Genomic DNA, 55261 nt, shown 5'->3' on the forward strand with positions numbered 1-55261 from the left:
CGTCGTGCTCGGCGACGACGTCGACGGGGCCGAGGGTGCGGTGCACCCGGTCGAGCACTTCGGCGTCGGAGGCGAGGCGCGTCGAGGGGCGCCCCAGTTCGGGCGTCAGCGCATCGACGGTGATGCTCACGACCGGCCTCCCGTGATCCTCGCTCGTGCCTCGGCGGCGGCGGCCGCCGGATGGCACGAAACCCCGGTCACCTCGTGGTGGACCGGGGCCTCGGCAGAACTGTGATTCAGCTCGTGGGTGCGATGCCTACTGGCAGCTGTCGCACTGCAGCATGTCCATAGGGTCGACGGGAACGTCGTAGCCGCCCACGGTGTCGTTGTCGTTGTCCATTGCGGACCTCCTCGGTGATGTGAATTCTCCGCCCCCGGCGGCTAGGGCTCTCACTATATACAGGGAATGACACGGTTGTCATTCCCCTAGATGTTGTGTTTTCGGCGTGTCGCGCATCCCGTGATCCCCGGGCGCCGCCCAGTGGGCTCCCCCTACTCTGAGAGCATCGCCATCGTCACGTGAGGTCGCCATGCCGCTCCCCGACTCCGCCCCGCGCTCGCCGCGTGATGCCGAGCGCCCGCACGTGCCGTCGAGCCCCGTCGAGGAGGGCGTGCTCGTCGCCCGGTCGGCCCTGCGGCTCGCCATCAAGAACCGCATCATCCTGCTCACGCTGCGCGACGAGACGCCGTGGAGCGACCTGACCATGATCGAGCTCGCTCGGCGCGAGATCGAGACGCTCCGAGAAGAGCTCACCCAGACCGCCGAGCGGCTCGAGGCGGCCAGCGCCACCCCCCGCCGACTGTTCGGGCTCTCCCGCCGCGCCGCCGCCAACAGGCGGCAGGACGCTGAGCATCAGCGCACCCGCGCCCGCATCCTGCGCGGCGTCGTCGACCGACTGCGCGAGATCGAGGACGACCCCGCGCAGACGCACGCGCTGCTCGCCGTCGCCCGCGAGGAGACCCTCGCCGAACTCACGCAGGCCAGACTCATCCCCCGCGGCGCCGAACAGAGCGAGGAGGAGCGGCGCGCAAGCATCGATGCCGTCAAGGAGGACCTGCGCGAGATGCTCGCGCTGCAGCAGCTGCGCGACCTGCCGGAGGGGTATTGAGTAGGCGAGAACTCCCACCACCTATTGCCGCGAGGACGGGACTCGATCCCTACCGTGCCGCCGCCACGTCGCTGCGCGGCGCCGCGGACTGCGCGGTGGGGGCCCTGTCCTCATCGACAGCACGGTGGCTCTTGCCGACGCCCCGGTATAAGGAGGAAAGCCCCGCCAGTGGCGGGGCCTTCTTCTTGGTAGCGAGGGCGGGACTCGAACCCGCGACACCACGATTATGAGCCGTGTGCTCTAACCACCTGAGCTACCCCGCCGGGCAGGCCTCCCGCATTGTGTGCAAGAGCGCCAGGGCCCCGAGTCAGGATTGAACTGACGACCCCTTCCTTACCATGGAAGTGCTCTACCACTGAGCTATCGGGGCGCGACCGTGCAGCCCGTAGGGCGAAACGGCACCGCAACAGATTAGCACCATGATTCCGGCCGATCTGCACCCCGGCCGACCCGGAAACGAGGATGGAACCGTTTCCACATCGCGCACGTTGGCCGTATCGTGGTCGTCATGTCTCACGAGAACACCGCGACCTCCACCCTGCCCACCGGGCACCCCCGCGAGCTGGCTTCTGCTCCGGGCTCCGAGTGGTGGCGCTCCGCCGTCATCTACCAGATCTACCCGCGGTCGTTCGCCGACGCCTCGGGCGACGGCATCGGCGACCTCGCCGGCATCACCCAGCGACTCGAATCGCTCGCGAACCTCGGCGTCGACGCCGTCTGGCTCTCGCCCTTCTTCCGCTCGCCGCAGAAGGACGCCGGCTACGACGTTTCCGACTACTGCAACGTCGACCCCATCTTCGGCACCCTCGACGACTTCGACGCACTGCGCGACCGCGCCCACGAGCTGGGCCTGCGCGTCATCGTCGACCTTGTGCCCAACCACTGCTCGAGCGAGCACGAGTGGTTTCAGGAGGCGATGGCCGCCGGCCCCGGCTCGCCCGAGCGCGACCGCTTCATCTTCCGCCCCGGGACGGGTGAGAGCGGCGAGCTGCCGCCCAACAACTGGCACTCTATGTTCGGCGGCCCCGCCTGGACGCGCACGACCAACGCCGACGGCACGCCCGGCGACTGGTATCTGCACCTGTTCGACAGCACGCAGCCCGACTTCGACTGGACGAACCCGTGGGTGTGGGAGCAGTTCCGGCAGATTCTGCGCTTCTGGCTCGACCGCGGCGTCGACGGCTTCCGCGTCGACGTTGCCCACGGGCTGATGAAGGCCGAGGGCCTGCCCGACATCGACGAGGTCGACGAGGCCGACAGCGAGCTCGCCGAGGGCCTCATGGGCTCCCTCGAGGTGCCCTACTGGGGTCAGGAGACCGTGCACGCCGTCTACCGCGACTGGCACGCCGTGCTCGCCGAGTACGAGGGCGACCGCGTGCTGTGCGCCGAGGCCTGGGTCGAACCCCTCGCGAAGGCGGCCCTGTGGGTGCGCCCCGACGAGATGCACCAGGCCTTCAACTTCTCGTACCTGGCCACCCCGTGGCTGGCGCCGCGTCTGCGCGACGTCATCACCGAGTCGCTCGAAGCGTTCACGGGCGTGGGCGCGCCGAGCACGTGGGTGCTCTCCAACCATGACGTGGTGCGCCACGCAAGCCGGCTCGGCCTGGCTCCGTACTCTGCGGGCCCCGTCTCCGGCATCGGCCCGTCCTCACCGGAGAAGCCGGATGCCGCTCTCGGGCTGCACCGGGCGCGCGCGGCCACGGCCCTCATGCTGGCACTGCCGGGCAGCGCCTACCTCTACCAGGGCGAAGAGCTCGGCCTGCCGGAGGTCATCGAGCTCGACGACGACTACCGTCAGGATCCGTCGTTCCACCGCACCGCCGGCGAGGTCTACGGGCGCGACGGCTGCCGTGTTCCGATTCCGTGGGAGCCGGATGCTCCTGCCTTCGGCTTCAACACGACCGGGGAGAGCTGGTTGCCGCAGCCCGAGACGTTCGCGCAGTTCGCCCACTCGGCCCAGGCCGGGGTGGAGGGCTCGACGCTCGAGCTCTACCGCCGTGCGCTCGCGCTGCGCGCCGAGTACGGCTTCGGGCTGGGCGCTCTGACCTGGCTCGAGGGCTACGGCGACGACGTGATCGCGTTCCGCAACGGCGACGTCACCGTCATCGCGAACCTTGGCGACGCCCCGGTCGAGGTGCCCGCCGGCGAGGTCGTCCTGGCGAGCGATCCGCTGGATGCGGGAAGCATCCCGCGCGACACGACGGTGTGGGTCACCGCCTGAGGCCACCGGCCTCCGTGCGCCCGGCGCTCAGCTCGCGTTGGTCGTGAGCCAGGCGAACGGGTCGATCGGAATGCCGTCGATCGCGATCTCGAGGTGCAGGTGCGGCCCCGTGGAGAGCCCCGAGCTGCCGACGGTGCCGAGGAAGGTTCCCACCGGGATCTCCTGGCCCACTTCCAGCGGTGAGCTGTCCCACTCGAGGTGCGCGTAGAGGCTCTCGACGCTCTGCCCGTTGATGACGTGCGCGATCTCGACGCGGTAGCCGTACGTCGTGTACGCGCCGACGCCCGTGACGACGCCATCGGCGATCGAGTACACGGGGGTGCCGCGGCCGGGTACGAGATCGAGACCTCGGTGGTAGGAGGAGCAGCCGAAGCACGGCGCGACGCGGTCGCCGAAGCCGGAGCTGATGGGCACCGTGTAGGGGAACGGCCAGCGCACGGCGCCCGTGCCGTTCGTCGAATAGGAGAAGTTGCGGGTTCCGTACTTGAGGCGCAGCATCTCGGCGTACGAGGTGACCGACCAGTCGTCGCGGCTGGCGGCGGGAGCGGCCACGTTCTCGGTCGCCGGCATCTCGAGCACCTGGTCCTCGACCATCTCGGGTGCGGGCTCGGGCGCGTCAGCCGCGGTCGACTCCAGTTCGTTGGTCGGCACGGCCGCGTAGGCCGCAGACGCGGGCGCGGCATCCGGATCGAAGAGGGCGCTGGGGTGTACGGACGTACCGATGAGGAGCGCTGCGGCGGCGGCCATGACGATGGGCGGGAAGGTCTTCTGGGCGACCCGCTTGCCGAGGCGTGTGCGGGTCGGGGCACCCGCGGTGGCGGTCGGGAGGCTGGCCGGGGTGCGCGGCGCGACGCTACGGCGCCCGCGTGACGACGCGGGATGCACGGGGCCGACCACCGCGGAAGGCTCGACGGCCGGATCGTCGACCGCCTCGAGCGGGGCGGTGGCGATGTCGGCAGGGTTGGCCGGGGTGGGAGGCGACGCCGGCGCGGCGGTGGCAGCACTCGCGTGGGCGCGAACCTCGGCGCGCCGATCCGCGCGATTCGCGCTACGGCCACGGCGTCGAGAAGCCGCCTTCTCGGCTTCACGCAGTGCGCGACGGCTGAGCGGCGCGGGCGCGGCGGGGGTGACGTCGAGCGATACCTCCACCGGCTGCGTTGCCGGGGATTCCTCACCAAATGTGAAGCCCAGGGACTGCAACGTGTCGGGGAGGGCGGTGGCGTCCGTCTCGGGGGCGCTGTTCCGCGGCTGCAGATCGTCTGTCACGGGTATCGGTAGGCCTTGATCACATCTCTGGTCGGGTTCTGGAACTCGAACGTGGGTGGACGACCGTCTCGAGAAGGAGACACGGTCAGGATCCGCGATTATCACGGATTGGTAAAGAGTAACCGGTTCGACGCGATTCGACCAGTCCGTGAATGCTCTTCGCAGGCGGCGCGCACCTGCCTCACACGCGCTCCGGCTCGCCCGCGGATGCCCTCAGCAGGAGCGGCTCGAGGAGCGCCGCCAACTCTGGGTGGGCCGCGAGCAGGAAGGCCGTGCTCGGCCGCGGCACCCCGAGCCCGCTCACGCGCGCGCCCGCCTCCTCGGCGATGAGCGCGCCGGCCGCGTGATCCCAGGGGTTGAGGGTGCGCTCGAAGTAGGCGTCGACGCGACCCGCGGCGACCGCGCAGAGGTCGAGCGAGGCGGTGCCCATGCGGCGGATGTCGCGCACGCGGGAGAGGAGCCGGGCGACGACGGCGCCCTGCTCGGCACGAATGCCGGCGTCATAGGAGAACCCGGTCGCGAGCAGGGTGCGCTCGAGCGAGTCGGGCTGCGCGACGCGCAGGCGCTGCTCGCCGAGGTACGCCCCCTCGCCGGCGGCGGCCGTGAACAGTTCGCCCGTCGCCGGGTTGATGACCGCGCCAGACAGGGCCGTCCAGCTCTGCGGGTCGGGCTCGCCCTCGACCACGGCGATGCTCACCGCGTAGTGCGGGATGCCGTAGAGAAAGTTGACGGTGCCGTCGATCGGGTCGACGACCCAGGTGAGGCCGCTCGTGCCGCCTCCTCCCCCCGACTCCTCGCCGAGGAACGCGTCGTCGGGCCGCACCTCCAGCAGCCGGCCGCGGATGAACGACTCGGTGTCGCGGTCGACCTGCGTGACGACATCCACCGATGAGGACTTCACGTCGGCGACCTCGACGATGCCGCGGCGTGCTTCCGCAACCCGCTCGGCGGCCTCGACGGCGATGCCGCGGGCGATGGCGAGGAGCGAGGTGTCGGTCATGGGTGGCGAGTGAGGGATTCGAACCCCCGAAGGCTGAGCCGTCTGATTTACAGTCAGATCCCTTTGGCCGCTAGGGTAACTCGCCGGGTGCGCGCCCGACCGATGTCGTCACCGAGCGGAAGCGCGAGACAAGGATACAAGAGGTACGACCCTCACGTGACCATCGCTCCGCGCGGTCACGGCACCGCCTGGGCGGCTGCCCGCGCGTAGAGCGCCGAGCGGGTCGCGACGGCGTCGAGGTAGCTGCTGGCCGAGTTGTACGCGGCGATGCCGGCACGCCACGAGGCCTCGTCGCCGAGCGTGGGCGTGGCGCGGCACAGGTAGTTGGCGGCGGCGAGCGCCGCATCATCGATGTTGTGCGGGTCGGCGACGCCGTCGCCGCTGCCGTCGACGAACCAGTTGGCCCAGCTGCCGGGGATGAACTGCATGGGCCCGACGGCGCGGTCGAACTCGGCGTCGCCGTCGATCGCGCCGCCGTCGGTGTCGGGGATGAGCGCGGTCGTCGACCCGTCGAGGGCGATGCCGATGATGGGTGGGCTCACGGTTCCGTCCTCCGCGAGGGATGCTCCGCCGTAGCTGCCGTGCCGCGACTCGACCCAGCCGATGCCAGCGAGCGTGTTCCAGCCGAGGTCGCAGTCGGGGCGCTCGCTCCGCTTCGCGATCGCGGCGCCCGCGTAGGCGGCGAGCGCCCGCTCGGGTATGCCCGTCTCGGCCGCGACGGCGGCGGTCCAGTCCGCGTCGGGGCGGCCCGCAATCCCGGCACGGGTGCGCTCGGAGGCTGCGGGCGGCACCGCTGCCGGCTCCGCCCAGCGCGGCGCTGGCTCGGCGCTCTGCTCGAGCGCAGCATCCGGAGCGGGCTGCGGCGCCGGGCGCAGAAGCAGCAGCACGAGCGCTGCGATGACGACCCCGCCCAGGGTGAGCCCGATCATGAGTCGGGCGATCGCGGGAAGGCTCATGGCTACGATGGTCGCATGGCTGATTCCTCATTCGACATCGTGAGCAAGGTCGACAAGATGGAGGCGGAGAACGCCGTCAACCAGGCGCAGAAGGAGATTGCGCAGCGCTACGACTTCAAAGGCGTGGGCGCGTCGATCGAGTGGAGCGGCGAGAAGCTGCTGCTCAAGGCCAGCGCCGAGGAGCGCGTCAAGGCCGTGCTGGAGGTGCTCGAGGCGAAGATGATCAAGCGCGGCATCGGCATCCGCAGCCTCGATGAGGGCGAGCCGTATGCGAGCGGCAAGGAGTTCCGCATCGAGGTGGGCTTGAAGAACGGCATCTCGAGCGAGGACGCGAAGAAGATCGCGAAGATCATCCGCGACGAGGGGCCGAAGAGCGTCAAGAGCCAGATCCAGGGCGATGAGCTGCGCGTGCAGTCGAAGAGCCGCGACGACCTGCAGTCGGTCATCGCGCTGCTCAAGGGCAAAGACCTCGACGTCGCGCTGCAGTTCGTCAACATGCGCTGACCAGCCACGCGTCGAGCGGCCTCACTAGACTGCGGCCATGAGCGACCAGATCACGGTCAGCGGCGCCGGAGCGATCATCGTCGCCGTGATTCTGGGACTGCTGCTGTTGACGATCGTCATCATCGCGGTCGTATCGCTCGCCATCGTGCCGCGGAACCGTCGGCCTCAGAGCGCACTCGCGTGGCTGCTGCTCATCTACATCCTGCCGATCATCGGCTTCCTGCTCTTCCTCACCCTGGGCTCACGGCGGTTGCCGAAGCGGCGGCGCGAGAAGCAGGTGGAGATCAACCAGTACATCATCGACACCACCGCGGGCATGGATCAGGTGTCGACGAACGATCCGTGGCCGCCGTGGCTCATGCCGATCGCGCAGCTCAACCGCAACCTCGGGTCGATGCCGCTCGTGGGCGGCAACGCTGCCGAGCTGCTCACCGACTACAGCGCCTCGATCGCCGCGATGACGGAGGCGGTGGAGGAGGCGACGCGCTCGGTGCACGTCGAGTTCTACATCATGTCGGTCGATGAGGAGACCGACGGCTTCTTCGACGCGCTCGGCCGCGCGGTCGAGCGCGGCGTCGAGGTGCGGGTGCTGTTCGATCACGTCGCCTCGCTGCGTGTGCGCGGGTACCGCCGCCTGCTGCGCCGCTTGGACGAGATCGGCGCACGGTGGCACCGGATGCTGCCCGTGCGCCCCTGGCTCGGCCAGTACCAGAGGCCCGACCTGCGCAACCACCGCAAGTTCCTCATCGTCGACGGCCGCGTCGCCTTCACGGGATCGCAGAACCTCATCGAGCGCACCTACCACCGTGGCCCGCACTGGTCGGGACGGCTGGAGTGGAAAGAGCTCATGGTGCGGTTCGAGGGGCCCATCGTCGCCGGTGTCGACGCGCTGTTCGCGACGGACTGGTACAGCGAGACCGATGAGCTGCTGCTGCGCGAGACGCCCGCCGTCGTCGAGGCCGACCCGACCCGCCTCCTCGACGCGCAGGTCGTGCCGAGCGGGCCGGCGTTTGAGGGCGAGAACAATCTGCGGCTGTTCAACTCTCTTCTGTACGCGGCCCAGGAGCAGATTCAGATCTGCTCGCCGTACTTCGTGCCCGACGAGTCGATGCTCTACGCGATCACGACGGCCGCGCAGAGCGGGTTGGACGTGCAGCTCTTCGTCTCGGAGATCGGCGACCAGCCGCTCGTCTTCCACGCTCAGCGCTCCTACTACGAGGAACTGCTGCGCGCGGGCGTGCGCATCTGGCTGTACCGCGCGCCGACGGTGCTGCACGCGAAGCACTTCACGATCGACGACCAGGTGGCGGTGATCGGCTCGAGCAACATGGACATGCGCTCATTCAGCCTCAACCTGGAGGTGTCGGTCATGGTGCGCGGCGCGAGCATCATCAGCGAGCTGCGATCGATCGAGCAGTCGTACCGCGACAACTCGCGCGAGCTGACGCTGGACGACTGGATGCGCCGCCCGCGCCACATGCGCATCTTCGACGACCTCGCGCGCGTGACCGCGACCGTGCAGTAGCGGGTCTCGCGCGACACGCGTACGGTTCTTGCATGACGCAGAAGACGCTGCCGACCGATGTGCCCGTGGAGGAGTTCTTCGCGACGTTGGACGCTCGGCGCAGTGCGGAAGGTGCCGAGCTCGTGGAGCTGTACCGCGCCGCCACGGGGGCGGAGCCTGTCATGTGGGGGCCGTCCATCGTCGGATTCGGCACGTACGCGTACACCTACGCGAGCGGCCATGAGGGCATCTGGCCGCGTACCGGGTTCTCGCCGCGCAAGGCGAAGCTCTCGCTCTACGGGCTCACAGAGCACCCCGACTCGCCCGCACTGCTGGAGCGCTTGGGGCCGCACACGGCGGCGGTCTCGTGCGTCTACGTCACGCGCCTTGCCGCCATCGATCTCGACGTGCTCCGCGAGCTGGTCGCCCTTGGCTGGACAGTGACCGCCGACTCCGCCGTCTGACCGCTCCGCCGCCACCAGGCTGCTCGTCGTGCCTGAATTCTTCACCGTCGAGGACTGCATCGCCGTGCCGCGAAGCAGCGCCACGGACTTCTGACGGGGATGCTCAGTCGCGCGAGATGCGGATCATCTCGTCGCGCGGCACGACCTTGATGCGCTCACGACCCTGGTTCTGCCCGAGTGCCACCTCGTGGGCATCGAGGCGGTGCCAGCCGTCGAGGTTCGTGTACAGCACACCGCGGCCGTCCAGGAGGTCGGTCACGGCCTGCTCTTCCGGCTCCGCCGGCGTCCACCACGAACTCTGATCCTTCACCAGGTGCTGGATCGTCTCCATCGCATCGCTCTTCGTGTGGCCGATCAACCCGACCGGGCCGCGCTTGATCCAACCCGTCGCGTAGACACCGGGCACCTTATTGTTGCCGTCGGCGAGCACCTGACCCTCGTGGTTCGGAATCACACCGTGACGCTCGTCGAAAGGGATGCCCTCCAGCGGCGACCCGAAATACCCCACCGCGCGATACAGAGCCTGCACCTCGACCTCGCGAAACTCACCCGTGCCGCGCACGCCGCCCTGACCGTCCGGCTCCGTGCGCTCGTAGCGGAAGCCGCTCACCGCTCCGTCCGTCGTCAGCACCTCGACCGGGCGAGCGTAGAAGTGCAGGTGAAGACGCCGGGACGCCGTGCCCGTCTCGCGGCTGCGCCACTGCGTGAAGATGCGATCAATGACCGTCAGCTGCTTGTTCGACGTGATGGCGTCACGGGAGGCCGCGTCGTAGTCGAAGTCCTCCTCGTGCACGATCATGTCCACATCGCGCAGCTCCCCCAGCTCCCGCAGCTCGAGCGGGGTGAACTTCACCTGCATCGGCCCGCGCCGGCCGAACACGTGCACGTCCGTCACCGGGGAGGCCTGCAGACCCGAGTAGACGTTGTCGGGCACCTCCGTCGGCAGCAGATCCTCCGGGTGCTTCGCGAGCATGCGCGCCACATCGAGCGCCACGTTGCCGTTGCCGATGACCGCCACCGACTGCGCCTCAAGCGGCCACTCGCGCGGAACGTCAGGATGCCCGTCGTACCAGCTCACGAAGTCGGCCGCACCGTAGCTGCCCTGCGCGTCGATGCCGGGCAGCTCGAGCGCAGCATCCCGCACCGCGCCCGTCGAGAAGATCACCGCGTGGTAGTGACTCTTCAGGTCGTCCAGCCCGATGTCGACGCCGTACCGGACGTTGCCGAACACACGGATGTCGCCCGAATCGAGCACCTCCCGCAGCGCATGGACGATGCCCTTGATGCGCGGGTGATCGGGGGCCACTCCGTAGCGCACCAGGCCGTAGGGCGCGGGCAGCTGCTCGAACAGGTCGATCGAAACCTCGAACGCCCGCTCGTGCTTGAGAAGGATGTCGGCGGCGTAGATGCCGGCGGGGCCAGCGCCCACGATGGCGAGCCTGAGCTTGGTCATGAGAACGAGAGCACTTTCTGGATCGGCGGAGTCGGCGAAGCCACGAGGATCGAGACTACTTGCTGCGGTCGACGACGGCTTCCGCGAACTTGGTGAGAGCCTTCGTGACCGGGCTCGGCGGCAGGGGGGCGAGCGCGGCGACCGCGTCATCGGCCCAGCGACGCGCCTCGTCGAGGGTCTCCTCCGTCACCGGGTGAGCGCGCAGCTCGGCGATCGCCGCGGCGAGCTCGGCCTCATCACCGCCGCCCACCACATGCCGCTCGATGCGGGCCAGCAGGTCGGCGGAACTCGGGTCGTTCTGCGCAACGCGCCGCAGGTACAGAAGCGGGAGCGTCGCCACCCCGCTGCGCAGGTCGGTGCCCTGCGCCTTGCCGGTCTCCGACTCCGGCTCGGCCAGGTCGATGACATCGTCGATGAGCTGGAAGGCCACGCCGATCTTCTCGCCGAACACGACCACCGGCTCGGCGTACTCCGCCGGTGCACCCGAGAAGATGACGCCCATCTGCGCGGCCGCCGAGATGAGCGACCCCGTCTTGTCTCTGAGAACCTGCAGGTAGTGCTCGATCGGGTCATCCTCGAGTCGAGGGCCGATCGTCTCGTGCAACTGACCCAGGCACAGCCTCTCGAACGTGTCGGCCTGCAGCTTGATCGCGCCCTCACCGAGGCTCGAGATGAGCTTGCTCGCGCGCGCGAAGAGCAGGTCGCCCGTGAGGATCGCCACCGAATTGCCCCACACGCTCTGCGCGCTCGGCACGCCCCGGCGCATCTCCGCCTCGTCCATGACGTCGTCGTGGTACAGCGACGCCAGGTGGGTGATCTCGATCGCCTGCGCGGCGGTGATCACCGCCGCATTGTTACCCTCGCCTAACTGGGCGGTGAGCAGCGTCAACACAGGACGGATGCGCTTGCCGCCCGCCTCCAGAAGATAGCGGGAGGCGACATCGGCCATGTCGTCGGCGAAGCTCACCTCGCGCAGCAGGCCGGCCTCCACCTCCGCGAGGCCCTCCTCGATCGCATCGGCGAAGCGACGCTCCTCGCTCGAGGCGAAGAGTTTCTCGCCGAGGCCGAGCGACGCGCTGAGCGTTTTGCTGCGGCGGGCGAGGGGAGTGCCGTGGGTCACCGGATCTGCCGATCTGTCGAGAGGAAGGAGGCTACAGGGCCGTGCGGGGCGACGACCGTGCCGTATCGCCCGAGCCGCTGGACTCGGTGGAGCGCGCTCGGCGCTGCGCGACGGACGCGCGGATCGCCGCATTGGCCGGCTTGCGGCCGCGGTGCAGAGCGACGACGCCCGTCGTGAGGTTACGGTACGCGACCCGCGTGAATCCTGCACTGCGCAGCCACTGGCTCAGCCGCGCCTGGTCGGGCCAGTCCTTGATCGAGTCGAAGAGGTACCGGTACGCCTCGGGGTTCGAACTGGCCGCACCCGCGACGAGAGGCATGACGTAGCGCAGGTAGGCGAAGTACCCGGCCCGCACGACGCCGATCGGAGGCCGCGAGAACTCGCAGATCACGAGACGACCGCCCGGCTTGAGCACCCGATACATCTCGGCCAGCGCCACCTCCGGGCGCTGCACGTTGCGCAGGCCGAAGCTGATCGTCACAGCGTCGAACTCGTCATCGCCGAACGGCAGCTTCTCGGCGTCGCCCTGCACGAATTCGAGGCCGGGGTGCCGACGGCGACCCTCCTCGACCATGCCCTGAGAAAAGTCGAGGGCGATGACCTTCGCGCCTGACCTTGAGAGCGCGGCCGCGCTCGTACCGGTGCCCGCCGCGATATCGAGAATGCGCTCGCCGGGTCGAGGGTCGACCGCCCGGCCCGTCGCCGCGCGCCACAGGCCGGCGTTGCCGACGGAGAGCACGGCGTTCGTGCGGTCGTAGCCGCGCGCCACGCCGTCGAACATCGCCGCGACCTCGCGCGGCGTCTTCGTCAGGTCTGCCCTCGTCACACCCTTCAGTCTAGTGAGCGCTCACCCGGGGTTGCCCGTGAGCCGCCTGGGCAGGCGTCGAGTGCGCAGGACGCGCAGAGTACGCTCGTCGCGTGCCCTCCCCCGCTGCCGCCGCGGCGCATTCCGCCGCCACCGCGCTGCGAGTCGTCACGGAGATCGTGCCCGACCCCGGGCCTCTTCTACGCTACGCGGAACCGGGCAGCCCGCTGCTCGCGCTGCGCCGCGGCGACGGCATCGTCGGCGTCGGAGAGGCGCTGCGGCTCGAGTACCGGGGCGCCGAGCGCATCGCCGACGCCGCCAGCCAGTGGCGGGCGGTGAGCGCCCTCGCCGAGGTCGACGACCCGGTGGGCCGACCCGGCAGCGGGCTGGTCGCGTTCGGCACTTTCGCGTTCGCCGACGACTCCGGCGCCATGAGCGCGCTCATCGTGCCCGAGCTCGTCATCGGGCGCCACGAGGGCGTCTCCTGGGTCACGCGCGTGAGCGTTGACCAGAGCAGCCTCGAGCCTGTCTCCACTCCCCTGCCGCGGGGCATCGGCGAGCGCCCGCGCGCCACGCTTGCAGCGTCGAGCCTCAGCCGCGACGCCTTCATGGGGGTGGTCTCCGAGGCGCTCACCCGCATCCACGCTGGCGCCCTCGAGAAGGTCGTCATCGCGCGGGATGCGATCGCGCGCATTCCTGCCGACAGTGACCGTCGCGCGCTCGTGGACGAGCTCGCCCAGGCCTACCCGGACTGCCTCACCTTCGCCGTCGACGGCCTCTACGGCGCCAGCCCGGAGACGCTCGTCAACGTGCACGCCCGTGAGGCGAGCGCGCGCGTCCTCGCCGGCAGCACCGCGCGCGGGGTGAGCGCCGCGGAGGACGCCGCCGCGGCCGCGACCCTCGCGACGAGCACGAAAGACCTCGACGAGCACGCGTTCGCCGTCCAGAGCGTGCTGCGCTCCCTGCGCCCGCACGCCCGCGCCGTCACCGCGAGCGAGCTGCCGTTCACCCTCAAGCTGCCCAACCTCTGGCACCTCGCCACCGATGTCGCCATCGAGCTCGGCGAGCAGTCCAGCGCCCTCGACCTCGTCGCCGCCCTGCACCCGACGGCCGCCGTCGCGGGGTCGCCCACCGCCGACGCCCTCGCCGTCATCGCCGCCCTCGAACCCTTCGATCGCGGCCGCTACGCCGGCCCCGTCGGCTGGATCGACCAGGACGGCGACGGCGAATGGGTGATCGCCCTGCGCTGCGCGACCGTCGCCCCTGACGGGCTGCTCACCGCCCACGCCGGCGCGGGCATCGTCGCCGACTCCGACCCCGAAGCGGAGCTCGCCGAGACCCGCATGAAGTTCCGGCCGATAGCCGACAGTCTTCGGTAGCGGCACCAGCAGTCACGGTGACGACGCCGCGAGGCGCTCCTTCTCGACCTCGACGTCGAAATCGGCCGTCGGCCACTGCGGGTCGAGGTCGCGCAGGGCCGACAGCAGCAGGGACTGCACGGCGAGCCGGGCGTACCACTTGCGGTCGGCGGGCACGATGAACCAGGGCGCGTGGTCGGCGTCGGTGCGCTGGATGGCGAGCTCGTAGGCGCGCTCGTACTCGGCCCAGAGCATCCGCTCATCGATGTCGCCCGGGTTGTACTTCCAGTGCTTGTCGGGCCGGGCGAGGCGCTCGGCGAGACGCTCCCCCTGCTCCTTCTTCGAGATGTGCAGCATGACTTTGACGATGCTGGTGCCGCTGTCGGCGACGCGCCGCTCGAAGGCGGTGATGTCGTCGTAGCGCTGCTCGATCTCCTCAGCGGGGGCGAGCTGCCGCACTCGGCCGATGAGGACGTCCTCGTAGTGAGAGCGGTCGAAGACGCCGATCTTGCCGACCGCGGGCAGCTGCCTCTCGACGCGCCACAGGAAGTGGTGGCTGAGCTCCTCCTCGGTCGGCCGCTTGAAGGCGGCGAGCTGCACGCCCTGCGGGTCGACCGCACCGATGACGTGACGCACGATGCCGCCCTTGCCCGCCGTGTCCATCGCCTGGATGACGAGGAGCACACGGCGCGTCTCTCCCGCGGTGCTCGCCGCGTGAAGCCGCTCCTGCAGCGTGCTCAGCTCGTCGACACCGTCGGCGAGCGCCTGCTCACCGTCGGCCTTGTCGCTCTCGAAGCCGGGGGTGGAGCGCGTGTCGATGTCGCGCAGTCGTACGTCGTCGGGGGCCCTCAGCAGCTCATCCATGGCCCGAGGGTACCGGGGCGGGCTCACAGCCGCGCGGGTCAGGCGTCCGACGACGTCTCGGGCGGCGTCGTCTCGGTCGGTGCCGGCTCGGCCGGTGCCGGCTCGCCCGCAGCGCTCTCGCTCAGCGGCACCTCGACGACGAGGCGGGGCTCGGGCGCGGTGAGCGCGTCATCGAGCTCGGCGCGGGTCGTCACTCGGCGGTACGCCCAGCCTCCGGCGGCGGCGAGCGACGCGAGGTCGACGGCGTGGGGCGTGCGCATGACCATCTCGAAGTCGGCGGCGGGGGCGGTCGCGGCCACCTCGAGATCGTCGAAGATCGTGCCGCCGCCGTCGTTGCCGACGATGACGTGCACCCGCAGGTCGTCGGGCAGCGCCGCGAGGAGCGCGCCCGCATCGTGCAGCAGGGCGAGGTCGCCGAGCAGCACGCGCGTCGTGCCGGGCGTCGCCGTCGTCTCCGCGTCGGCCGCGCCGATCGCCATGCCCGTCGCCGTCGACACGGTGCCGTCAATGCCGGCGAGCCCGCGATTGGCGTGCACCGGTATCGCCTTGCCGGGCACGAGCGCGTCGGCGACGCGGATGAGCCGGGAGGCGGCGAGCACGAGGCGATCGTGCGGCCACGTCGCTGCCCACACGGCGCGCACGAGCATCCGGCGATCGACGGGGGTGCGCAGCACGGCGAGCTCGGCGGAGGCGAAGGCGGCGCGCACGCTCCGGTCGCTCGAGACGGCGAGGGAGAGGTCGGGTGCGGGGTCACCGGGATCCTGCGAGTCGAGCACGGCGCGCGACATGCTCACCCAGCCGCCGACCCAGCGCCGCACGACCGCGCGGTCAGGTGCGCCCTGCACGCGCACCTCGTCGACGACGCGCGCCCGGCGGCCTGGGTTGTACGCCTCGACGCCCGGCGTGCGCACGACGATCGCCTCGACGTCGCCGCGCTGCAGCAGCGCCGGCACCTCGCGGCTGAGGGTGGGGTGGCCGAGCACGACCGCCCGGCCGACGGCCTCCCCGTGCGGCCCGCGCAGCACGTCGCGGTAGGCGACGACGAGGTGACGACCGAAGCGGGCGCCGCTCGACACCTCGGCGATGAGCGGCGCGCCGAGATCGACGGCGAGCTGCTCGGCCGCCGGGCCTGCTCCGTGGCCCGCGATGACGACGGTCGCGTCATCCGGTACGAGGTCGACGACCTCTCGCGGCGCAGCGGGCGGTGCGTCCTCGAGGCCGGGCGTGGCATCGATCCGCTCCGGTACGAGAACGCTCCCACTCAACGGCTCCCGATACGCGAGGTTGAGGTGCACCGGGCCCTCGGCGCTCGCCCGGATGGCGAGGGCGGCGAGAGTGCGGGCATCCTCGTGCTCGCCGTGCGCGCCCGTTGGGGCCGGAACATCCCAGTCGGCGCGCACGAGGTCGCCGAAGATGCCCGGCTGCACGGTGGTCTGGTTGCTGCCGATACCGCGCAGCTCCGCCGGTCGGTCGGCGCTCAGGACGATGAGCGGAACACCCGAGTGGTGCGCCTCGAGCACGGCGGGGTGCAGATTCGCGACCGCCGTGCCGGACGTGCACACGACGGCGACCGGCCGACCGGTCTGCACGGCGAGCCCGAGGGCGGTGAAACTGGCGACGCGCTCGTCGATGCGCACCGTGAGCCGCACGTGGCCCGCCCGGGCGTAAGCCGCCGCCGCGAGAGCGAGCGCCTGCGAGCGCGAACCGGGGCTGAGCACGACATCTCGCAGCCCGTGCGCCACGAGCCCTTCGAGGAGGGCGGCGGCGGACGACGAGGCGGGCGACTCAGCGCTCAGCGGAGGGAGGATTGTCATCGTCGAGGTCGGCGAGCTCCTGCTCAAGACGGCGCAGTCGCTCATCCTGCTCGGCTCGACGTGCGACCTCGTCGCGGCTGAGCGTACCGAGGAACGCCGGGTCGTCATCCGGGGCCACCGTGCGACTCACTCGCCCGGGCCCGCGGCGCGCCTTGCCGACGATGAGCCACAGAACGCCGCCGAGAACGGGGAGCACGACCACGAGGACGGCCCACGCGGCCTTCGGCATGGCGCGGATGCGCGAACGGTCGGTGAGCAGACCGTCGACGAGCGTTTAGATCGTGTAGGCGACGGCGACCACCTCGAGCACGACGTTGACTCTGGCCATGCCCCTACTGTAGCCACGCGCTCTGGGCGGCGCCCGAGAGCGGGCCCTACGCAGCCTGCACCCCGGTCGCGCTCGTAGAATGGCGGCATGAGTCCCTGGATCGCCTACAGCCTCGTGCGGTTCGGGCTCTTCGGCGGAGTTCTCGCGCTCCTCTTGCTCGTGCAAGTGGAGTGGTGGTGGGCGGCGATCCTCGCCACGATCATCGCCTTCACCGTCTCCTACATCTTCTTCCCTGGCCTGCGCCACGCGGTGGCGGCCGACCTCGCCGCCCGACGCACGCGCACGACCCCGCAGGATCCGGACGCCGACGCCGAAGACGCCGCGCTCGAGAACCGCTGACCGACCGGCGCGGGCGCAGCGTTCGCCGCACCCCGCGGTAAGGGTTTCGTAAGCTGGGGCGCTGTCGGCGCGATCGAGACCCGCCTAGATTCTTCTCATGACCTCACGCGTGCCCTTCCTGCGACTGGCCACCCTCGCGACCGCCCTGGCCCTCGTGGCCTCCGGCTGCGTCCCGCTCGACGAGCCCGGCGCCGAGCCCTCCGCGGTCGCGTCGAGCGAGCCGAGTTCGAGCGAGCCGATGGACGAGGCGAGCGAGGGCGAGGCGATGGACGACGAGGCGATGGACGGCGAGGAGGGCGCGCAGCCGGGCGCGTACGTCGAGTACCGCGACGGGATCATTGCCGAGACCGCCGGGCAGAAGGCACTCTTCTTCCACGCGTCGTGGTGCCCGCAGTGCCGGGCGCTCGAGGAGAGCATCCTCTCCGGGCAGATCCCTGACGACCTCACGATCATCAAAGTCGACTTCGACACGGCGACGGCGCTGCGCCAGCAGTACGGCGTGACCATCCAGACGACCATCGTGTACCTCGACGACGACGGTACGGCGCTCGCCACCGAGGTGCTGTACTCCGACACGACGCTCGACGCCCTCGTGGCGGCGGCGCCCTAGGCTCGCGGCGTGGAAGGGCTCGCTCTCGTCAGTCTCGCCGCGGGCGTGCTGACCGTCGCGGCGCCCTGCGTGTTGCCGCTGCTGCCGATCATCATCGGCGGGTCGATCGTGGCCGACGACGCCGGTTCGACGCGGGCGCGCGTGCGCCCGTACGTTATCGCCGGCTCGCTCGCCGTGAGCGTCATCGCCTTCACCCTGCTGCTGAAGGCGACGACGGCGCTGCTCGGCGTCCCCACCCAGGTCTGGCAGATCGTGTCGGGTGTGATCGTCATCCTGCTCGGCATCAACCTGCTCGCGCCCGGCCTGTGGGAGAAACTGTCGACCCGCCTCGGCCTGGGCGAGCGCAGCAATCGCGCGCTCGACGACTCCGTGCGACGGCAGAGCATCGGCGGCGACATTCTCACGGGCGCCGCGCTCGGGCCGGTCTTCTCGAGCTGCAGCCCCACCTACGCTCTCATCGTCGCGACCGTCCTGCCGGTCTCCTTCGCGGAGGGGGTGCTCTACGTGAGCCTGTACGCGGTGGGTCTCGCCATACCGCTGCTGCTGATCTCGCTGGCCGGGCGGGGAGCCGCGCGGCGGCTCGGGTGGCTCGCCGACCCGCGCGGCTGGTTCCGCCGCACGATGGGCGTGCTGTTCGTCATCGTCGGCATCGTCGTCATCGTCGGCGCCGACAAAGCACTGCAAACGCTCATCCTCGACCTCGGCTGGTACAACCCCATCGCTGAGCTGGAGGGCGTGCTGCGTGGCGAGTGATCGGGCAGCCGATGCGGTGCGCGCGCGACCCCTCGACGGTCGCCGCGTACTCGTCGTCGACGACGACCCGACACTGCTCGAGATCGCCGCGACCTACCTGAGCGCAGCCGGCGCGACCGTGGCGACCGCGCCCGACTCGGTGCGCGCCCTCCATGCCGCGCAGGAGGGGGAGCCCGACCTGGTGGTGCTCGACCGCATGATTCCCGGTGTGGACGGGCTCGAGGTGGCGCGCCGACTTCGTGGGCGCTCGAGCGTGCCGATCATCATGCTCACCGCGCTCGGGGAGGCCGAGCACCGCATCGAGGGCCTCGAGGCCGGGGTCGACGACTACCTCGCCAAGCCCTTCTCGCCGCGAGAGCTGGTGCTGCGGGCGGAGGCGCTGCTGCGCCGCTCGATCGCTCAGCAGGACGTGGACGGCGACGTCACGCTGGGGCGCCTGCACCTCGATGCGGCGGCCCGCACGATCTCTCTCGACGGCGCGCCCCTGACCCTCACCGCTCGCGAGCACGACCTGCTCGCCCACCTGGTGCGGCGTCCCGGCCGCACGCTGCGCCGCGACGAGCTGCTCGGCGAGGTGTGGGGCTGGACCATCGGCGACGTGTCGACCATCACGGTGCACGTGCGCCGGCTGCGCGAGAAGATCGAGCGGGATCCGTCGCATCCGCGCATCATCACCACGGTGTGGGGAGTCGGCTACCGCCTTGACCCGGCCGGCCTCGACCCGGCCCCGGCGCCCGCCGGGCTTGACCCGGCCCCGGCCGAATCCGAGAAGCGCGGTGCCCCGTGACGCTCGGCGACTACGCGCAAGTGCTGGGCTTCGCTGCGGGTAGCGCGCTCGTCGCGGGGCTGCTCGCGGCCGTCGTGCTGCGGATCGCGCGCCGAGCACCCCTCGTCGTGCACGTCATCGTGATCGTCGCGGCGGCCGTCGCGGCGGTCGCCGGGGGCATCGCGCTCACCGCGGGCGGCATGTACATCAACGACGCCGACACGATGGTCGCCCTCTCGGTGACCGCGGCGAGCGGCGTCGTCTCTCTCGCCATGGCACTCCTCCTCTCCTTGGCGCTGTCGCGGGATGCCCGGGGTCTGGGCCGCGATGCCCGCCGACTTGGGGCTGGCGACACCGTCGAGCCGGCACGACGCGTGACCGCCGAGCTCGACGCCGTGCAGGGCGAGCTCGCCGAGTCGAGCGACCGGCTCGCCGCAGCGCGCACCGCCTCGGAGCGGGCGGAGGCGGCCCGCCGCGACCTCGTGGCCCGCATCGCGCACGACCTGCTGGCGCCACTCGCGAGCATCCGCGCCATCGCGGAGACCCTCGAGGATGGCCTCTCCTCCGAGCCGGACCGGCACGCGCGCCAGCTCGGGTCGCATGTGACGCGCCTGCACGCCCTCATCGGCGACCTGTTCGAACTCTCGCGCATCGACGCCGGCACGCTCGCGCTCTCCCCCGAGACGGTCTCGCTCACCGACCTCGCCTCCGACGTGGTGGCCGACTTCGCTCCGCTCGCCGCCCAGCACGATGTGGTTCTCGAGCTGGAGGCGAGTGACGCGGTCACGGCCGAGGTCGACGCACAGGCTCTCAGCCGCGCCCTCGTGAACGTGGTTGTCAACGCGATCGAGCACTCCCCCGTCGGCGGCGTCATCACGGTCGCGGTCGACGAGCACGAGGGGTCGGGGCGCGTGCGCGTGCGCGATCGCGGGCCCGGTATCGCCGAGGCCGACCTTCCGCACGTCTTCGACGCCGGATGGCGCGCCGACGCGGCGCGCACCACCCCTCGCCTGGGCCTCGCCGGCGGCGCCGGACTCGGTCTCGCCATCACCCGCGCGATCCTTGAGGCGCACGGCGGCAGCGCGGGCGCCGCACGCGCGGAGCCCGGTGCGCAGTTCACGCTTCGACTGCCGCGGCCCGATGCGCGGTCGACCCCACCAGCGGCGCGCGCCCGTTAGAAGGCGATCGTGGCGGCGAGCCCGAGCCCGGTGAGCAGCGCGGCGAGCGACGTGAGCTTGAGAGCGAGCACGAGCTCACCCGACGTGCGAGCGAGCAGCACGATGAGGATGACCGGGGCGCTGACGAGGAGCGTGCCGTACACCGCCGGTGCCCACTCGAAGAGCAGCGCGAACGGCACGAGCACGCCGTACGCGCTCACGAGCAGCACAGAGAAGAGGATGCGGGCCGGCAGGTCGCCGAGTCGCACCGCGAGGGTGCGCTTGCCGACCAGGGCGTCCTGCTCCCGATCGCGGATGTTGTTGACGAGCAGCACCGCCGCGGCGAACAGCCCCGCGATGACACCTGCGAGCCACGCCTCGAGGGGCCACTGCTGGATCTGCACGTAAGTCGTGCCGACCGTCGCGACGAGCCCGAAGAACACGAAGGCGACGAGCTCTCCCAGCCCCGCATAGCCGTAGGGCTTCCTCCCCCCCGTGTAGAACCAGGCGGCGATGAGCGCGACGGCGCCCACGGCGAGCAGCCACCAGACGCCGCTCAGAATCACCACGGCGAGACCGGCCGCGGCGCCGAGGCCGAAGAACACGAGCGCGACGGTGAGCACCGTGCGGGGCCTCGCCGCGCCCGAGCCGGTGAGGCGGCTCGGGCCGACCCGGTAGCGGTCGGTGCCGCGCACGCCATCCGAGTAGTCGTTGGCGTAGTTGACCCCCACCTGCAGGAACAGCGCCACGGCGAGGCACAGCAGGGCGATCGCGAGGTTGTAGCCGAGCGTGTTGTAGGCGACCGCCGTGCCGAGCGCCACGGGGGCGATCGCGAGGCTCACCGTACGCAGTCGGGCGCCCGCGATCCAGTCGCGTGCGGTCGCGGGACGCGCCTTCGCCGGGTTGCCGGATGCCGCCGCCGCCTTCGCCGGATTCGTGCGCTTCGCGCTGCCGCCGCGGGCGCGCTTCTTCTTCGTCTTCTTCGTCGGGGAGGCCACGGATGCGAGTGTATCGGCGGGTCGCCTGCCTCGCGCGCGCCGCCGTGCGGCCGCGCCGCGCACGGTGAGCCCGCCGCTCGGGCTCAGTCGACGAGGCGCGCGATCGTGAGCCGGTCGGGCTTGCCGCTCGGGAGCGTCGGCAGAGCATCCAGCACGCGGATGCGATCGGGGCGCGCCTCGGGCCCCAGCGCGGCGCCGACCGCGCGCCGCACCGCCCCAAGATCCGCCGAGCGGGTCGTGACGACGACCGGCACCTCGCCCCACTCCGGGTCGTGGCCCGGCACGACGACCGCGTCGGCGAGACCCTCCAGCTCGCGCACGACGCGCTCCACCTCCCCCAGACGCACCTTCAGCCCGCCCGAGACGATCGTGTCGTCGAGGCGCCCGAGCACCCGCAGCACTCCGTCATCGCTCAGCTCACCAGCGTCATCGGTGCGATACCAGCGGTCGCCGTCATCCTCGATGAAACAGCTCTCCGTGCGTGCCGGATCACCCAGGTAGTATTCGGCGATCGTCGGGCCGCCGAGCTCCACCCGGCCGTCCACAACCCGCACCTGCGTCTGCCCGATAGCACGGCCGTCATACACGCAACCGCCACTCGTCTCGCTCGACCCGTAGGTGCGCGTGATGCGCCAGCCGAGCGCCGTCGCCCGCTCGATGAGCGGCGCGGGAGTCGCCTGGCCGCCGACGAGGATGCGCGAGAAACCGGCGAGGGCGTCGCGCAGGGGCGCATCCGTCTCGGCGTCGTCGACCAGCCTCGACAGCTGGGCTGGCACGAGCGCGGTGAAGCGCGCCGGCTGCGACATCTGCTCGATCGCCGCCAGCACGCGCGCGGCGCTCATGCGCCCCGGCGGCACCGGAACCGGCTCGACGTCGGCGGCGAGCGACCGCGCGAGCACGGTGATGCCGGCGATGTACTGCACGGGCAGGGCGAGCAGCCATTGGCCGGGACCGCCGAGCGCGCTCTGGGTCGCGGCCGCGCTCGCCAGCACGGCATCGGCGCTCAGCGCCACCCGCTTCGGGCGGCCCGTCGTGCCGCTCGTCTCGACGACGACGGCGATGCGCTGCTCGACCTCGAGCGGAGCCGTGTGCACGGGGTTCACTCCCCCGCCGCGGAACAGCACCGCCGGCCCGTCGCCGCTGAGCGCCTCGCGCAGGGCGGCCCGGCACTGCAGCGGGTCAGCGGTATCGACGACGGCGAGCGGACGAGTCACGCGCCCACGCTACCCCGCGCGCCCGAGCCGCGCGCCCCGCCCCCATTGTGTGCCAGATCTGACGCACAAGGGCGCTCTCGGCATCGGTGAGCGCCCCTTCGTGTCAGATCTGGCACCAAGGGGCTGCGGGGCGCGCTAGTACTGCCAGGGGTAGGGGCTCCAGTCGGGGGCGCGCTTCTCGAGGAAGGCGTCGCGGCCCTCGACCGCCTCGTCGGTGCCGTAGGCGAGCCGGGTCGCCTCGCCGGCGAAGAGCTGCTGGCCGGGCATCCCGTCGTCGGTGAGATTCATCGCGTACTTCAGCATGCGGATCGCGGTGGGGCTCTTCGTGAGGATCGTCTCTGCCCACTCGAGCGCCGTCCGCTCGAGCGACGCGTGCGGCACGACCGCGTTGACGGTGCCCATCTCGTAGGCGCGCTGCGCGTCGTACTCGCGGGCGAGGAAGAAGATCTCCCGCGCGATCTTCTGCCCGACCTGCTTCGCGAGGTAGGCGCTGCCGTAGCCGGCGTCGAACGACCCGACGTCGGCGTCGGTCTGCTTGAAGCGGGCGTGCTCGCGGCTCGCGATCGTCAGGTCGCACACGACGTGCAGCGAGTGCCCGCCGCCGGCCGCCCACCCGGGAACGACCGCGATGACGACCTTCGGCAGAAAGCGGATCAGCCGCTGCACCTCGAGGATGTGCAGCCGTGACGCCTTGCCCGCATCGACCGTGTCGGCAGTTTCCCCCTCGGCGTACTGGTACCCGCCGCGCCCGCGGATGCGCTGGTCGCCGCCCGAGCAGAACGCCCACCCGCCGTCCTTCACGCTCGGCCCGTTGCCGGTGAGCAGCACGACCCCGACTCTCGGGTTCTGCCGCGCGTCGTCGAGGGCACGGTACAGCTCATCGACCGTGTGCGGACGGAAGGCGTTGCGCACCTCGGGCCGGTCGAACGCGATGCGGGCGATGCGGCCCGACGTGTCGAGGTGGTACGTGACGTCGGTGAGGTCGCCGAAGCCGGGCGCGACCGTCCAGCGGGCGGCGTCGAACAGTTCGGAGACGTGCGGCTCGGCCATGCCGCGAGCCTACCCGCGCGCCTCCCCGCACCGTGGTGTTGCCCGTTCAGGAAGGAACGCCCGTACCGTCGCCTGTGCGGTCGTGACACGCCGATTCCGCGCCGACTCGAGCCGCTCTTCCTGATAGAGCAACGGGTGGGGCGCGGGTGGGTGCCACACTGGGGCGATGGATGCTCTGCCCACGCTCGACGACGTGCTGGGCCGCGCCCACGTGGTGAGCGTGCCGCTCACGACGCGGTTCCGCGGCGTGCAGCACCGCGAGGCCGTGCTGCTGCACGGCCCGGCCGGCTGGAGCGAGTTCGCGCCCTTCGTCGAGTACGGCGACGCGGAGGCGAGCACCTGGCTCGCCGCGGCCCTCGACTACGGGTGGCGGGAGTCGAGCGCCCCGGCGCTGCGGTCGAGCATCCCCGTCAATGCAACGCTGCCCGCCGTGCCGCTCGAGAGCATCGCGAGCGTGCTGAGCCGCTTCGGCGACTGCCGCACCGTGAAGATCAAGGTCGCGGAGCCGGGCGAGAGCCGCGCCGACGACATCGCCCGCGTGCGGGAGACACGGCGGCTGATCGGCGCGGCCGGGCGCATCCGCCTCGACGCGAACGGCGCCTGGAACGTCGACGAAGCCGAGCACGCGGTGCGCGAGCTCGAGCAGTTCGACCTCGAGTACGTCGAGCAGCCGTGCGCGACCGTGCCCGAGCTGGCCGAACTGCGCCGGCGCATTCGCCGCATCGACGTGCTCGTGGCCGCCGACGAGAGTGTGCGCAAGGCCGCCGACCCGCTCGCCGTGGCCCGCGCCGACGCGGCTGACCTGCTCGTCATCAAGGCCGCCCCACTCGGCGGCGTCGACCGTGCGCTGCGCATCGTCGCGGAGGCGGGGCTGCCCGCCGTCGTCTCGAGCGCGCTCGACACGAGCGTCGGCCTCGCGATGGGGGCGGCCCTCGCCGCGCGACTGCCGAGTCTCGACTTCGACTGCGGTCTCGGCACGGGCGCGCTGCTCGCCGACGACGTCGCCGACCCCCGGGTCGTGCCCGTGGACGGCGCGATCGGCGTGGGTCGGGCATCCCTGGACGAGGATGCTCTGGCTCGCCTTGCCGCGCCCTCCGACCGTGCCGCCTGGTGGCGCGAGCGCCTCGCGCGTTGCCACGCCGTGCTCGCGGCCGCGCCGCGCTAGGCAGAAACTCCCTCCCCCACCTGCGCGCATGTCTCGCTACGCTCGAGGCACGAGTTCGATCCGCACCTCGAGAGGTTCACCATGCGCCGTGCAGTAACCGCCGTCACGATCGCCGGAGTGCTTGTGCTTGCCGGATGCGGCGCGCCGGCGGGCGACGCCGACACCGAGCCGGAGGATGCCGCGGTCGAGGAGCCGACCGCTCCGGAGGAGGAGCCGATCGACCCGACCGACCCGGCGTGCCTCGTCGGCGACTGGCAGATCGCCGAGGATCAGATGCAGTCGTTCTACGACGCTCTCGCGGTGGGCATCGACGGCATCGAGTTCGCGGTCGACGGGTCGGTGGGCCTGTCGTTCACGGCGGACGAGTACCGCTACACCTCCGACTTCGTCCTCGATCTCACGGTCGAAGGTGGCACCACGGGCGAGGGTGTGGCGACGGGCGGCCTCGGCGGCACCTACACAGCGGAGGACGGCGTCATCACGACGACTCTCGTCGACAACGACCTCTCCGTGATCGTCACAGTCATGGGGCAGACGATCGACGGCTCCGACCTCGCTGGCGGGTTGCTGCTCTCCGATCCGATCAACGATGCGCCGTTCGACTGCTCGAGCGGCGCCCCGGTGCTGCAGTTCGAGACCGGCTCGGGCCGCACGCCCGTCGCGTTGACGCCCGCGAGCTGAGCGGCGTCCGCGCCTACAGCCCCGAGTAGGAGTGCAGCCCGGTGAAGTAGAGGTTCACGATCGTGTAGTTGAAGATCACCGAGCCGAAGCCGACGATCGCGAGCCACGCGGAGCGGTTGCCGCGCCAGCCGCGTGTTGCGCGGGCGTGGATGTAGCCGGCGAAGAGGGTCCAGATGATGAAGGTCCAGACCTCTTTGGTGTCCCAGCCCCAGTAGCGGCCCCAGGCCCGCTCGGCCCAGATGGCGCCGGCGATCAGGGTGAACGTCCAGAAGACGAAGCCGATGACGGTGACGCGGTAGGCGAGCGATTCGAGGACGGATGCCGCGGGCAGGGTGTCGAGGAACCGCAGCCCCGCACTCTGCCGGGCTTCGCGCCGTGCGCGCAGCAGCTGCATGATCGAGAGGCCGGCGCCGATGGCGAAGAACGCGGTGGCGAGCACGGCGACGAGCACGTGGATGACGAGCCATGCCGACTGCAGGGCCGGCGGCAACGGCACGACGTCGACGTAGAAGTTGACGGTCACGATGCCGAGAGCCAGGAGGGAGAAGCCCGTGATGTAGGCGCCGAGGAAGCGGAGATCCTTCCACAGTTGCACGAAGAGGAAGGTGCCCATGCCGACGGCGGTCGCCGTGAGCCCGAACTCGAACATGTTGGCCCACGGCACGCGCTCGGCGGCGATGCCGCGCGTGAGCACAGCGGCCATGTGCAGGGCGAAGCCGAGGATGGCGAGCGCGAACGCGGCGCGCTGATACCGGGTGCCGCCGGGGGTCTGCGGCGCAGCATCCGCGCGGTCGAGGACGGCGGTGGTACCTGCCCGGCCCGCCGACGACAGGACGGTCGCCGCGGTCGCGGAGGCACGCGCCTGCGTGACCGGCTCGGCACGACCGGCGGAGCGCTTGGCGAGGTCGAGGGTGAAGAGGATGAAGGCGACGGTGTAGACGCCCATGGCCGAGTAGACGGCGACGAGAGAGTAGGCGACGAGATTCTCCATGAGGTCTTCATCGTACGGCGCGCTCCTGAGAGGACGGTCGAGTGGAAGGGGAGGGACCTCCGACTCTGGTGTTCTCATGAACTCGTCCTAGGCTGGGCACCATGGCACGCCCCACTCGACCCGTCTCCCCTGCCCGTCGCCCGAAGGCTCAGAAGAAGCCGATGTCGCCGCGCGCCGCCCAGCTGCTCGCGATCGTGGTGGCTCTCGGCTTCGTGGCGATCATCGCGGCGATTGTCGTCTCGAGCATGAATCGCCCCGAGGCGTCGGATGCTCTGCCGGAGGTGCCCGCGGGTGAAGCTGGCGAGCTTCTGCGTGACGACCCCCACCTTCTGTCGGAGGCGACGCCGGAGACGGCGGAGGTCGTGCTCGTGGAGTTCCTCGACTTCCAGTGCCCCGGGTGCGCGTCAGCCAGCCCCTTCGTGCAGCAGCTCGCCGCCGACTACGGCGACCGGCTCTCCGTGGTGGTGCGGCACCTGCCGCTCACCGAGATCCACCCGCACGCTGTCGACGCGGCTCTCGCCTCGGAGGCCGCGGCGGCGCAAGGACAGTTCGTCGCGATGTACGAGCGACTGTTCGAGACCCAGCAGGAGTGGGCTCGGTCGGCGGGCGACCAGTCGGGCACGTTCCGCGGCTTCGCTGAGGAACTCGGGCTCGATCTCGGCGAGTACGACCGGGTCGTGAGCGATGCGGCGACGCTCGAGCGCATCGCTCTGGATCGCGCCGACGCGTTCGCGCTCGGGGCGGGCGGAACGCCGAGCTTCTTCCTCGACGGCGAGTTCCTGCAGCTGAGCTCCTTCGAGGAGCTGCGCACGATCGTGGAGGCTCGCCTCAACTAGCGGCCGGCCCGCGGCTCGCGTGGGCATCGGCGAACTCGGCGACGGCCCGCTCAAGGTTGGGGTCCTCGCCGCGGGCGAGGCCTGCGTACTGCACGCGCACGCCCTCGCCCTCGGCGCTGGCGCTGGCGACGACCCAGAGCCGGCGGCGCGGCACGAAGAGGCTCGTGAGCAGGCCTGCGAGCACCAGGATCGACGAGATCAGCACCCCCTCCTGAGTGGGGTCGTGGTGCACGTCCAGGCTCACAAAGCGCGGCAGGCTGGTGAACTCGACGCTGCCGAGCCCGTTCGGCAGGTCCGCCGACTGGCCGAGGCCGAGCACGATCGAGTCGTCGCCCGTGTCACCGCCGGTGATCTGCGTGAGGTCGTCGGTGTCGAGCGCGAAGGCGTTGCGGGGCACACCCTCGTCGAGCCCGAGGTCGCCGACGAAGGCGTTGAGAGTCAGCACGGGTTGGTCTGGTTCGGGGAAGACCGAGGTGAGGGCCCCGCTCGCGAGGGTCACCGCGGAGGGGTAGAAGAAGCCGATCATGCCGAGCTGCTCCTCGAGCCCGTCCGGCACCTTCACCACGCCGAGACTGGTGAGGTTCGAGTCGGTGGGCAGGAACGGCACGGGCTGGCTGAAGACGGCGGTGCCGGAGGCGTCGAGCACGGTGATCCACGGCGCGAAGCCGTTCCCCAGCAGGTATGCGGTGGTGCCGCCGATGTCGATGGGCTCGTTGACCTTGATCTGCCGCGGCGCCGCCTCGCCGCGCTCGACGACGGTGACGGCGGCCGTGAAGTCGAGCGGCTGCACGGCCCCCGTCGTCGTGTCGAGCCCGTACTCGGCGTCGAACGCGTCGAGGCGCACCGAGAACGGGTCGAGCCGCGCCTCGTCGAAGAAGCGGCCAGGGTTGAAGGAGTCGTAGCTCGTGAGCTGGTTGGTGAACGCCTGGTCCTCGATGATGACCTTCTGGCCGTTGTAGCCGAAGCCTCCCGCGAAGCCCACGGTCGCGAGAACGCCGACGAGGGCCGCGTGGAAGACGAGGTTGCCGGTCTCGCGCAGATAGCCCCGCTCGGCCGACAGTGACGGGGCGCCGTGCGGATCGGTGTAGCGCTCGACCCGGTAGCGCTGACGCCGCAGGAGAGTCTGCGCCGACTCGAGCGCGGTCTCGACGGTGCCCTGAGCATCCACCCGCTCGGTGTAGCCGACCAGGCGGTCCAGTCGCGCGGGCGTCGCCGGCGGCCGGGAGCGGAGGGCGCGCCAGTGGTGGCGGGTGCGCGGAATGATGCAGCCGATGAGAGACACGAACAGCAGCAGGTAGATGGCCGAGAACCACACCGAGGTGTAGGTGTCGAAGACCTGCAGCGTGTCGAGCACGGCGAAGGCCTCGGGGTTGTCGCGCTCGTACTGCACGACGCCGTTGGGGTCGGCGGAGCGCTGCGGCACGAGCGAGCCGGGAATCGCGGCGACGGCGAGCAGCAGCAGCAGCACGAGCGCCGTGCGCATACTCGTGAGCTGGCGCCAGGCGTACCGCACCCAGCCGCGCACGCCGAGCGCAGGTTGCGCGATGCCCGCGGCTGCAGGCGCACTGTCGTCGTGGCCTGCGTTGTCGTGATGGTCAGAGGGGCGTGACGGTTCCACCGATCACCGCCCCGAGGCTCGAGACGAACTGCTGCCACAGCCCGGTCACCATGGCGAGGCCGATGACGATGAGCAGGCTGCCGCCGACGATATTGATCGCGCGGATGTTCCGCTTGAGCCATGCGGTCGCCCCCGCGACCCAGCGGAAGCCGAGAGCGACGAGAAGGAACGGGATGCCCAGCCCGAGGCAGTAGACGAACCCGATGAGGGCCGCACGACCGACCCCGCCCTCGGTGAGGGCGAGCGAGTAGACGGCTGCGAGGGTCGGGCCGAGGCACGGCGCCCAGCCGAGGCCGAACACAATGCCGAGCAGCGGTGCCCCGCCGAGCCCGGTCGCGACCTGCCAGCGCGGCTGCACCGAGCGCTGCAGGAACGACACCTGGCCGATGAAGACGAAGCCGAGGGCGATGACGAGCATGCCGGCGAGCCGGGTGATGAGGTCGAGCTGCGTCTGCAGCACGAGGCCGGCCGTCGCGAAGAGCAGAGAGAAGCCGACGAACACGATCGTGAAGCCGAGCACGAACAGGGCAGCCCCGAGCACGACGCGGCCGCGGTCGCCCCGCAGCTGATCGGGCCGCGTGAAGCCCGTGACGTAGGCGAGGTAGCCGGGGACGAGCGGGAGGATGCACGGCGAGACGAAGGCGATGAGCCCAGCGAGCAGCGCGATCGGCAGGGCCGCGAGCAGTGAGCCGCTGAAGACGAGTTCGCCGACGGACTGGACGGCGAGGAGCGAGGCGACCACGCTGCTCAGCTCGACTCGGCGAGCGTGTCGGTGATCATGGCGCGCAAGGTCGAGGGCTCGGTGAGGAGCCCTGAGATGCGCGCGGCGACGCGGCCCTGCCGGTCGAGCACGAGGGTCGTCGGCACGGCGTTGGGCGCGACCTGCCCGGCGAAGGCGAGCCGGGTCGAGCCGTCGTTCGCGTCGAGGATCGACGGGTAGGTGACGCCGAACTCCTCCGCGAAGGCGAGCGCCGTGGGGGCCTGGTCGTAGATGTTGACGCCGAGGAACTCGACGCCCTCGGGGGCGAACTGCTGCCAGATCGCTTCGAGGTCGGCCGCCTCGGCACGGCACGGCGGGCAGCCCGCGTACCAGAAGTTGACGACGAGAACCTCGCCGCGGTAGTCGTCGCTCGAGACGGTCTCGCCTGACTCCACCTGCCCCTCGAAGGTCACGGGCTCGCCGCGCTCCTCCTCGGCGATGACCGTGTAGGCGCCGTCGCCGGAGATGTAGCCCTGACCGGTGCCCGAGCGGTACTGCTCGGCGAGCGGATCGCTGGCGGTGCAGCCGGTGAGAGCGAGCGCGCCGGCCACGATCAGGGCGAGTGCCGTGCGACGTGCGGGCACGGCACGTGCAGCGGCAGGGCGGGCGGTCACACGGCTCCTAGATCGGTGGCGTTCGCCAGCAATTCTGCTCCGGGTTCCTGATAGCCGATCTCAGTGAACGCGCCCTCCTGCCAGGCGAAGGAGGTGATGCTCGACAGCGAGCAGCGCCGCTTGCGCGGGTCGTGCGCGAGCGGCTGCCCGGCGGTGGCGCGGTGCACCATCCAGATCGGCAGCTGGTGGCTGACCATGACGACCTCGCCCGAGTCGGTGCGCTCGCAGGCATCGGTCATGGCCGCGAGCATCCGCGTCGCGATGGAGGCGAACGGCTCGCCCCAGCTGGGCGTGCGGGGATTGCGCAGCAGGTGCCAGTGACGCGGGTCGGCGAGCGTGCGCCGATTCATGCGCTTGCCCTCGAAGCGGTTGCTCGGCTCGATGAGGCGCTCCTCGGTGTGGATGTCGAGGCCGAACGCCTCCGCCCACGGCGCCGCCGACTCCTGCACGCGCTGCAGCGGGGAGGCGTACAGCGCGGTGACGGGATGCCCGGCCAGGGCTCCCACGGCCGCTTCCGCCATGCGCTGCCCGAGGTCGCTGAGCCGAAAGCCCGGCAGCCGCCCGTACAGCACGCGCGTAGGGTTGTGCACTTCGCCGTGCCGCACGAGGTGGAGGACGTCGGCCGGCATGGAGTCCAGTCTAGGGAGGGCCGCCGGTAGACTCGTGCCTCGTGACTCGCACCGTGGTATCCCAGCTCAGCCCGCTCCCCGACGGCCCCGTGACGGTGGCCGGATGGGTCGAGACGGTTCGCGACCAGAAGAAGGTGCAGTTCGTCATCCTGCGCGATGAGACCGGGGCCGCGCAGCTGGTTAACCCTGCCACGAGGGATCTCGAGGAGGGCGCGAGCGCCGAGCGGCAGGCCGCCGCCGCCCTGACTGATCAGCTGGGTGCGCTCGCCCACGGCACGATGATCCGCGTGACGGGCGAGCTCAAGCACGACGAGCGCGTGAAGCTCGGCGGGCTCGAGGTCAAGGTCGGCACGCTCGAGGTTGTGAGCGAGGCGATCGCCGAGACCCCGATCGCGGAGGATTCGAGCCTCGACAAGCGCCTCGACTGGCGGTTCCTCGACCTGCGACGCCCCGAAGCGAATCTGCTCTTCCGTGTGCAGACCACGTTCGAGCACGCGCTGCGCAGCTACTGGGTGGAGCGCGACTACGTCGAGCTCCACACGCCGAAGCTCATGGCGAGCGCCTCGGAGTCGCGCGCCGAGCTCTTCGAGCTGGAGTACTTCGAGACGAAGGCGTACCTCGCTCAGAGCCCGCAGTTCTTCAAGCAGATGGCGCAGCCTGCGGGCTTCGGCAAGGTCTTCGAGATCGCCCCGGCCTTCCGCGCCGACCCCTCGTTCACCTCGCGCCACGCGACCGAGTTCACGTCCATCGACGCCGAGATCAGCTGGATCGACTCGCACGAAGACGTCATGGCGATGCATGAGCAGGCGCTGGTCGCGGCCTTCACCGCCGTCGTCGAGAAGCACGGCGCCGCGATCGAGGCTGCCTTCGATGTGGCGCTGAGCGTGCCCTCGCTGCCGTTCCCGCGCATCCCGCTCGCGGAGGCGCGCCAGATCGTCGCCGATGGCGGCTATGAGATCCCCCGCACCGACGGCGACCTCGACCCGGAGGGCGAGCGCCGCTTGTCGGCCTGGGTCAAGGCCAACCACGGCCACGACTTCGTGTTCGTCACCGACTACGCGACCGGAATCCGGCCGTTCTACCACATGCGCCGCGAGGGCGACGGGTCGATCACGAACAGCTACGACCTGCTCTACAACGGCACCGAGATCTCCACGGGCGCGCAGCGCGAGCACCGCGTCGACGTGCTCACGGCGCAGGCGAAAGAGAAGGGCATCGACCCGGAGGAGCTCGAGTTCTACCTCGACTTCTTCCGGTACGGCGTGCCCCCGCACGGCGGTTTCGGCATGGGTCTCGCGCGGGTGCTCATGCTCATGCTGGGTCTCGGCTCGATCCGCGAGACGACGTACCTCTTTCGCGGCCCGACGCGCCTGCTGCCTTAGCCGAGTCAAATCGCGGCGGCGCTCAGACCGTGAAGTCGGGGCGGATGCTCCAGCCCGTGTGGTCCTCGAGCGTCGCCATGAGGGTGAGCGCCTGCAACCGCGCGTGGTCGTCGCTCACCCTCGAGTACACGTCGATCGCGAGGGGCGGCGGCTCACCGAACTTCGGAATCTCGATCTCGACCCACGCACCCTCGGCCAGTTCGACGTAGGGGCGCGTCGTGCGCTGCTGCCGCACGGGAGAGTCGACGGCGAGGGCGACGATGGCGAGAGCATCCAGCTTCGTGACGGCGCTGCGCACGACGATCGTGGCGCAGTACTCGGCGATGTCTCGGTCGCGTGTTCCTCGCATCACCTATCCAACGCTAGAACCGCTTGCTGGGAGGCGACCGCGCACGAGGGTCGAGGCGGCCGTGAGCCTCGTGGCGCTGGGCTCGTGGCTCAGCGCGGCAGGTTCGCCTCGATGAGTTCGACGATCACGCGCGCGTCCGGCTTCACCGTCGGGCGGAAGCGGTGCACCTCGCCGCTCGGCAGCACGAGGAACTTCTCGAAGTTCCACATGATCGGACCGGCCGTTCCCGAGTGGTCGGGTGTCTCGACGAGCTGAGCGTAGAGCGGGTGCCGCTTCCTGCCGTTGACCTTCGCCTTCTCCGTCATCGGGAAGGTGACGCCCCACGTGGTGCTGCAGTACTCGGCGATCTTCTCCTCGCTCGAAAGCTCCTGTAGGAACTGGTTCGAGGGCACTCCCAGCACGGTGAAGCCGCGGTCGCCGTAGCGCTTCTGCAGCTCTTCGAGCTGCTCGTACTGTGGCGCGAGTCCGCACCGCGAGGCGACGTTGACGACGAGCACGACGTGGTCGGCGAACTCGGCGAAGGTCGTCTCGCGGCCGTCGAGCATCGTGAGCGGAGCATCGGTGAGCGCAGTCATGATGCGACGATAACCACGCAGGCTGGGCAGTTGCGGTGCGCGAGGCACCGCATCAGCGCTCGTCGAACGGCGTCGCCTCCGAGCGCAGACGCCGAGCTTCGTCGACCTGCTGGCGCGCAGCCTGCGCCCGCTTCTCGATCATCGTGTCGTCGCGCGGCGGCAACTGGATGACCTTCTCCGCGGGAAGGCCCGCCTGCAGCTCTCGCGCCCGCTCCAGCTCGGCATCGACCTCGGCACCGAACAGGAGGGCCATGTTGGCGAGCCACAACCACAGCAGGAAGACGACGACCCCTCCGAGAGCACCGTACGTCGCCGAGTAGTTCGCCACGGTGGAGACGTAGAACCCGAAACCGAGCGACACGATCACGAGCGCCACGATCGCGATCGCCGCACCCGGGCTCAGCCAGCGGAACCTCGGCTGGCGTGCATTCGGCGTCGCGTAGTACAGCAGGGCGATCACGATGACGAGCAGCACGGCCAGCACGGGCCAGCGCGCGATGCTCCACGCCGTCCGCGCGGCCTGCTCGACGCCGAGCGCATCGCCGATCGCGTCAGCGAGCGGGCCGGAGACCACCAGCCCCACGACCATCACGACCACGACCACGAGGCCGACGAGCGTGATGAGCACCTGCAGCGGCTTGAGTTTCCAGAACGGCCGTCCCTCCTCGATCGCGTAGATGCGGTTCATGGCGCGGCTGAAGGCCGACACGTATCCGGAGGCGGTCCAGACGGCGAGCACCAGGCCGACGACGAGGGCCAGACCCGCGCCCGGCGAGGTGGCGAGCTGCTCGATCGGACCGCGCAGCGTCTCCACCACCGGCTGCGGCGAGACCCGTTCCAGGATGCGGAGCACCGCATCCGCCGATTGGGTGCCCTGGCCGACGAAGCCAAGAATCGAGAACACGGCGATGAGGGCGGGAAAGACGGCGAGCACGGAGAAGAAGGTGAGGGCCGCCGCGATGTCGAAGCTCTGATGCGCGATGAACTCGCGGCCTGCTCGCCGCAGGGCGTGCAGCGCGACACGCGGGCGGATGTCGGTCGGCGAGGAGGGCTTGCGCTCATCCCCGGGCTCTGGCGCGTCATCGCGACTGTCGGGATGCTCGTGCATCGTCTCGGCTCCGAATCTGTCGGGGTGATCGGTGTCGTCCAGTCAGCCACGCTCGAACTGTTCGCGCCAGCATCTCGCCGCAGTACTCAGGTCACATTCGGGTTCGGCGCGCGGGGGACGCACGGCAACGAACCCTCTCGCCCACGGCAGTGAGGCGGTGGTCTTCTCGACACCAAAGGCGGGCCACCCCCGAGCTCGAAGCATCGAGGGTGGCCCGCTGGCGAAGCGCCCCGGAGGTCTCCAGGCTGAACGGCCCGTGGCGGCGATGCGCCAACGGCCCTGAGACCCTACTTGGTACCCGTGAAGGCGATGCCCTGAATGAACGACTTCTGAAGGATCAAGAACGCGATGATCATGGGAAGTTGCGCCATCACCGCGCCGGCCATCATGAGTGGGAAGTCGGTCAGCGTATCGCCAGACAGAGTCGAGAGCCCGGCTGACAGGTTGAGCTTGTCCGCATCGGAGTTGACCAGCAGGGGCCAGAGCAGCTCGTTCCACGAGAACAGAGCGGTAAAGATGATCAGCGCCGAGATTCCCGGGCGCGCCAACGGCAACATGATGGAGAACCAGATCCGCAGGTGGCTCGCCCCGTCGATCTTCGCGGCTTCCACGAGAGAGCTCGGCATGCTCAAGAAGAATTGACGCATCAGGAACACACCGAAGGCGCTCACGATGCCCGGTGCGATGAGCCCAGGCACGGTGTTGAGCCACCCGAAGACCTTCAGAATCTCCGTCTGCGGCAAGAGGTACAGCTCTCGCGGCACCATCATGATCGCCAACAGCGCGATGAACAGGAGGTTCTTGAAGGGAAACCGAAGCACGGCGAAGGCGTACCCCGCGAGGGAGCACAGCAGAACCTGGAAGAAGGAGCGCACGACGACAGACACGACGGAATTGTTGAGCATGTCGAAGAACGGAATCGCCGTCAGTGCCCTCCCATAGTTCTCGAATTGCCATTCCGCCGGCCAGATCACGATGGGCACTCGAATTGCTTCGTCCAGTGTCTTGAACGATGTCAGCACCTGCCACGCGAACGGGAACAGCATCATCACTGCACCGAGCCCGAGGACGACGTACGTCCACCCCAGGTGTGACGCCGGGGGAATCCTCCACTTTTTCGGTGCTCCACCATTGACAGACGCGAGGTATCTCTCTTCCGCGGCCACCATCCTCTGATCAAGAGCCATAGTGCACCCACCTCTTCTGCAGACGGAATTGGATCGCGGTGACGATCATGGTGAGGATGAGCAGGATCGTGACGATGGCTGCGGCGTAGCCACGATCAAGCAGAACGACTCCCTGTTCGTAGAAGTAGTAGACGATGGTCTGAGAGTCGTCGATTGCCGGGCTGTTGCGTCCGATCATGATGAAGACCAGATCGAAGATCTGCAATGAACTGATCACGGTGAGAACGCTGACCATGAAGACCGTGGGGCTGATGATCGGCACCGTGACGGAGAAGAACTGCCTGATCGGTCCGGCCCCATCGAGGACCGCGGCCTCGATCACGTCTCTCGGGACGGCCTGCAGGCCGGCCAGCATCAGGACGACGTTGAATCCGAGGGTTGACCACACGGCGACGAATCCGATAGCGAAAATGACCGCGACTGGATCGCTGAGCCACTGAACACTCGAGAGTCCGATGGTGTTCAGGATGGAGTTGATGATGCCGTAGTCATCATTGAAGAGCAGCCGCCAGATCATTCCGATAGCGACGGGCATCACGACGACGGGGAGAAAATAGATGACGCGAAAGAGGCTCTTGAATCGGAGCCCTGGGCGGTTGAGTAGTCCCGCGATGATGAGTGCCAACGGAATGCCGAGTAGCCCGATGAGAGCGTACAGACCGGTATTGCGAATGGCCATCCACATCTGAGGGTCCTGGACAAGCCGAATGTACTGGTCGAGTCCCGTCCACGTCTCCCCGCCGAACACTCCGGTCTCTGTGAACGACAGATAGGTGTTCCTGATGATCGGGTAGAACATGAACAGGCTGACCGTCGCGAAGAGCGGCAGAATGAAGAGGAAGCCCGTCACCGCCTCACGTCGTCGCGCTGTGTGAGTGCGACCAGGGGAGTTCGGGGCCACGTCCCCCCGCTCCGCGACGGAGCGGGGGGACGTGGCGAGTGCGAGTTGTGACACGAAGAACCTTCTAGCGGTTGGGGCGTTCTTCGGCGAGCGCTGCGTTCATGCGCTCGGCGATCCGATTGGTTGCCTCTTCGACATCTGCCAACTCGTCCATGACGGGAGTCAGCTCCTCCTGAACGATCTGGAACCAGGCTTCCGAGTTGAGCGACCGCCAGAAGGGGAAGGCGTTCTCCCCCGCCTCGAGGGCCGGGGAGAGATCGATGAACTCGCTATAGAAGTCGACCATGAACTGATCGGACTCCGGGTACGGGGTGAATCCCGCACCCGTCTGGGCGTACTGGTCGGCGACCTCGCGGGTTCCCAGGAACTCCACGAGCAGGCGGGCTGCCTCAACGTTGTCACCGTTGGCCGCGACCACATTGCCGACCGAGATGGTGCTCGCCATGTTGCCTTCCGGGCCATTGGGCAGGGTGATGACGCCCATGCTGCCGGACTGGAAGAGCTCCGACTCGAAGAGCACGGGCGCCAGCCCGTCTCGCTGCGGGAGCATGCCGAGCTTGCCAGACGTGAACAAGGCGTTCGGGTTGGTCTGCGCAAGCTGCGCCTGGGTCGGCGATGAGCCGTCCGCGGCGATCTGCTGCCAGAACTCGATCGCCTCCTGCGTCTCCGGCAGATCGAAACCGCTCGTGGTCTCGTCCTCCGAGATCATCGTGCCGCCCGCCTGAGCGATGAAGCTCGCGAACGAACGGTCGCCCGCCCGGGACAGGACGATGGGCACTCCGTAGACGTCATTGGCTTCGTCCGTCAGCGCGCTCGCGTACGAGCGGAAGTCATCCCATGTCCAGTCGGCGGTCGGGTACTCCAAGCCAGCCGCATCGAACAGGTCCTTGTTGTACCAGATGATCTGAGTGTCGCGAACGATCGCGTTGCCGTATCGCTCACCGTTCCAGGCCCACTGATCCGCGTAGACGCTGTCGTCGTCGTTGCCCTCGATGGTAGCCAGCTGGCCGCCGGAAGCGTACAGCGGCAGCTCCTGCGGAGTGAGCTGGAACACGTCAGGCAGAGTGCCGTTGATGGCGTCGTTCTGGAGCTTGGGGAAGTACTGGAAGAATCCGGTCTGCTGGATCCGGACGGTGATGTTGGGGTTCTCCTCGGTGAAGTCGGCGAACACCTGCTCGAAGAACGGCACGTCGGTGGGCTGCCACAGAGCGAAGGTAAGCTCCACTGGCTCGTCCGGCGAGGATCCGCCGGTCGATTCTGCCGCGCAACCCGCGAGCCCCACGAGGCTGAAGGCCGCGATTCCCGCGACGGCGACTCGCGAGAGTCGCTTGGATTTCCAAGACATCATTGGTTGGAACCTCTCTGTGTAGTAGAACGATCTACCGAATCGTAGTGGATCGATCTACGAAATTCTAGTAGAACGATCTACTCCACGCTAACACAACTGCGCGGCGCCTCGAAGGTCGGGTCGATCCGGGTCGCGTCTCACCGCTCACCCCTCGTCGAGTGCACCCGTAGGCCCTCCCCGCAGACCCTGAAGCAACGCGAGCTGACGCGGATCGTCGAGAGCGCCGCCTACGCCGACGACCGAGCACCCAGCCCGCAGGAAGACGTCAGCGTTGTCACCGTTCATTCCCCCGGTCGCCACGAGTCGAAGATCCGGAAACGGCCCGCGCATGGCTGAGACCCACGCCGGACCCAACACCGAAACGGGAAAGGCTTTCAGCCATCGCAGGCCGAGTGCGCGCGCGGCCAATATCTCGCTCGCAGTGCTGACTCCGGGCAGGAAGGGCAATCCCATGCGCCAGGCGTCCCGCACGAGCCCCGGGTCGAGGCCCGGTGAGACGAAGTACGCGGCACCCATTCGCGCGGCCGTCTCCATCTGATCGTGCTCCACGATCGTGCCAGCCCCGACTGCAGCGCCCCGCTCGGCGCCCGCACTGAGCGCCGCGGCGAGCGAGGGGAGGGCATCCTGCGATTCGATCGGAATCTCGACGTTCTCGAACCCGGAATCCCACGCGAGCTGAGCGAGCCGTACGGTAGTGGCCGGGTCCAGGCCCCGAAGCACGGCCATGACCGGCGAGAGCCCGAGTGCCGAGTCGAACCACGCGTTGGCGGCTTCCGCGCTGTGTGCGTCAGTCACGATCGTCTCCTCGTCGGGGCCGAACATCGTGGAGAGACCCGAGGTTCCAGGCCGCGAGACGGTGGCCCGCCCGGAGGCGCTCTGCTGCCGTCGCTCCGGAGCGATCGGCGCCCAAGTAGCCGGCAGCGAAAGCATCCCCCGCACCCACCGGCTCGACGACGTCCACACGCAGTGCCGGCTCCCGGGTGACCAGCGCCCGTCGTCCGTCCGATCGATCGAACTCGACTGCCTCGACCGCGCCATCCTTCACGACCAGGCGGTGCGCGCCGGGTAGCAGCGCAGCGACATCTTCCGCGCTCCGGCAGCCCCACAGGGTCTCGGCCTCGTCCAAGCCCACGAAGACCGTGCTCGCCCTGTTGGCATAGTGGCGGAGACGTTCGGCGGCGGGGTCCAAGCCCCACAGCGCGGCTCGATAGTTCACGTCGAACGACACGGTGAGGCCCGCGTCAAGGATGGCGTCCAGCAGCCGCGAGCACGACTCGGAGACGGCGGCCAGCACCCCGCTCGTATGCACCCGCGACCCAGGAGGCAGCGCCCAGGCGCTGAGGTCGTCGGGATTCATGAACGAGGCTGCCGATCCTCGTCGGTAGTAGTAGACCTGCGTCGCGCCACCGGCAACCCTGTCCTTGAGATAGAGACCGCTGGGCCGCGCAACGTCTCGCAAGACGAAAGAGGTGTCGACACCGCACTGAGCGAGGAAGGCGACGATGCGGTCGCCGACCGGGTCTGCGCCGAGCCTGCTGAGCCATGCCGCCCGATGGCCGTCGAGCGCAAGATGCGCCGCCACGTTGGACTCCGCTCCGCCCACGCTCACAGAGAATGCTTCGGCACTGGCGAGCGGCGAGCCGTCACTCGTCGAGACCACGGCCATCGACTCGCCCACGCAATACAGAGGTTCAGTCATGGCATCCGCGTCCGCATGCCCCCGTCGAGCGTGCGCACGATTCCGCCAGGGATCGACATGTTGCTATCGCGATACACGATCCGTAGGCTATCTTGTGCAAGATCGATCCAACAAACCGTGCGAGCTACCCAGCGGGACTTCGCCGGTCGACGACAGAGTGCGGAGCCATGGCGAAAGCAACCCTGAACGATGTCAGTGCGCTAGCTGGCGTCTCACGTTCGACTGCGTCGCTCGTCCTCCGCGGGAGTACGCGCATACCGGCGCAGACTCATGAGCGTGTACGTCAAGCAATGGCGGAACTCGGCTACGTCTACAACCGCCAGGCGGCGAACATGCGAGCCAGCGCGTCGATGACCGTAGGACTCATCGCCACGGATATTCGCAACCCTTACTTCGCAGAGCTCACGATGGCGATCGCCGATTCCCTGCACGACTCGGCCTACACCCTCTTCACCGTCTACACCCGTGACGACCTCGACCGGCAAGGAGAACTCGTCAAGGCGATGATCGAGCGTCAGGTCGACGGCATCCTGATGCTGCCCTCTATCGGGTCAACTGCGCCGGCAATCCGCGACATGCTGGGCACGTCGACGCCGCTCGTGCAGATCGCGCGGCATTTCTCGAACGAGTTCGACTACGCCGGCCCCGACAACACGGCTGCGGCCGCGGTGCTCGCGGAGCACCTCGCATCGGTGGGCCGGGGCCGCGCCGTTCTCGTGGGTGGTCCGCACCCCTCATCCGCGCGCGGAGAGCGTCTGGCCGGGCTGACGGCGGGCTTCTCAGGCGCAGGGATCGAGTTCGACGCCGACGAGTCCGTCCCCACGGAGAACAACCCCGACGGCGGTGCGCGCGGGCTCGCCGAACTGCTCGACCGAGGAATGCTGCCCGACATCGTCATTGCCTACAGTGACGCCGTCGCGCTCGGCATCTACTCCGAGCTTCGTCGCAGGAACCTTGAGCCAGGTCGCGACATGGCCGTCGCCAGCTTCGACGATGTGCCCTTCGCCGGCCTCCAGATGCCCCAGCTCACCTCCGTCGCCACGCACCCCGTGGAGGTCGGCCGGGTTGGAGCGCAGTTGCTCATCGAACGCATCCAAGATCCGGGGCGCGAAATTCAGCACATGCTGGTCGCGCCAGCGCTGCGAGCACGTGCCTCTACCGTTCTCTGGCGCCCGCGGTCCTGACGGCGCCGACCGTGACGACCGCGGTCACCACCTGACAACCAGAAAGAAACCCGCTCCATGAAGAACATCAAGGTCGTGAGCGCACGCGACGCCGCCGAGCTCATCGCCGACGGCGACATCATCACCGTGAGCTCCTCGAGCGGATTGGGATGCCCCGATGCCGTGCTCGGCGGCATCGGCGAGCGATTCGTCGAAACCGGCTCTCCACGGCAGCTCACGAGCATCCATCCGATCGCCGCAGGCGACATGTACGGCATCCGTGGTGTCGACCACATCGCGCACAGCGGCCTGCTGCGCACCATCATCGCTGGTTCATACCCATCCGGTCCTTCGCGGTCAGAGCCTCCCGCCATCTGGAAGCTCATCGAATCAGGGGAGGTCGACGCCTACAACTTTCCCTCCGGCGTCCTCTTCCAGCTTCACCGCGCCGCCGCGACGGGGCAGCCCGGCGTCTTCACGAAGGTCGGCATGGACACGTTCATCGACCCTCGAGCGCAGGGCGGCCGCATGAACGACACGACTCCGCGCGATCACGTGAGCGTCGTCGACCTCCCTGATGGGGAGTGGCTGTTCTTCCCCTCCATCGTGCCCAACGTTGCGATCATTCGAGCAACGACGGCCGACGAACATGGCAACCTGACATTCGAAGACGAGGGGTCCCCGCTGGGAGCCCTCGATCAGGCCTACGCCGCGCACAACAACGGCGGCCTCGTCATCGCGCAAGTCAAGCGGCTAGCCGTTGCCGGCAGTCTGCACCCGCAGCAAGTCGTCGTGCCGGGCATCCTCGTGGATGCGGTGGTGGTGGCACCCGACCAATTGCAGACGACCCTGACAGAGGACGACCCCACGCTCTCCGGTCAACTGCGACGCCCGTTCAGCGAGCTGCCGCCTGTGCCGCACTCTCTCGAGAAGATCGCCGCCCGTCGCGCCGCTCAGGAACTCCAGAGCGGCGAGGTCACGAACCTGGGCTTCGGCGTCTCGGCTCTGGTGCCGCACGTTCTCGTTGAAGAGGGACACCCGCAGGAGGTCTCCTGGGTTATCGAGCAAGGCGCGGTGGGGGGCGTGCCCCTGCTCGATTTCGCCTTCGGATGCTCGCAGAACCCCGATGCCATCATGCAGAGCGTCGATCAGTTCACGCTCCTTCAGGGTGGGGGGTTCGAGCATTCGCTCCTGTCCTTCCTCGAGATCGATGCGACGGGGAGTGTCAACGTGCACCACCTGCCGCACAAGCGCCACGTGACCGCTGGCGTTGGCGGCTTCGCCGACATCACCTCCAACGCCCGCGACGTCATCTTCCTGGGCTCGTTCACCGCAGGGTCTCGTGACATTCGAATCTCCGACGACGGTCTCGACATTCGCCAGGACGGACCCCACACCAAGCTGGTGCCGGAGGTCTCACAGGTGACTTTCTCGGGCCCACGCGCCCTAGCGCGGGGCGCACGTGTGCGATACGTCACCGAGCGCTGCGTGCTGGAACTGACGGTGGAGGGTCTCGTCGTCACGGAGATTGCGCCCGGAGTCGATCTCGAGCGAGACGTGCTCGGCCGCAGTGGTTTCACCCTGCACGTTTCCCCGGACCTCCGAGTGATGGATCGACTGCTCTTCCGCGAGGAGCCCATGGGGCTCGTGCTCCCTCATCAGCCGCAGCACGCTCGGATCCGGGCGAGGGACGTCGCATGACCACGCTGCCGCACGACGCGGGCAACGCTGGCAGCGTCACCGTCGAGTACTCGCCCGACGGGCGGGTCGCCACGATCACGATCGATAGGGCCGCAAAGCTCAACGCGCTGACGCTCGCCATGCTCGACGAGCTTCGAACTGTGTGTGTTTCCATCGGCCGCTCCGCGGCCGCCGTCGTCGTCGTGCGCACCGCCGGTGACAGGGTCTTCAGCGTCGGTGCTGACATCAACCACTTCTCACAGCTCGACTCTGTTGCCATGTGGCGCTCCTGGGTCGCCACCGGGCATGCCGCCTTTGATGCTGTCGAGGCCCTCCCTCAGCCGAGCGTGAGCGTCGTCGATGGGCTCGCGTACGGCGGTGGTCTCGAACTCGCCCTGTCGACCGATTTTCGCGTGTTCGCGTCGAACGCCCGCGTTGCTCTGCCCGAGACCGGTCTCGGCACCATTCCCGGGTGGGGCGGGACACAGCGCCTCCCCGCTCTCGTGGGTGAACACCGCGCCAAGGACATGATTCTCACGCGGCGAGTGCTTGACGCGCCCGAAGCGCTTGATTGGGGCATCGCTACGCGCCTCGCCGCTGACGGAGCACTCGACGCAGAGGTCGACGGTCTGATCACGCAGTTGCTCGGATCGGCGCCCATCGCGATGCAGCTCGCCAAGCAGAGCCTGCGTGCCGTCGCCGGCGGCACCCCCGCATCGATCTCGGAAGCCCTGGCTTCGGGCGTGGCCTTCGCGACACGAGACTCCGCTGAGGGGCTCGCGGCGTTCCGCGACAAGCGCCCGCCGAACTTCCAGAACCTCTGACATTCACAGCAGCCGCCACCCTAAGGATTACCCTCATGTCCCTCACGCACGACTACTCTGCCGCCGAGATCGTTCTGTCGACCCTGACCCAGGTCATCGACGGTCAGGATGCCGAGTCTCGGAGCGGCGAACGTTTCATTCGAGAATCGCCCGCCCACCGCGACCTCCAGGTCAGCAGCGTCCCGCTCGCGGATGTCGCTGACGTGGATGCGGCTGTCTCGGCAGCGCGGCGCGCGCTCGAAGGAGGCTGGCGCCTCATGGCGGGTAGCGAGCGGGCGAAGCTCCTCCACGGTGTGGCAGAGCTCATCCGCCGCGATGCAGAGCACCTGGCGCTCATGGAGACGCTCGAGTCTGGCAAGCCGATTAGCCAGGCGCGCTCCGAGGTCGACTCGACCGCCGAGCTCTGGGAGTACGCGGCTACCCTCGCCCGCCACAACGTGGGCGACGCGCACAACAGCCTGGGCGCCGACACTTTCGCCCTCGTCGTCAACGAGCCGGTCGGTGTGGTGGGCATGATCACGCCGTGGAACTTCCCCCTCCTCATCGTCAGCCAGAAACTCCCCTTCGCCCTGGCTGCCGGCAATACCTCGGTCATCAAGCCCAGCGAGAGCACGTCGTCGACGACGGTGATGCTGGCGCGCCTGTGTCGCGAGGCCGGCATACCGAACGGTGTCGTGAACGTCGTCACCGGAGACAAGCGAGTGGGCGCGGCCATCGTCGAGCATCCCGGTATCGACATGCTCAGCTTCACCGGCTCCACCGGGGTAGGTCGAGGAATCGCCGCACGGGCGGGGAGTGATCTCAAGAGAGTGGAACTCGAACTCGGTGGCAAGAACCCTCAGATCATCTCAGAGAAGGCAGACCTTGCGGCCGCGGTAGACGCTGCTGTCTTCGGTGGTTACTTCAACGGCGGCCAGTGCTGCAACTCGGGAAGCCGGCTCATCGTCCACACCTCGATCGCTGCAGAATTCGCTCAGGCAGTAGCGGAACGCACATCACTGGTCGCCGTCGGCGACCCTCTTCTGGCGTCAACGCGCATCGGCTCCCTCGTCAATGACCAGCAGCTCGAGACGATCGAGCGGTACGTGCGCGAAGGTGTGGCAGCCGGGGCCACCCTCCTGACCGGAGGAAGCCGACGGGAGGGCAGCAGCGAACTGTTCTATGAGCCCACCATCTTCACCGAGGTCGCCCCGGGGATGTCCATCGCCAACGACGAGATCTTCGGGCCAGTGCTGAGTGTCATGCCCTTCAGCACCATCGACGAGGCGGTGCGCATCGCGAATGCGACCGACTTCGGTTTGTCGGCTGGCATCTGGAGCGACGACATCACGGAGGCCTTGACCGCCGCTCGCGATCTACGGGCGGGCACGATCTGGGTCAATCGGTGGATGGACGGCTACCCGGAGGTTCCCTTCGGCGGGTACGGTGCGAGCGGCATCGGGCGGGAGCTCGGCCGCCAAGCCCTTGCAGAGTTCAGCGAGACGAAGACGATCCAGTTGCAGGTCGGTGCCCGCGCGACTCGCTGGGTCGACGCGCCCGATCAGATCGGTGCTCTCGGAGGTCGCGGCGCATGAACCCCGTGCTGACTCACATGCTTCCTCTCCGCCCGCCCCACGGCTACACGGTGCCGAGCGACTTCACCCAGCTCGCAGAGCGCGTGTGGTCGGTCGCGCACCAGAAACTGGGCGCGCTCATCGAGCGCCACCCGGATCGATTTCCGCTCTACACGACCGACGGTGCGTGGTCGGTCGACGGCGAAGCGTGGACCAACTGGTGCGAAGGCTTCCTTGGCGGGCAGTTGTGGTTGCTCGCCGATCGCGCCGAACCCGCGCACCGGGCCTCCTTCAGAGCGGCGGCCGAGCACTACTCCGCCCTCATTGAGGAGCGCAAGACCGACGACACCGTTCACGACCTCGGGTTCCTCTTCTGGTCCACCTGGCGTCGGTGGTTCGAAGCGACGGGCGACCCCTCGAAGAACGACGTTCTCATCACGGCGGGCCGCACGACTGCGAGTCGCTTTCGTGAGGTCGGCGGGTACATGCCAAGCTTCCGACAGCCGGACAGCCTCTTCATCGACATCATGATGAACATCCACATGGCGCTCTACGCCGCGCAACAGACAGGCGACACTGCTCTGGCGCATGCGGCGATCACCCACTGCCTGACCACGCGCCGCTACCTCATGCGTGGGGATGGCTCGGCGTCGCACGAGGCGATGTTCGATCTCGAGACCGGCGCCTTCCTCGCGCAGACCACCCAGCAAGGCTACTCGGACACGGGATCGTGGGCCCGAGGGCAAGCATGGGCCCTCTATGGTTTCGGCACCGTCTACCGGTTCACCGGTGACCGCCGATTCCTCTCCACCGCGCGGGCCGCCGCCGACTTCTACATTGAACGCACGGGCGACAGGTTCGTGCCGCCGAATGACTGGGAGGAGCCGTCCCCGACCCGGCCGTTCGAGTCGTCGGCCGCTGCCGCGGCTGCCGGCGGCATGTGGCAGCTCGCCGGTCTGGTCGACGACCCGACCGGCGCCACCTTCTACGCCGACTATGCCATCGGCATTCTGCGTCGTCTCGCTGGCCCTGAGTTCCTGGCGACCGCCGAGGAGCAGTGGGAGGGCATCCTCAAGCACGGTTCGTACCACGAGGGCAAGAATCTCGGGGTCGACGAGTCGGTGATGTGGGGCGACTACTGGTTCCTCGACAGCGTCGATCTCGTGCAGCGCTACGCGGAGTCCACGGCCGGCTCATAGGCGTCGCTCCGCGGGCTCTGGCGCGCCCCTCGGCGTCGCCGACCCGCGGGCACGACGCCCTTCAGGCCCAGCGCAGCGCCAACGCGTCGTTACGTCGAGCGAGATCGATCAGCCCCTGCCGACTGGCGGCGGAGACGGGCGCCAGCGGCCAGCGCGTCAGGTCGCTCTCGATGACCCCGCCCGCCTGGAGCACGATCTTGGCTGCGGCGAGGCCGCACTGACGGTTCTCGAAGTGGATCAGGGGAAGTATCGCTTCCCATGCCTCCCTTGCGGCAACGCGGTCGCCGGCGTGGAAGTCGCGCACGATGGTGCCCACACGGTCGGGGATCAAGGCGCTCGTCATGGCTCCGACAGCCCCGGCCTCCAGGTCGGGGATGAGCGTGACACCCTCCTCACCGTCGAAGAGCCCGGGGAGCGAATCACCCGCGACCGCCGCGAGTGACCGCAGCTTGTCTGCGGCTCTCGGCACTTCGATTTTGGCGTAGCGCACCTGCGGAATCTCCTGAGCCACCCGGGTGAGCAGCTCGACGGAGAGCGGCGACGTGCTCATCGGGGCATCCTGGATCATGATGTCGATCGTGAGCCCGTCGGCGACGCGGCGGAAGAACTCGAGAATCTCAGCGTCTCCGACCTTCATCGTGGCCCCGAAGAAGGGTGGCATGAGCATGACCATCGACGCGCCAAGCTCTTGAGCGTGCAGACTCCGTTCAGCTGCGACTCGCGCGCTGTAGTGGCTGGTTGTGACGATGACCGGAACCCGACCTCCGACGTGAGCCATGGTGGTTTCGAGCACCTCGGCTCGTTCGCTGTCGGTGAGTGAGAACTGCTCCGAGTAGTTGGCGAGGATGCACAGACCATCGGATCCCGCATCGATGAGGTAATCCAGCACGCGCCGGTAGCCGGCCATGTCAAGATCCTCCGACTTGCTGAAGATCGTCGGCACGACGGGCAGCACGCCGCTCAGGGTTTCTGGCACGAGGGTGTTCCTTTCACGAGGGTTGGAAGAGGGAGTCGTGGTCAACTCAGCTGCAGAACGCCGTCCACGCGACGAGGCAGCCCGGCGGGCGGATCGTCTCTCAGCTCGTGCGGCAGAACCGAGTCGGGGGCGTTCTGATAGGTGATCGGCCGCACCCAGCGCTTGATGGAGTTCGCGCCCACAGAAGTCGCGGCAGAGGTCGTAGCCGGATACGGACCCCCGTGGTGCATTCCCCACGCGACCGACACTCCGGTCGGATACTGGTCGACGATCACACGCCCCGAACGCCGGGCGAGCAGCCGAGTGATCTCCGGTACGTCGGGATCGTCGTGGCCGGATGTGTGCACGGTTCCGGTCAAAGCGGGCGGAAAGGCCACCAGGACGTCCTGCAGCTCCCGCAGGGAGCCGAATCGTATGACGACGCCGAATGGGCCAAAGTACTCATCGACAATGGCCCCGTAGTGGTCGCCGGTGAGGGCTTGAGCGTCGACTGAGACCAGCACAGGAGCGACGCGACGCTCGTCGGCACGGCCTCGATAGAGCACGGAGACGTCGGCGAGCGCCGTGAGAGCGTCGGTGCCGGCCGTAAAGGATTCGCGTATTCCATCGGTGAGCAAGTGGCCAGGCGCCGACGCCTCCAGTGCCGCAACGAGCGCGGAGACGACCGTGTCGCCCTCGGGTCCGTCTCCGATCAGGAAGAGCCCCGGCTTGGTGCAGAACTGGCCGTTGCCCATCGTCATCGACGCGGCGATGCCCGCACCCACCTCCTCGGCCTTGACGCGAGCGGCTGCTGAGGTGACGACGAGCGGATTGACACTGCCCAGCTCGCCGAAGAACGGGATGGGATCGGGCCGCAGGGCTGCCGCCGTGAAGAGAGCCCGCCCGCCCGAGACGGAACCTGTGAACCCTACGGCCTGGATGCGCGGGTCCGCGACGAGCGCGGTGCCCGCCGCGCGTCCGAACACGAGCTGGAAGACACCGGCCGGAGCCTGCCAGCGGTTCAGCACATCGGCAAAGGCCCGGTGCACGAGTACCGACGTACCCGCGTGGGCGCTGTGCGCCTTGACGACCACCGGGCAGCCTGCAGCGAGTGCTGACGCTGTGTCGCCACCGGGCGCGCTGAAGGCGAGGGGAAAATTGCTGGCGCCGAACACCCCGACGGGGCCGAGCGGCACGGAGCTTCGCCGCAGATCCGGTCGCGGACCCATGGGGGTCGCTGCCGGGCCTTCGATAGAGGCGTCGAGGTAGCTGCCCTCCAGCGCGACCTCCCCCATGAACCGAAGCTGATAGGCGGTGCGGGCGAGTTCGGCGGTCAGGCGAGCCTCGCCCAGGGCGGTCTCCCGGTCCGCCGTCGCGATGATCTGCGTGGCGTCGTCTTCCAACGCCCCGGCGAGCTCGTTCAGCAGGCGTGCTCGTCCCTCCCGTCCCAGCTCCTCGAGCCACGAAGCAGCCTCGGCAGCACGCGTGGTCGCGGCAGCGACCTCATCGACGGTCGATTCGGTGGCGACGACCTCGATCGTCTCGCCGGTGCGTGCGTCGATTGACGGCACGGGGCGCAGGTCTGCTGACTCCGGCGCGGTCTCCATCTCAGGTCACTCCTTCTCTTCGCTGTGGGCGCGAGTCTCGACACGTTCGTTCGTGCGAGCGGCGCGATACATGGCGTCAACGACACTCATCGTTCGCAACTGGTCCTCGACGGAGGTGATGGGCTCTACTCCGCTTCGCACGGCGTCGACGAAGTGCTGAATCTCCTCGACGAACCCCATGCTGGGGTCGGTGGGCTCCTCCGTTGTCGCCACGCCGTCGCGCGTCGTCGTGACCCGCCCCGTGAGAACGTCGAAGTCGACCACGCCCCGAGTGCCGAAGATCTCGATACCAAGCCGCCGTTCGACGGCGTGACGGGATCGTCCCGAGAAGGTCAACGACCCCATGGCACCACGTGAGAACTCGATTCCGGCGACCAGGTCGACGTCGAAGGCCGCGCCGAGTGATGCATCACTCCGCATCATCACCGACACGGCGTCGATCTCGCCGACCGTGTTCCGACAAAGCGAAATCGTGTGGATTCCCGCGTTGAGCAGATAGCCGCTATCGACACCGGTGGGGTCCGACACCCAGCGAGGCAGATCAGGGTGGCGGTCAGGAATGTAGAGCCCGGTCAAGTGCTCGGCGCGAACCAGGAAGATGTCGCCGAGTTCGCCACTGCCCAGGATCTCCCTCGTGCGCTGCGCCGCCGACGAGAAGACCCAGTTCTCGGCGATCATCACCGTCGTGCGGGCCTGATCACGCGCGCGCTGAATGAGCTCGCCTTCGAACCGGTTCAAGGCCAGTGGCTTTTCGAGAAGAACGTGCAAGCCATGCTCTAGCGCGTGAGTCGCCGCGGCAACGTGCGCCGAGGGTGGCAGGCAGATGTCGACAGCGTCCACGTCTCGGTACGCCTCATCGGCATCCGTTGTCGCGTTGTCGATGCCGAACTCGGCAGCGACATCCTGTGCACGGCGCAGGTCGCGATCGACGATCCAGGTCACGGTGGCACCGGCGACCTCCCGCCATGAGGGCAAGTGCGACGAGTGCGCGATAGCTCCCGCACCGAGAAGGGCGACACGCAGTTGCGTCATCACTGGTGCCCTTCGTCGATCTTCACGGCCTTGCCGGTCCGCGCCGATTCGTAGCACGCATGCACCATGGCGAGGGCTTGTCGGCCATCGTGCAGGCCCGAGGGGAACTCGTCACCGCTGCGCAAGCAGCTCACGAACGCGTCGGCAACGGCCTCGTGCACGCGAGGGAAGCTGTGCGGCGGTTCGACCGTGGTCCACGTCTGCGCTGAGCCGAGGTACTGCATGACGGAAGCCTCGAGGGGCCGGCCACTACGAACAGAGCCGATGTCGGTGTAGAACTCCGCGATCGCACCCTGATCGCCAGCGATGTGGGTCGTCATGATGCCGGCGAGCTCCGTCCAGCCGCTCACGAGCGTCGCGAGCGCTCCCGAGGGCAGCCGGAACACTGCAGCGATCTGGTCCTCGACCTCCCGTCCCAGCATGTGCGTGGAGGTCATCGCCGTCACCTCGGTCGCGTCGCCGAAGATCCACCGCAGCCAGTCGCAACTGTGGATCAAGGCGTCGAGGCCGGCTCCCCCACCGCTGAGGGCTGGATCGAAGAACCAGTCTTCCGCGTTGTCGGGCCACCCCGTCAATCCGAACGCGTGGCTGTGGCGTTTCGTCACCGAGGCGATGCGCCCGAGGCCACCCGCCTGCACCCGCCGTCGCACCTCGATCGTGGCGGGGTCCAGGCGCATCTGGAATCCCTGCATGAAGCGGATGCCGGCACGCTCGACCGCCGCCACGATGGCATCCGCATCAGACAGCGTCGTCGCAAGTGGCTTTTCGCACAGGATCGCTACCTTGGCGTCGAGTGCCCGCTCGATGTGCTGACGGTGGAGCGAGTGTTCAGACGTGATCGCGACCGCGTCGAGATCGCGCGCAAAAAAGGCGTCAAGATCGGTATCTGCTGGCGTATCCGTGCGTTGCGCGACACGCCCCACGCGCTCAGCATCGTGGTCGTATAGCGCGACAAGCTCGCATTCCGGGTTATCGGCGAACGCCTGGGTCCACAGGGGGCCGTGGCCGTGGGCGAGTCCCATGACGCCGAGGCGGAGGGAGTCAGTCACTCGCACTCTCCGAGGCGCTGAGCACCGTCCATCCGTAGTGAGCGCGGTGGTGGGCGATCTCCTCCACCGCGCCCCAGGCGTGCGTGTGGTCGTCGCTCTCTACCCAGGCCGCCCGCTGCTGCTCGGTGTCAAAACGAATGACAACGAGGGTGGGCGTCTCCGCCGGTGACGCACCGATTGCTTCCTGCACAGCGTCGGAGTAGGCGGCCATGAGCGCAGCGCTCTGGAACCCTGCCTGGCGTCGCAGTGCGGGCGCGAAGACCTCGTCGAACCACGGCTCGATACGCTCCTGCATGCCCTCTCTAGCGGTGATGGCGATGTGCAGTTCGATGGTCATCCGAGGGCTCCTGTCAGGGCGAGACGGTCGGTCAACGGTACGACGACGACGGTGTGGCGCGCGGTCAGCATCAGGGTGTCGCCGTCAGCGCCACCGAAGGCGAAGTTGGCGATGTCGGGGCCGTCGAACTCTAGGGTGCCCAATTCTGTGCCGTCGGGTGCGTACACCCAGAGGCCGCCAGCGCCGGTCACCCACACGTTGCCGTGCTGATCGCACTTCATGCCGTCGAGAACGGCGGTCTCGGTGTCGGGCGGCGTTGCGAACTGTTCGCGTGTACCAAACCCGTCAGCCGTGATCGCGTATCGATAGATGATGCCTCGCGCGCTGTCATTGACGTAGAGAGTCCTCTCGTCGGGCGACAGGCAGAGCCCATTGGGTGCTGAGTAGTCGCCGTCCAGCAGTTCCAGCGCCGAGCCCGTGAGGACGAAGACTCCCTGGAAGTCCAGCTCCTGCGGCCGCTCAACCCCGAAGTCTGGCGTGAGCCCGTAGGTCGGGTCGGTGAACATGATGACGCCCGACGACGCCACGATGACGTCGTTCGGGCTGTTCAGCCGTCGGCCCTCGAACGACGAGGCGATGACCTCGGTGTCACCGTCGCGCTCGCGGACCACGCGCGAGGTAGCGTGCTCGCACGAGATCAGACGTCCCTCCCCGTCGAGCGCGTTGCCATTGGCCTTGTTGCTGGGCGTGCGGTGCGGCGCTGGCTCGCCTCCGGGAGCCCATACCCAGAGCGTGGAGCCGAAGATGTCACTGAAGACCCAGTGCGACCTGTCGGCTCTCCAGACCGGCCCCTCGGTGAATCCGAACTGCTCGCCGATGACGATCGGCTCTCCAGCAACTTTTGCTGGTCCGCCGCGACTCCACTTCGTTGTGACGCTGACCATCGTGTTCTCTCCTTCTTGTGTCGTGTGTTGATGAATGCTTCCCGAGAGGCCCGCGCAGCCCTTCTCTCTCGGATGACGTGCGCGAGCGGCGCGTCACCACACTCTGAGCAGATCGCTGCCGACGGTGATCGGCCCGTCGAAGGCGGTCGCGATGCGATGTCGCCACACCTCATCGGGAAGGTGCCCGGGCAGAAGGTGCGTCAGCACGAGGTGCCGTGCGCCCGATGCGGTCGCGACGGCTCCCACCTGATCGACAGTCGTGTGATATCGCGGAATCCCGTACCCCGGAAAAAGGGCTTCATGCACCAGCACGTCTACCCCGCGGCAGTACTCGACCAGGTTGTCGCACGGTGCTGTGTCGCCCGAGAAAGCGACAGATCCTCCTTGCCAGTCGAAGCGATAGCCGAACGCCTCATCGACGGGTTCATGATCGACTCGAAACGCGGTGAACGACCAGGTGTCGACAGCGACGTGCAGACCATCGTGCACTTCGACAACGCGCGGCCGCACGAGACTCAGGTCGTAGCCCAACGATTGTCGGGTTCGAACGTCATAGTCGAATGCGCCCAGCAACCTGTCGACGAACGCGGCCGTGCCCGGTGGTCCCACGACGACGGGGCACGTATCGCGCAGTCGATCCACCCACGGCGAGAGCAGCAGCGAGGCTAGCTCCGCGTTGTGATCCAGGTGGTGGTGCGTGATGAAGATGTGGGTGATGTCGGCCGGCTCGGCGCCCAGGCTGACGAGTCGCTGCGTGGTGCCCACGCCGCAGTCCACCAGCACTCTCTGTGCTCCGAGCTGCAGGTAGTTCGCAGGGCCCGAGCGGTGCGGCAGTACTTTGGGAGTGCCCGTACCCAGCAACCAGGCTGCGGGCGCGACGACATCACGTTCCCGCCCGTGATCGAAACCATCATCGCCGGTCAGCTGGCTGCTCGAGAGGAGGGGCGTTTGGGTGAGATACGACTCCACGATCGAGGAGCGGCTCGTCGGCTTCTGTGGTTGTGTCACGAAACCCCGCCACTTCCTCTACGCTGGTAGAACGATCTACCATCACGCTAGCACAAGCGAACGATGGCCGACCAGAGGGATTGGCCGAGGTGACTCAACGAGCGATGGAGGCACGCACGCCAGCCCCGTCCGACACGCAGAAAACCCCCGAACACCTGAGGTTCGGGGGTTGTCACTCCCCGGGGGAGCAAGAGCGGTGACGGTGGGATTTGAACCCACGGTAGGGGGTTACCCTACACAACTTTTCGAGAGTTGCACCTTCGGCCGCTCGGACACGTCACCGCGGGAGAGTGTAGTACAGCGGCCTGCGCGGGTCGAACCGAGGGCGGGGCGCGGGCGAGCATCCGGCGATGGATACGATTCGAGTCGTGACCGCCTCTTTGCGCACGCCGTGGCTGGAATCGCGCCGCGCCGCCTGGCGGCGGCGCGCACAGCAGCCCGGAGAGCTGCAGTACGTCGCAATCGGCGATTCGGCGGCGCAGGGAGTGGGCACGAGCGACCTCGACGCGAGCTACGTCGGTCTGCTCGCCGCGCGGCTGCAGCGGCAGACAGGGCGCAGCGTGCGCGTCGTCAACGTGAGCCGCTACGGCGCGCGCGTGGGCGATGTGGTTGCCGAGCAGCTGCCGTTGCTGGCCGACCTCGCGCCCGATCTGCTGACCGTCTCCGCCGGCGCGAACGATATGCGTCGTTTCGACCGCGACGAGTTCAGCGCCGATCTCGAATCGCTGCTGCGAGCCCTGCCGTCGCACGCGATCGTCGCCGACCTGCCGTGCTTCCACTTCGGGCCTCGCGAACTGGATGCGATCATCGCCTCCCGCATGATCGCCGACCGGGTGCGCGCCCATCGCTTGGCTCTCGCGCCGCTGCACCGGGTGACCGAGTTCCGCCGGGGATGGGGCAGCATGCCCGACTTCTCGTGGGACCAGTTTCACCCGAGCGCGCGCGGCTACCGGGTGTGGGAGTCGGCGTTCACCGCGGCGGTCACTCGGCGGGGGGCGGCGCTAGCCGCATCCCGACCCCGATCGCCCTGATGGCGATCTCGCGCCCGCCCCCGTCTCGGGCTCGCCCGATCCCGCGATACTCTGAGAGACCGACCGCGTGGCCGAACGCAGGCCGTCTCGAGGAGACACGCGCATGAGCGAGCCCGACCCGACGACGCCCGCGCAACCCCGCCGCAGCCTCTGGGGCCACACGCTCGCGATGGCGAAAGTGGGCGTGATCGGCTTCGGCGGCGGCAGTGCACTCATCCCCGTACTCGAGCGAGAGCTCGTTCGGCCCGGGCAACTGCGCGAGACCGAATTCGTGCAGGACACGGTGATCGCCAACATCACTCCCGGCGCCCTCCCCGTCAAGATCGCCGCGCTGTCGGGCACCCAGCTGCGCGGCACGGCCGCCGCGACGAGCGGCGCAATCGCCGTCGCGCTGCCCGGGGCCTTCGCGACCGTGTCGCTGCTCGCGCTCTTCTCAGCCCTGGGCCCTGGAGCTATTTCGGTCGTCGAGTTCGCCTCCCTCGGCATCTCTGCCTTCATCCTGTATTTGCTCGCTCACTACACCGTCAAGGTTCTCGCCCCTGGCGGTCGCGTGCGTATGGCAGGGGTCGTGATTGCTGTCGTCGCCTTCCTGCTGTCGGGAGCGGGGCGCGCCATCACCCTCGTCTCCGATGCCGCCGGTACGGAAGAGCCCGTGAGCCTGCCCGAGCTCTCGGCCCTGGGTCTCGTGCTCGTGTCTCTCGCCGCCATCGCTCTCGTCACCCTTTGGCAGCTGCTGCGCGGCACCGGGTCTGTCGTCGCGGATGCACAGAGCGGCAACGAGATGCCCATCGGCACACGACGCGCGCTGCGCGGTGCGCTCGCGATGGTTGTCCTCAGCGTCGCCGGTTTCGGGATCGCATTCGTGGCGGCCCCCGAGCCGTCCACGCTGTCGTTCCTCGGGCTCGTCCTCGTCTCGACAGTCTCCTCCTTCGGTGGCGGAGAGGCGTACGTCGGGGTGGCCGACGGCTTCTTCGTCGCCACGGGGCTCGTGAACTCGTCCCTCTTCTACGGCCAGATCGTCCCCGTCGCGAACGCGTTGCCCGGGCCCATCCTCGTCAAGATCGCCGCGGGCGTGGCCTACGGGGTCGGCGCATCGAGCGGGTCGGCACTCACCGGTGTCGCGCTCGCTCTCGCTGCGTTCCTCATCACCGTCGGCAGCTGCTCGGCGATCGCGCTGCTCCTGCTCGCCGGATACAACCGGGCGCGCAACTCGCTGTTCGTGCGCAACATCTCGGCGTACATCCTTCCCGTGATCTGCGGACTCCTCGCCTCCACGTCGCTCTCCCTGCTACATGCCTCGGCCGGCATCGCCGAAGGTGCCGGTGTTCCCGCGGTGGTCGCGATCCTCGGCAGCACTGCGCTCGCCCTGCTCGTCCCGCTGATCCACCGGCTCGCTCGGGTGCCCGACATTCTGCTCATCGTGGCTTTCGGCGCCTTGTCGCT

At 68.9% G+C, this 55261-nt stretch carries 55 protein-coding genes and 4 tRNA genes (2 of these 59 running past the window's edge); 22 read left to right on the forward strand and 37 right to left on the reverse strand.

The window, feature by feature from the left end:
- Positions 1 to 130, reverse strand: the start of a protein-coding gene (locus RJQ01_RS12320) for an aminoglycoside phosphotransferase family protein (protein ID WP_350477016.1). It extends 785 nt beyond the left edge of the window; the window shows 130 of its 915 coding nt (coding positions 1-130); the start codon lies at positions 128 to 130; the stop codon falls past the left edge of the window.
- A 400-nt stretch (positions 131 to 530) separates the two neighbouring features.
- On the opposite strand from RJQ01_RS12320, the gene RJQ01_RS12325 reads away from it, so the two are divergent.
- The gene (locus RJQ01_RS12325; protein WP_350477017.1) at positions 531 to 1109 is read left to right on the forward strand and encodes a hypothetical protein; all 579 of its coding nucleotides are present in this window, start codon (positions 531 to 533) and stop codon (positions 1107 to 1109) included.
- Between the two features lie 186 nt (positions 1110 to 1295).
- Here RJQ01_RS12325 and RJQ01_RS12330 read toward each other — a convergent pair.
- Together RJQ01_RS12330 and RJQ01_RS12335 are read right to left on the reverse strand one after the other, a co-directional pair.
- Positions 1296 to 1372 (reverse strand) — tRNA-Met (locus tag RJQ01_RS12330).
- A gap of 35 nt (positions 1373 to 1407) precedes the next feature.
- Positions 1408 to 1479 (reverse strand) — tRNA-Thr (locus RJQ01_RS12335).
- A gap of 138 nt (positions 1480 to 1617) precedes the next feature.
- Here RJQ01_RS12335 and RJQ01_RS12340 point away from each other — a divergent pair.
- The gene (locus tag RJQ01_RS12340; protein WP_350477018.1) at positions 1618 to 3330 is read left to right on the forward strand and encodes a glycoside hydrolase family 13 protein; all 1713 of its coding nucleotides are present in this window, start codon (positions 1618 to 1620) and stop codon (positions 3328 to 3330) included.
- 27 nt (positions 3331 to 3357) lie between these two features.
- On the opposite strand, the gene RJQ01_RS12345 is transcribed toward RJQ01_RS12340, so the two are convergent.
- From RJQ01_RS12345 to RJQ01_RS12360, 4 genes are all read right to left on the reverse strand, one after another.
- Positions 3358 to 4596 carry a peptidoglycan DD-metalloendopeptidase family protein gene (locus tag RJQ01_RS12345; protein WP_350477019.1) on the reverse strand — a complete coding sequence of 413 codons (1239 nt, stop codon included), beginning with the start codon at positions 4594 to 4596 and terminating at the stop codon, positions 3358 to 3360.
- 181 nt (positions 4597 to 4777) lie between these two features.
- On the reverse strand, positions 4778 to 5596 hold the full coding sequence (locus RJQ01_RS12350; RefSeq protein ID WP_350477020.1) for an inositol monophosphatase family protein: 819 nt from the start codon (positions 5594 to 5596) through the stop codon (positions 4778 to 4780).
- Between the two features lie 3 nt (positions 5597 to 5599).
- Positions 5600 to 5681 (reverse strand) — tRNA-Tyr (locus RJQ01_RS12355).
- 91 nt (positions 5682 to 5772) lie between these two features.
- Complete coding sequence (locus RJQ01_RS12360; RefSeq protein WP_350477021.1) at positions 5773 to 6552, reverse strand: lytic transglycosylase domain-containing protein; 780 nt, start codon at positions 6550 to 6552, stop codon at positions 5773 to 5775.
- A gap of 15 nt (positions 6553 to 6567) precedes the next feature.
- On the opposite strand from RJQ01_RS12360, the gene RJQ01_RS12365 reads away from it, so the two are divergent.
- From RJQ01_RS12365 to RJQ01_RS12375, 3 genes are read left to right on the forward strand one after another with little or no spacing between them, the layout of a single operon-like run.
- The gene (locus RJQ01_RS12365) at positions 6568 to 7056 is read left to right on the forward strand and encodes a YajQ family cyclic di-GMP-binding protein (RefSeq protein WP_350477022.1); all 489 of its coding nucleotides are present in this window, start codon (positions 6568 to 6570) and stop codon (positions 7054 to 7056) included.
- A 37-nt stretch (positions 7057 to 7093) separates the two neighbouring features.
- Positions 7094 to 8581: a cardiolipin synthase gene (cls, locus tag RJQ01_RS12370; protein WP_350477023.1), complete on the forward strand. Its 1488-nt coding sequence runs from the start codon at positions 7094 to 7096 to the stop codon at positions 8579 to 8581.
- 32 nt (positions 8582 to 8613) lie between these two features.
- Positions 8614 to 9024, forward strand: coding sequence for a DUF1801 domain-containing protein (locus tag RJQ01_RS12375; protein ID WP_350477024.1), 411 nt, complete (start codon positions 8614 to 8616; stop codon positions 9022 to 9024).
- 103 nt (positions 9025 to 9127) lie between these two features.
- On the opposite strand, the gene RJQ01_RS12380 is transcribed toward RJQ01_RS12375, so the two are convergent.
- Genes RJQ01_RS12380 through RJQ01_RS12390 form a run of 3 tightly spaced genes read right to left on the reverse strand, consistent with a single transcriptional unit; the run spans position 9128 to position 12423 of the window.
- Positions 9128 to 10477, reverse strand: a complete 1350-nt coding sequence (locus RJQ01_RS12380; RefSeq protein WP_350477025.1) for an FAD-dependent oxidoreductase — start codon at positions 10475 to 10477, stop codon at positions 9128 to 9130.
- A gap of 55 nt (positions 10478 to 10532) precedes the next feature.
- Positions 10533 to 11597 (reverse strand): polyprenyl synthetase family protein, encoded by a 1065-nt coding sequence (locus RJQ01_RS12385; protein ID WP_350477026.1) that lies wholly within the window; start codon positions 11595 to 11597, stop codon positions 10533 to 10535.
- Between the two features lie 31 nt (positions 11598 to 11628).
- Positions 11629 to 12423 (reverse strand): class I SAM-dependent methyltransferase, encoded by a 795-nt coding sequence (locus RJQ01_RS12390; protein WP_350477027.1) that lies wholly within the window; start codon positions 12421 to 12423, stop codon positions 11629 to 11631.
- Positions 12424 to 12515: 92 nt separating this feature from the next.
- Between RJQ01_RS12390 and RJQ01_RS12395 the strand changes: the two genes are divergently transcribed.
- A complete protein-coding gene (locus RJQ01_RS12395) occupies positions 12516 to 13781 on the forward strand; it encodes an isochorismate synthase (RefSeq protein WP_350477028.1) in 1266 nt (421 codons plus the stop codon).
- Positions 13782 to 13793: 12 nt separating this feature from the next.
- On the opposite strand, the gene RJQ01_RS12400 is transcribed toward RJQ01_RS12395, so the two are convergent.
- The 3 genes from RJQ01_RS12400 to RJQ01_RS12410 are packed head-to-tail and all read right to left on the reverse strand — an operon-like array spanning position 13794 to position 16697.
- Entirely contained in the window at positions 13794 to 14624 is an 831-nt protein-coding gene (locus RJQ01_RS12400; protein WP_350477029.1) for a PPK2 family polyphosphate kinase, read from the reverse strand.
- Between the two features lie 38 nt (positions 14625 to 14662).
- A complete protein-coding gene (gene menD / locus RJQ01_RS12405; RefSeq protein ID WP_350477030.1) occupies positions 14663 to 16438 on the reverse strand; it encodes a 2-succinyl-5-enolpyruvyl-6-hydroxy-3-cyclohexene-1-carboxylic-acid synthase in 1776 nt (591 codons plus the stop codon).
- Positions 16410 to 16697: a PLDc N-terminal domain-containing protein gene (locus RJQ01_RS12410; protein ID WP_350477092.1), complete on the reverse strand. Its 288-nt coding sequence runs from the start codon at positions 16695 to 16697 to the stop codon at positions 16410 to 16412. Before RJQ01_RS12410 ends, menD begins: the two co-directional genes overlap by 29 nt.
- A gap of 156 nt (positions 16698 to 16853) precedes the next feature.
- Between RJQ01_RS12410 and RJQ01_RS12415 the strand changes: the two genes are divergently transcribed.
- From RJQ01_RS12415 to RJQ01_RS12435, 5 genes are all read left to right on the forward strand, one after another.
- A complete protein-coding gene (locus RJQ01_RS12415) occupies positions 16854 to 17105 on the forward strand; it encodes a DUF4229 domain-containing protein (protein WP_350477031.1) in 252 nt (83 codons plus the stop codon).
- A gap of 97 nt (positions 17106 to 17202) precedes the next feature.
- Positions 17203 to 17715: a thioredoxin family protein gene (locus tag RJQ01_RS12420; RefSeq protein WP_350477032.1), complete on the forward strand. Its 513-nt coding sequence runs from the start codon at positions 17203 to 17205 to the stop codon at positions 17713 to 17715.
- Between the two features lie 9 nt (positions 17716 to 17724).
- On the forward strand, positions 17725 to 18468 hold the full coding sequence (locus RJQ01_RS12425) for a cytochrome c biogenesis CcdA family protein (protein WP_350477033.1): 744 nt from the start codon (positions 17725 to 17727) through the stop codon (positions 18466 to 18468).
- A complete protein-coding gene (locus RJQ01_RS12430; protein ID WP_350477034.1) occupies positions 18458 to 19255 on the forward strand; it encodes a response regulator in 798 nt (265 codons plus the stop codon). The genes RJQ01_RS12425 and RJQ01_RS12430 overlap by 11 nt, the downstream gene beginning before the upstream one ends.
- Complete coding sequence (locus RJQ01_RS12435; protein ID WP_350477035.1) at positions 19252 to 20412, forward strand: sensor histidine kinase; 1161 nt, start codon at positions 19252 to 19254, stop codon at positions 20410 to 20412. The genes RJQ01_RS12430 and RJQ01_RS12435 overlap by 4 nt, the downstream gene beginning before the upstream one ends.
- Here RJQ01_RS12435 and RJQ01_RS12440 read toward each other — a convergent pair.
- The 3 genes from RJQ01_RS12440 to RJQ01_RS12450 all read right to left on the reverse strand — a co-directional run bounded on the left by RJQ01_RS12440 (position 20409) and on the right by RJQ01_RS12450 (position 23653).
- Positions 20409 to 21389 carry a 1,4-dihydroxy-2-naphthoate polyprenyltransferase gene (locus RJQ01_RS12440; RefSeq protein ID WP_350477036.1) on the reverse strand — a complete coding sequence of 327 codons (981 nt, stop codon included), beginning with the start codon at positions 21387 to 21389 and terminating at the stop codon, positions 20409 to 20411. The two genes, RJQ01_RS12435 and RJQ01_RS12440, sit on opposite strands and share 4 nt — an antisense overlap.
- An 83-nt stretch (positions 21390 to 21472) precedes the next feature.
- Positions 21473 to 22603: an AMP-binding protein gene (locus RJQ01_RS12445; RefSeq protein ID WP_350477037.1), complete on the reverse strand. Its 1131-nt coding sequence runs from the start codon at positions 22601 to 22603 to the stop codon at positions 21473 to 21475.
- Between the two features lie 135 nt (positions 22604 to 22738).
- On the reverse strand, positions 22739 to 23653 hold the full coding sequence (locus RJQ01_RS12450) for a 1,4-dihydroxy-2-naphthoyl-CoA synthase (RefSeq protein ID WP_350477038.1): 915 nt from the start codon (positions 23651 to 23653) through the stop codon (positions 22739 to 22741).
- A 166-nt stretch (positions 23654 to 23819) separates the two neighbouring features.
- On the opposite strand from RJQ01_RS12450, the gene RJQ01_RS12455 reads away from it, so the two are divergent.
- Positions 23820 to 24818 carry an o-succinylbenzoate synthase gene (locus RJQ01_RS12455; RefSeq protein ID WP_350477039.1) on the forward strand — a complete coding sequence of 333 codons (999 nt, stop codon included), beginning with the start codon at positions 23820 to 23822 and terminating at the stop codon, positions 24816 to 24818.
- Positions 24819 to 24899: 81 nt separating this feature from the next.
- Positions 24900 to 25499 (forward strand): hypothetical protein, encoded by a 600-nt coding sequence (locus tag RJQ01_RS12460; RefSeq protein ID WP_350477040.1) that lies wholly within the window; start codon positions 24900 to 24902, stop codon positions 25497 to 25499.
- A gap of 13 nt (positions 25500 to 25512) precedes the next feature.
- On the opposite strand, the gene ccsB is transcribed toward RJQ01_RS12460, so the two are convergent.
- Positions 25513 to 26490, reverse strand: coding sequence for a c-type cytochrome biogenesis protein CcsB (gene ccsB, locus RJQ01_RS12465; protein ID WP_350477041.1), 978 nt, complete (start codon positions 26488 to 26490; stop codon positions 25513 to 25515).
- Between the two features lie 101 nt (positions 26491 to 26591).
- Here ccsB and RJQ01_RS12470 point away from each other — a divergent pair, with 101 nt between their 5' ends.
- The gene (locus tag RJQ01_RS12470; RefSeq protein WP_350477042.1) at positions 26592 to 27326 is read left to right on the forward strand and encodes a DsbA family protein; all 735 of its coding nucleotides are present in this window, start codon (positions 26592 to 26594) and stop codon (positions 27324 to 27326) included.
- Here RJQ01_RS12470 and resB read toward each other — a convergent pair.
- From resB to RJQ01_RS12490, 4 genes are read right to left on the reverse strand one after another with little or no spacing between them, the layout of a single operon-like run.
- Entirely contained in the window at positions 27319 to 28944 is a 1626-nt protein-coding gene (resB, locus tag RJQ01_RS12475; RefSeq protein ID WP_350477043.1) for a cytochrome c biogenesis protein ResB, read from the reverse strand. The two genes, RJQ01_RS12470 and resB, sit on opposite strands and share 8 nt — an antisense overlap.
- Entirely contained in the window at positions 28922 to 29686 is a 765-nt protein-coding gene (locus tag RJQ01_RS12480; protein WP_350477044.1) for a cytochrome c biogenesis CcdA family protein, read from the reverse strand. Before RJQ01_RS12480 ends, resB begins: the two co-directional genes overlap by 23 nt.
- Positions 29687 to 29691: 5 nt before the next feature.
- Positions 29692 to 30318: a TlpA disulfide reductase family protein gene (locus RJQ01_RS12485; protein WP_350477045.1), complete on the reverse strand. Its 627-nt coding sequence runs from the start codon at positions 30316 to 30318 to the stop codon at positions 29692 to 29694.
- Entirely contained in the window at positions 30315 to 30947 is a 633-nt protein-coding gene (locus RJQ01_RS12490) for a histidine phosphatase family protein (RefSeq protein ID WP_350477046.1), read from the reverse strand. Before RJQ01_RS12490 ends, RJQ01_RS12485 begins: the two co-directional genes overlap by 4 nt.
- Before the next feature lie 41 nt (positions 30948 to 30988).
- Here RJQ01_RS12490 and aspS point away from each other — a divergent pair, with 41 nt between their 5' ends.
- The gene (aspS, locus tag RJQ01_RS12495) at positions 30989 to 32329 is read left to right on the forward strand and encodes an aspartate--tRNA(Asn) ligase (RefSeq protein WP_502885271.1); all 1341 of its coding nucleotides are present in this window, start codon (positions 30989 to 30991) and stop codon (positions 32327 to 32329) included.
- 22 nt (positions 32330 to 32351) lie between these two features.
- On the opposite strand, the gene RJQ01_RS12500 is transcribed toward aspS, so the two are convergent.
- From RJQ01_RS12500 to RJQ01_RS12535, 8 genes are all read right to left on the reverse strand, one after another.
- A complete protein-coding gene (locus RJQ01_RS12500; RefSeq protein WP_350477047.1) occupies positions 32352 to 32681 on the reverse strand; it encodes a hypothetical protein in 330 nt (109 codons plus the stop codon).
- 86 nt (positions 32682 to 32767) lie between these two features.
- Complete coding sequence (locus RJQ01_RS12505) at positions 32768 to 33253, reverse strand: glutathione peroxidase (RefSeq protein WP_350477048.1); 486 nt, start codon at positions 33251 to 33253, stop codon at positions 32768 to 32770.
- A 52-nt stretch (positions 33254 to 33305) separates the two neighbouring features.
- Complete coding sequence (locus RJQ01_RS12510; RefSeq protein ID WP_350477049.1) at positions 33306 to 34361, reverse strand: YihY/virulence factor BrkB family protein; 1056 nt, start codon at positions 34359 to 34361, stop codon at positions 33306 to 33308.
- 287 nt (positions 34362 to 34648) lie between these two features.
- Complete coding sequence (locus RJQ01_RS12515) at positions 34649 to 35410, reverse strand: carbohydrate ABC transporter permease (protein ID WP_350477050.1); 762 nt, start codon at positions 35408 to 35410, stop codon at positions 34649 to 34651.
- A gap of 127 nt (positions 35411 to 35537) precedes the next feature.
- Positions 35538 to 36503, reverse strand: coding sequence for a carbohydrate ABC transporter permease (locus tag RJQ01_RS12520; protein WP_350477051.1), 966 nt, complete (start codon positions 36501 to 36503; stop codon positions 35538 to 35540).
- 10 nt (positions 36504 to 36513) lie between these two features.
- The gene (locus tag RJQ01_RS12525; RefSeq protein ID WP_350477052.1) at positions 36514 to 37794 is read right to left on the reverse strand and encodes an ABC transporter substrate-binding protein; all 1281 of its coding nucleotides are present in this window, start codon (positions 37792 to 37794) and stop codon (positions 36514 to 36516) included.
- A gap of 147 nt (positions 37795 to 37941) precedes the next feature.
- Entirely contained in the window at positions 37942 to 38592 is a 651-nt protein-coding gene (locus tag RJQ01_RS12530; RefSeq protein WP_350477053.1) for a bifunctional 4-hydroxy-2-oxoglutarate aldolase/2-dehydro-3-deoxy-phosphogluconate aldolase, read from the reverse strand.
- Positions 38585 to 39496, reverse strand: a complete 912-nt coding sequence (locus RJQ01_RS12535) for a sugar kinase (protein ID WP_350477054.1) — start codon at positions 39494 to 39496, stop codon at positions 38585 to 38587. Before RJQ01_RS12535 ends, RJQ01_RS12530 begins: the two co-directional genes overlap by 8 nt.
- A 167-nt stretch (positions 39497 to 39663) precedes the next feature.
- Between RJQ01_RS12535 and RJQ01_RS12540 the strand changes: the two genes are divergently transcribed.
- From RJQ01_RS12540 to RJQ01_RS12560, 5 genes are read left to right on the forward strand one after another with little or no spacing between them, the layout of a single operon-like run.
- Positions 39664 to 40680, forward strand: coding sequence for a LacI family DNA-binding transcriptional regulator (locus RJQ01_RS12540; protein ID WP_350477055.1), 1017 nt, complete (start codon positions 39664 to 39666; stop codon positions 40678 to 40680).
- Between the two features lie 57 nt (positions 40681 to 40737).
- Complete coding sequence (locus tag RJQ01_RS12545; RefSeq protein ID WP_350477056.1) at positions 40738 to 42360, forward strand: acyl CoA:acetate/3-ketoacid CoA transferase; 1623 nt, start codon at positions 40738 to 40740, stop codon at positions 42358 to 42360.
- Positions 42357 to 43163, forward strand: a complete 807-nt coding sequence (locus RJQ01_RS12550; RefSeq protein WP_350477057.1) for an enoyl-CoA hydratase/isomerase family protein — start codon at positions 42357 to 42359, stop codon at positions 43161 to 43163. The genes RJQ01_RS12545 and RJQ01_RS12550 overlap by 4 nt, the downstream gene beginning before the upstream one ends.
- Before the next feature lie 35 nt (positions 43164 to 43198).
- Positions 43199 to 44737, forward strand: coding sequence for an aldehyde dehydrogenase family protein (locus RJQ01_RS12555; RefSeq protein WP_350477058.1), 1539 nt, complete (start codon positions 43199 to 43201; stop codon positions 44735 to 44737).
- A gap of 17 nt (positions 44738 to 44754) precedes the next feature.
- A complete protein-coding gene (locus RJQ01_RS12560) occupies positions 44755 to 45915 on the forward strand; it encodes a glycoside hydrolase family 88 protein (RefSeq protein ID WP_350477059.1) in 1161 nt (386 codons plus the stop codon).
- Between the two features lie 61 nt (positions 45916 to 45976).
- Here the strand turns inward: RJQ01_RS12560 and RJQ01_RS12565 are convergent, their stop codons facing one another.
- The 8 genes from RJQ01_RS12565 to RJQ01_RS12600 all read right to left on the reverse strand — a co-directional run bounded on the left by RJQ01_RS12565 (position 45977) and on the right by RJQ01_RS12600 (position 53069).
- The gene (locus RJQ01_RS12565) at positions 45977 to 46891 is read right to left on the reverse strand and encodes a dihydrodipicolinate synthase family protein (RefSeq protein ID WP_350477060.1); all 915 of its coding nucleotides are present in this window, start codon (positions 46889 to 46891) and stop codon (positions 45977 to 45979) included.
- A gap of 41 nt (positions 46892 to 46932) precedes the next feature.
- A complete protein-coding gene (locus tag RJQ01_RS12570) occupies positions 46933 to 48477 on the reverse strand; it encodes an aldehyde dehydrogenase (NADP(+)) (protein ID WP_350477061.1) in 1545 nt (514 codons plus the stop codon).
- 6 nt (positions 48478 to 48483) lie between these two features.
- Positions 48484 to 49509, reverse strand: a complete 1026-nt coding sequence (locus tag RJQ01_RS12575) for a Gfo/Idh/MocA family protein (protein WP_350477062.1) — start codon at positions 49507 to 49509, stop codon at positions 48484 to 48486.
- Positions 49509 to 50558, reverse strand: a complete 1050-nt coding sequence (locus RJQ01_RS12580; RefSeq protein WP_350477063.1) for a Gfo/Idh/MocA family protein — start codon at positions 50556 to 50558, stop codon at positions 49509 to 49511. Before RJQ01_RS12580 ends, RJQ01_RS12575 begins: the two co-directional genes overlap by 1 nt.
- Positions 50551 to 50895 (reverse strand): putative antibiotic biosynthesis monooxygenase, encoded by a 345-nt coding sequence (locus RJQ01_RS12585; protein ID WP_350477064.1) that lies wholly within the window; start codon positions 50893 to 50895, stop codon positions 50551 to 50553. The genes RJQ01_RS12580 and RJQ01_RS12585 overlap by 8 nt, the downstream gene beginning before the upstream one ends.
- Positions 50892 to 51779, reverse strand: coding sequence for an SMP-30/gluconolactonase/LRE family protein (locus RJQ01_RS12590; protein WP_350477065.1), 888 nt, complete (start codon positions 51777 to 51779; stop codon positions 50892 to 50894). Before RJQ01_RS12590 ends, RJQ01_RS12585 begins: the two co-directional genes overlap by 4 nt.
- 93 nt (positions 51780 to 51872) lie before the next feature.
- Positions 51873 to 52787 (reverse strand): MBL fold metallo-hydrolase, encoded by a 915-nt coding sequence (locus RJQ01_RS12595; RefSeq protein ID WP_350477066.1) that lies wholly within the window; start codon positions 52785 to 52787, stop codon positions 51873 to 51875.
- 194 nt (positions 52788 to 52981) lie between these two features.
- Positions 52982 to 53069 (reverse strand) — tRNA-Ser (locus RJQ01_RS12600).
- 68 nt (positions 53070 to 53137) lie between these two features.
- Here RJQ01_RS12600 and RJQ01_RS12605 point away from each other — a divergent pair.
- Both RJQ01_RS12605 and RJQ01_RS12610 read left to right on the forward strand, forming a co-directional pair.
- Positions 53138 to 53818 (forward strand): SGNH/GDSL hydrolase family protein, encoded by a 681-nt coding sequence (locus RJQ01_RS12605; protein ID WP_350477067.1) that lies wholly within the window; start codon positions 53138 to 53140, stop codon positions 53816 to 53818.
- A gap of 103 nt (positions 53819 to 53921) precedes the next feature.
- Positions 53922 to 55261, forward strand: partial view of a chromate transporter gene (locus RJQ01_RS12610; protein WP_350477068.1) — the 5' portion only. It continues 22 nt past the right edge of the window; 1340 of the gene's 1362 nt are visible here — the first part of the coding sequence; the start codon lies at positions 53922 to 53924; its stop codon lies off the right edge, out of view.

This window comes from Microcella sp., assembly GCF_040286215.1.
Lineage (GTDB): Bacteria > Actinomycetota > Actinomycetes > Actinomycetales > Microbacteriaceae > Microcella.

Bases quoted from the DNA above. Each gene is read 5' to 3' on its own strand.
- RJQ01_RS12550 (WP_350477057.1), top strand. From the start codon at position 42,357: ATGACCACGCTGCCGCACGACGCGGGCAACGCTGGCAGCGTCACCGTC.
- RJQ01_RS12510 (WP_350477049.1), bottom strand. From the start codon at position 34,361: ATGCACGAGCATCCCGACAGTCGCGATGACGCGCCAGAGCCCGGGGAT.
- RJQ01_RS12375 (WP_350477024.1), top strand. From the start codon at position 8,614: ATGACGCAGAAGACGCTGCCGACCGATGTGCCCGTGGAGGAGTTCTTC.
- RJQ01_RS12360 (WP_350477021.1), bottom strand. From the start codon at position 6,552: ATGAGCCTTCCCGCGATCGCCCGACTCATGATCGGGCTCACCCTGGGC.
- RJQ01_RS12340 (WP_350477018.1), top strand. From the start codon at position 1,618: ATGTCTCACGAGAACACCGCGACCTCCACCCTGCCCACCGGGCACCCC.
- RJQ01_RS12590 (WP_350477065.1), bottom strand. From the start codon at position 51,779: ATGGTCAGCGTCACAACGAAGTGGAGTCGCGGCGGACCAGCAAAAGTT.
- RJQ01_RS12540 (WP_350477055.1), top strand. From the start codon at position 39,664: ATGGCGAAAGCAACCCTGAACGATGTCAGTGCGCTAGCTGGCGTCTCA.
- RJQ01_RS12605 (WP_350477067.1), top strand. From the start codon at position 53,138: ATGGATACGATTCGAGTCGTGACCGCCTCTTTGCGCACGCCGTGGCTG.
- RJQ01_RS12560 (WP_350477059.1), top strand. From the start codon at position 44,755: ATGCTTCCTCTCCGCCCGCCCCACGGCTACACGGTGCCGAGCGACTTC.
- RJQ01_RS12575 (WP_350477062.1), bottom strand. From the start codon at position 49,509: ATGACGCAACTGCGTGTCGCCCTTCTCGGTGCGGGAGCTATCGCGCAC.
- ccsB (WP_350477041.1), bottom strand. From the start codon at position 26,490: ATGGAGAATCTCGTCGCCTACTCTCTCGTCGCCGTCTACTCGGCCATG.
- RJQ01_RS12535 (WP_350477054.1), bottom strand. From the start codon at position 39,496: ATGACTGAACCTCTGTATTGCGTGGGCGAGTCGATGGCCGTGGTCTCG.
- RJQ01_RS12555 (WP_350477058.1), top strand. From the start codon at position 43,199: ATGTCCCTCACGCACGACTACTCTGCCGCCGAGATCGTTCTGTCGACC.
- RJQ01_RS12460 (WP_350477040.1), top strand. From the start codon at position 24,900: ATGCGCCGTGCAGTAACCGCCGTCACGATCGCCGGAGTGCTTGTGCTT.
- RJQ01_RS12455 (WP_350477039.1), top strand. From the start codon at position 23,820: ATGGATGCTCTGCCCACGCTCGACGACGTGCTGGGCCGCGCCCACGTG.
- RJQ01_RS12515 (WP_350477050.1), bottom strand. From the start codon at position 35,410: ATGATGCTGTTCCCGTTCGCGTGGCAGGTGCTGACATCGTTCAAGACA.
- RJQ01_RS12450 (WP_350477038.1), bottom strand. From the start codon at position 23,653: ATGGCCGAGCCGCACGTCTCCGAACTGTTCGACGCCGCCCGCTGGACG.
- RJQ01_RS12525 (WP_350477052.1), bottom strand. From the start codon at position 37,794: ATGTCTTGGAAATCCAAGCGACTCTCGCGAGTCGCCGTCGCGGGAATC.
- RJQ01_RS12365 (WP_350477022.1), top strand. From the start codon at position 6,568: ATGGCTGATTCCTCATTCGACATCGTGAGCAAGGTCGACAAGATGGAG.
- RJQ01_RS12420 (WP_350477032.1), top strand. From the start codon at position 17,203: ATGACCTCACGCGTGCCCTTCCTGCGACTGGCCACCCTCGCGACCGCC.
- RJQ01_RS12585 (WP_350477064.1), bottom strand. From the start codon at position 50,895: ATGACCATCGAACTGCACATCGCCATCACCGCTAGAGAGGGCATGCAG.
- RJQ01_RS12505 (WP_350477048.1), bottom strand. From the start codon at position 33,253: ATGACTGCGCTCACCGATGCTCCGCTCACGATGCTCGACGGCCGCGAG.
- RJQ01_RS12350 (WP_350477020.1), bottom strand. From the start codon at position 5,596: ATGACCGACACCTCGCTCCTCGCCATCGCCCGCGGCATCGCCGTCGAG.
- RJQ01_RS12415 (WP_350477031.1), top strand. From the start codon at position 16,854: ATGAGTCCCTGGATCGCCTACAGCCTCGTGCGGTTCGGGCTCTTCGGC.
- RJQ01_RS12470 (WP_350477042.1), top strand. From the start codon at position 26,592: ATGGCACGCCCCACTCGACCCGTCTCCCCTGCCCGTCGCCCGAAGGCT.
- RJQ01_RS12545 (WP_350477056.1), top strand. From the start codon at position 40,738: ATGAAGAACATCAAGGTCGTGAGCGCACGCGACGCCGCCGAGCTCATC.
- RJQ01_RS12325 (WP_350477017.1), top strand. From the start codon at position 531: ATGCCGCTCCCCGACTCCGCCCCGCGCTCGCCGCGTGATGCCGAGCGC.
- RJQ01_RS12380 (WP_350477025.1), bottom strand. From the start codon at position 10,477: ATGACCAAGCTCAGGCTCGCCATCGTGGGCGCTGGCCCCGCCGGCATC.
- RJQ01_RS12570 (WP_350477061.1), bottom strand. From the start codon at position 48,477: ATGGAGACCGCGCCGGAGTCAGCAGACCTGCGCCCCGTGCCGTCAATC.
- cls (WP_350477023.1), top strand. From the start codon at position 7,094: ATGAGCGACCAGATCACGGTCAGCGGCGCCGGAGCGATCATCGTCGCC.
- menD (WP_350477030.1), bottom strand. From the start codon at position 16,438: ATGACAATCCTCCCTCCGCTGAGCGCTGAGTCGCCCGCCTCGTCGTCC.
- RJQ01_RS12490 (WP_350477046.1), bottom strand. From the start codon at position 30,947: ATGCCGGCCGACGTCCTCCACCTCGTGCGGCACGGCGAAGTGCACAAC.
- RJQ01_RS12400 (WP_350477029.1), bottom strand. From the start codon at position 14,624: ATGGATGAGCTGCTGAGGGCCCCCGACGACGTACGACTGCGCGACATC.